Below are 57,671 nucleotides of genomic sequence, written 5' to 3' on the forward strand. Positions count from 1 at the left end.
GGAGTGCTGTCGCCGCTGCGCTCGACGGGCCACAAAGCACCGTTGTTCTGCGTCCATCCGGGTGGTGGTCTCGCATGGGTGTACGGCGCACTGGCGGGCCACCTGGACCCGGACCGCCCCGTCTACGGCCTCCAGGATCCCTATATCGTCGAAGACGGTCCCCGGCTCGAGTCGGTGGATGCGTACGCCGAGCGTTACGTCGAGGAGATCCTGAAGTCCTTCCCCGACACCACCTATCACCTCCTCGGTTGGTCGCTGGGTGGAAAGATCGCCCACGCCATGGCAGCCCGACTGCAGCAAATGGGTCACCCCGTCGGACTGCTCGCCCTCGTCGATGCGGGTATCGCCGAGAATCTCCCGCAGACACCCGAACCCGATGACGACCAGGCCGCCCGCGCATTGACCGAATTCCTCCGCGGATGGGGTGATTTCCTCGGCATGACCGACGATCAACAGATCGACCATCCAGCAGAGCTGCTCCCACTACTCGCGGAACGACTCAGCAGCGAAGGCATCCTGACCGCGCAACAGGTCGAACGAGTAACCGAATGTTTCATGACACCGGTCTCGCATACACCGGCACATTTCGAAGGCGACGCCGTACTGTTCATCGCCGACCGCGAGTCATATCGAGACCAGATAGCAGAAACCTGGCGCGGGCACATCACCGGAGCCATCCACGAGATCCCGATCGACGAATGGCACACGGGAATGATGAATCCCAAGGGCGCCAGCGCAATCGGCCCGATCCTGAATACCCTGCTCCGAGACAGCGACAAGGAGATCTGACAAGAAGGGCAGCAGGATCAAACGCACTTTGCGCGACCCTGCTCAGCACCCGAACTGCGAAGCGGATCGTTGCGGCCCGACGCGCATCAATGCTTCGGCGAGGACCAGCCCGCGTCGATCAACTGCTGCGCCAAGCCGTTTGCTTGGCGAATGCCCGCTCGGAACGCTAACGGCCAGCTCGCGAGTACGTCCGGATTGGACATGAACGCGTTGAATACGTCGATCGTGGCCGAGTCGGGGCCGAATCGCACAACGGTATCGGTCACCGTGGTCGCGAGTTCGGCCTGAACCTGTTCGGGAGGGAAGCGGTTCGCCATCGGCTCAACGACCAGAACGACGTCCGAGTCCGCTGCGAGGTCCGCGTTGGTGGGCGACCAGAACCCGCCATCAATGTAGTAGCGGTCTGCGACAACGACGGGCGGAAAGGCTCCCGGAAACGAACGACTCGCGGCGACGGCGGTCGCCAGCGGCACACCGCTACTGCTGTCCCAGACCTGCCGCTGACCACTGGCGGCGTCCACAACGACTATCCGCAGCCGATTATCCGGCCAGTAATTGCCCCCGACCAGCCACTCCATCGGCGCGATATGCGCCGGCAGCGCCGGGTCCTCGGACATCGCCAGGTCACCCACTTTGCGCGGCGCCACATCACGATCCAGCGTCCGATCCAACAGCGCTGCGAAAGCGACCGCGAGCAGCGCGGGCTTCACCACCGACGGTGATTGAGTGCTACCAGGTGGATAGAGATCGTCGGCGAACGACTCCGGATCCCGCCCCGTTACCAGCGCGGCCGCGACGACAGCGCCCGCGGACGTGCCGACTATCGAATCGGCCGCACCCAAATCGATGCCACCACGCCGCAGTTCAGCGGCCAAACCTGCCATCCACGCCGAACCGAGGACGCCGCCCCCACCCAAAACAACCGAACGCCGAACAGTCTCACCAGACGTTCGATCGACATCGCGACTCTCCATGCCGCGATCCTAACGACACTCACCATCGAATATTGCTGCTACAACACATCATTGGACGCAACCCGTCGCAGGTCATCACCTGCCGGGCATCGACCATCCGCCGCTTGTCAGCTGCATGGCGGGGTGCCCAGTGACGACACATAGTCGACAAGAGCATGCACTGCCGGCAGCCGGGTTTTCCGAAGTGATCTCGTCCCGTTGGCCTTCCGGAGAACCTCATGACCGATCCGAAGAGCGCGAAGCGCACAGTTCCGGACGATCAGCGATGTGAAATATCGTCGGGCAGGAACTGGTGGCGGGACCTTCTCGCTGCTTGCCGCCGCCAGTTCCTGGTGGGCGCCGTTTCAGTTGCAGGAGGGCGGAATACAGGTGCTCGGGCATGAACGCCGGGGGGAGGGGGCGTCGAGTGGGCTGGTTCCGGGCGATCTTCAGGAGTTGCTTGCGGGTGATGCACGAATTGGGTTGGCAGCCAGCAGCTTCGAGGCGGAGCCGATTGGCCTGCGCAGGATCTTCACCTACGCCGCTCGATGCTGGCCTCGGTGCCATCGTCCCGCTCCTCCGCCGGCCGAGACTGCGAGGTATCCACCGGTCCCGAGGAGCGGGAGTAGAACAGAGCGGACATCACCACCGGGGTGAGCGTCACGGTAGAAACCCCACACAGCCCACCCGATGACGGCGAGGCAGAGTCCGAGTATCGATAACAGCGCCCATGTGTCCCAAGGCATTACGGCATCCCTCCAATGCTCATAGCTGATCTTGGTTCCGATTACCTTGCGGCGGCTGCGCGCTGTCGTCGCCTGGTTTCATTTCTCAGTAGACACCCGAAATGACTCCCGAAACGTGTACACGGTGGACTGACCACGAAATATGATGAGGTGTCCACGGTGCACACTTCTGCCATGGACACGGCGATCGTCGACATAGCCGCAGTGGACATTTCCCAGATAGCGAGGCTGAAGAAATGGCTGGATTGGCCGCCTCTCGCATAGCTTTCGGGTCCTACATCCGCGAGATTCGCGTGACGGGCCAGAAGACGCCACTCGCCGCCGGGCTACGCATCGAGACCTCCAGGCAGACGATCATGCGCCTGGAGAACGGCCTACCGACGAAGGTGAGCACGGTCGAACTGGAGCGGCTGCTGGATTTCTACGCGGCAATATCGGAGACCCGCGAGGAGGCGCTGCGGCTCTGGCGTGAAGTCCGCAGCGAGGAGAAAGTCGCTCAGCAGCAGGGTGATTCGCGCGGCTTCTGGCAGCCCTACACCGACCAGGTGTTCTCACATTTCCCGCGCTACCTGCGGCTGGAAAGCGCCGCGAACCAAGTCACCACCCACCAACTCGTGCTCGTGCACGGCCTGCTCCAAACACCGGACTACCGTCGCGCGGTCGTTCGCATCGATGGCGGTCCGGGGTTGTCCGCGGTCGATGTCGAGCGTCGTGTCGAACTCGCCCTGCGGCGGCAGAGCAGACTCAACGACCCCGGCTTCCGATTGAACTTCCTGATGTCGGAGGCGGTGCTGCGGCACCAGCCGGGCGAACCGGAGGTCATGGCCGCACAGTTACGGTGGCTGGCCGAGATGGGTCGGAAGGACAACATCAGCATCAGGGTCATTCCCTTCGGCGCGAAAGGGCATCGCGGGCTGACCATTCAATCGTTCACATTGCTCCAGTTCCCGCGCCTGAGCACCAACGTGACGGAGTCGCCGGTGGTCTACATCGAAGGCGCTATCGGCGGGCTCTACCACGGGAGAGCCGATGTAGTGCAAGGCTATCGCGAAGGAGTCGCGGCATTGGAAGCGGTAGCGTTGGATGAAGACGACACGGCAGACGTCCTATTGAAGATTGCGAAGGAGTACGCGGCGTGAGCAGACCGCCAATCCACAAGTGGTTCAAGTCAAGACGTTCCGAGACCGGACAGCAATGCGTGGAGGTCTACCTCGGCGACGGGGTGGTGGGAGTTCGCGACACCAAGGACCATGGCCACGGCCCGGAACTGTGGTTCCCCGGCGAGGTTTGGGACGAGTTCATCGCCAGCGGTATCTGGAAGCGCTGATCTGAATCTTCGGCCGATTTCCATTCGCAGAGGTTGACGCTATTGGCTGGGCCGTCCCGCGACGGCGTTGTAGAGATCGTTGCGCAAGCGATCGAACCAGCGCACTTCCCTTTCGCGCCGCTCCGCCTTGACCGCTTTCACCGATCCGGCCGGGTATCGCGAACGGGCCCAAGGTGATTGCGGCTGCGCCAAACGCACCGCACCCACCACACCCAGCATCGGTATGAACAGTGCGAACAAGCCGGTCCAGACCTTGCCCTTTGCCATTGTCACCACTGCGAAGGTGCCGTGGAAGAGAACAAGTCCGGCGACGAACTGCCAGCCGCGGAAGTTGTCGGTGATCCCCAACGGCGTTGCCCCGAGCAGCATCAGCGCGCATACCGCCACGCCGATGACGACGGCGTCCACCGACACCCGCCCCTGCTCGGACCAGTACACATCTTTCAGATCCAGGATCAGCGCGAATTCATCGAGAACCAGCGCGGTGCCGACGCCGAACAGTCCCGCGAAGATCTCCGGCCAGGGCGTGTGGTCGCCGATCGGACTGAAGACGCCGAATCCGGCCGCGATCATGAACACCACACCGAACACCATGTGGTGGATGTGCATTCCACCCGGGGTGATATTGCCCGGCCACCACGAAACACCGGCCCGAATCATCCGCACACTGAATCGAATGAATATGAACGTACCCACGAACATCAATAGCAGGATCGCCAAGGGGAGTTTTCCCGGCAGGACGATAATCCGCTCGAACCATCCATCTGAGACTGGAGCGGCAAGCAACGCTTGACCATTCAGTGTCATCATCAGAATTTACCTTTCGGCAGGTACGACCATCCGCCACCGCGCGCGAGCTCGAGCCGGGCGGTGTGGTGTCGGTCGACTGTGCGGCGGTGCGCGGTGCTGATCAGGATGAGGTCCGGCAATTCGGCGCGGATCAGGGTGTAGAGCGCGAATTCCAGCCCTTCGTCGACCGCCGAGGTCGCCTCGTCCAGGAACGCCGCCGCCGGCCGGATCAGGATGATTCGCGCGAACGCCAAGCGCTGCTGCTCCCCCGTCGACAAGATGCTCGCCCAGTCGGCTTCCTCGTCCAACTGAGCCGCCAGATGACCGAGCTGCACCTTGATCAGCGCGGCAGACAACACTTCATCTGTCTCGCTGTCGGGTGCGGCGGGATACGCGAGGGCCGCGCGCAGATCGCCCAGCGGCAGGTACGGCAGTTGCGAGATGAACAATGTGCCGGTGAACTCCGGTCTGCCGACGACACCGCTTGTGTAGGGCCACATTTCGGCGAGCGCGCGCAACAGAGTCGTCTTACCGGTCCCGGAAAGCCCCGTGACGACCACCGCGTCCCCGGCACGCAGTCGAAGATTCAGATCCTCGACCAGAATCGCGCCGTCGGGCCGATAGACGGTGACCGCGTTCAGTTCCACCGAACGGTCCAGTGCGCGCACTCCGATCTTGGGCAGTTCGCGGGATCTCTCGTTCGCCTCGAGCAGGCCCTCGAGTCGGAGCAGCGTCGCGCGGAACGCAGCGAAACTGCTGTAGCTATTGCGGAAGAATGACAGCGAGCTCTGGATCTGCCCAAATGCCGCACCTGTTTGCTGAACATCACCGAGAGTCAGCGTGCCGGCGAAGAACTGCGGCGCCTGCAGCAACCACGGAAGTACCACGGCTGCTTCGGTAGCCGCCTGATTCCAGCCGATGAACCGTGTGGTGAATACGACCAGACGGCGATAGATTCGCAGGACTTCCGCGAATAGCCCACGCAATCCATGCCTTTCGGTGGCCTCGCCGCGGTAGAACGCGACCCGCTCGGCATTGTCACGCAACCGGACCAGGGCATAGCGGAAGTTCGCCGCCGCGGCCTGATAGTCGAAGCCGAGCTGAATCAGTGGACGGCCGACCCAGAACGCGACCGTCGTCGCGACCAGCACGTAGGCGAAGACCAGAAATACCATCGCCCTGGGGATTTCGACGCCGGCTATATCCAGTGGCGGCGACAGATCCCACAGAATCCGGGTGAAGGACACAACCGATACCACCGCGGTGACCGCCCCCAGCGATAACGACCGCGCACCGGCGATCATGTCGCCGACATCCTGCTGGATACGCTGATCAGGGTTATCGATCGGCGCGTCGATGAATCGGCCCCGATAGTAGGCCTGATCATCGATCCACGCCCCGGTCATGCGCTCGGTCAACCAATCACGCCAGCCGATCTCGAAGATCTGACCGAGATAGAAGTCCAGCTGGGTACGCACCACCTCGATCACCGCAAGCACACCGAACACGATCAGCGAATGCCAGAACGCGTGTTCCGCACTATCCAGCGCAGCACCATCGCCGCTTCCGATCGCCGCGGCCGAGTTCTGCAGCGCCGAAAACATATCGTTGCCCTGATAGGACAACAACACCTTCACCCGGACCGACAACACCGCACTCAACAACAGCACACCGGCGAACGGCAGCGTGCGCAACGCCTCCCGGCCGGTGAAATACGCACCCGTGACAGCGCGGAAATGCCTGCCCCACTGGGTGATCCGCAGCAGTAGCGCCGCAACCACCAGGAACACAACCGCCGCGATCACGACCGTGATGAGCAGCCACTGCGCCGAAGCGACCAGCTCGTCGCTCCAGTCGCGCGACGCATCCACAGCGGCCTCCGATCGGATCCGGGCAAGGTCGTCAGGCAGTGGAGAATCCGCTCGCAGACGTGAGCGAAAGCCAACAATAACCTCCACCTGCGGCTCGCCCGATCCGACGCGCGATGCTTGGGTCGTGGGTCATCTCTCCGCCACTGAAGGGAAACCATGGAGCTCAACGAATCCGCTCGTAGTCTCATCGGAAAGGGCGCCGATGCCACCCTGGTCACGCTGAACCCCGACGGCAGCCCCCACGTGAGTCTGGTCTGGGTCGCAGTGCAGTCGACGCCGGACGGAGACGAACTCGTGGTCGGGCACATCTCCAAAAACGGAAACAAGAAGGTGCGCAACGTCCGCAACGATCCGCGGGTTGCCCTCACCATCGTGTCACCCGGCGGGCCCGGCCATCCAATTTCGCTGTGGCTCTCCATCAATGGGACCGCGCGGATCGTCGAAGGGGGCGCGCCCGAATTTCTCAAAGAGCTCGCCGAGACCCTGGCCCCCGGCGTGGATTTCGTAGCCGAGGGTGCACCACCCGGATTCCTGACCCGCATCCGCATCGACAAGGTCGGTGGCGTCGGCCCCTGGGCATTCTGACGCCGGAATCGACCGCTCCGCGGTGAGCCGAATCTTCCGTCAGCTCGAGAGCCTCGGATGGGTCGCGCAAACCGGCGACCGTGGGATGTAGGCTGCGGACACCATCGGACCCGCCGTCCGCGATGCCGCCCGAGAACTTTCCTGCCGGCTCGGCTACTCCGGCGAGCCCTGGGGAGGGCCATTCGGGGGGCCGTGAGGGCGGCCGGGTCCGGACCTCCGGTGGTGGCCGGACAGACTGTGGCCTACCGTAATTGAGGTCGGCATCTGCCGGTTGAGGATCGTTCGCGAATTTCGGCGGTAGGTAAGGGGAGACGATGAGGGCGGAGACGACGAGGGACACGCGCGGGCGAAGATCACTGGTAGTGATGTCGATTGCGTCGGCGGTCGTCGCCATACTCGTCGGCGGGTGCAGCTCCAGCGCGGACAAACCGACACCGCAGGGAGCTGCCATTACGGCCCCGGCGAAGGTGGATGTCCCCGCGGCCGACCACGGCCCGGTGAACCCATCCGCGCCGATTGTGGTGAATGCCGCCGACGGTCTGCTGATCAGCGTGACCGTCACCAACGCGGCCGATGGCAAGACCGTCGGTGGCGATCTCGCGGCAGACCGCCGCAGCTGGACGTCGAAGGACCCGCTCGGGTACGGCGCGAGTTACCACGTGGCGGTCAAGGCAGCCAACAGCGTGGACGTGACGGCCGACAGTACGGCGACGGTCACCACCATCAATCCCGCCAAGACGGCCTACGCCAATGTCGTCCCGGCGCCCGACACGGTCAGTGATACCGGCATCGGCGTCGGCCAGCCGATGGTGTTCCAGTTCACCCAGGCGGTCTCCAATAAGGCCGAGGTGCAGAAACATCTGAAGGTGACCGTCACGCCCGATCAACCGGGCGCCTGGTATTGGGTCGATGACAAGGACGCGCACTACCGCGGACCCAATTACTGGCTGCCCGGCACCAAGATTCATATCGAGGCCGACGTGCTCGGGGTCGACCTGGGCGACGGTGTCCTCGGTGCGGAGAACAACAGCGCCGATTACACCGTCCACGACGCCTGGGTCGCCAAGGCCGACGGAAGCACCGAACAGCTGACCATCTTCGACAATGGCAAGCAGGTCAACCAGATGGCGATGAGCCTCGGCTCCCCCGGCTTCCCCTCACACGAGGGCCCGCACGTCATCTCCGGCAAACAGCCCTCGATCGTGATGGACTCCTGCACCTACGGCGTCTGCGCAGGCCAGTCCGGCTACTACAAGGAGACCGTGGCACTGGACGAACGGATCTCCAACGACGGCGAATTCGTCCACTCCGCCCCCTGGTCGGTCGGTCAGCAAGGCAGTAGCAATGTCTCGCACGGCTGTGTCAACCTCGCCCCCGACAACGCCCAGTGGTTCTACGACCACTTCGGGGTCGGCGACGTCGTGGAGATCACCAACTCCGGCGGCCCGACACTTCCGGTGTGGGACACCTACGGCGACTGGGAGGTTCCGTGGGCGCAATGGCAAGCGGGCAACGCGGGCAGCTGACGTGATCGTCCGAGGCGGCGCTCAGCTAACCGGAAGGAATCCCGACTGCACGAACGCGGCGATATAGGTGTCGAGCACGCTCGCATCGACCGCCGGACACCAGATTCCGCTCCCTGCGAGCGCCTTTCGGGCGTTGGCGTCATCCAGCACGATCTCGGTTGTGCCACCGCCGAAATTGCCGCTGACCAGCGCGGCACGCACCAGGGAATCGTCGCCGGCCAGGGTGCGGGTCCGGGTTTCTTCGGCGAACCGGAGCTGGATCGTGTCGAGCGTCTCGGTCTTGACCGAAAGTCCGTGCCGGCCGAGACATTCGAAGATGTCACGCACCGCGACCGGCTTCTCATTGATCAGGTGATATTCGATGTCGGTCGCGGAGCCGAGCGAGATCGCCACTATCGCGCGTGCCACATAGGTCACCGGTACCAAATCGATCGCCGCCGCACCGATATCGGGAGCGGCCCCGAGGATCGCCGCGGCCCGGATCATGTTCCAGAACGAGTCGTCGGCATTGTTGATACCGGTCCGGAGATCGCCGGAGATCAGACCGGGGCGGTAGACACGCACAGGCACGCCACGCTCACCCGCCTGCAGGATCAGTTGCTCCGCAACCCATTTGCTCGAAATGTAGCCCTGCTCCGGTAGCTCGTCCGCGCCGATTCGGGTGGCTTCGCGGATGAGGTCCTGGCCGCCCGCCGTGGAGATCACGGTATTGGCGCTGGAGACGAAATGCACGGGCTTGAGCTGCCGAGTCGTCGCCAGCCGCAGTACTTCCCGCGTGCCCTCGACATTGGCGGCGCGCAACCGGGAATACGGTTCGAGATGATTGACCCGGGCGCCGTTGTGATAGATCGCGTCGATCCGGTCGGCGAGCCGGGCATGGTCGGTGTCTGTCAGCCCGAACGCCGGTGCGGCGAGATCGCCTGGCACAGGCACGATTCGAGCTTCCAGCGTGTCGTCCCACAGCTGGTAGGAATGCAGTGCGGCGCGGATCCGGTCCCGCCCCTCGCGGGCAGAGCCGGCGCGGACCAGGCACCATACGAGAGCGTCCGTGCGGTCCAGGATCTCGCGCAGCAGATAGGCGCCCACGAACCCGGTGGCGCCGGTGAGCAGCACGTCCCGCACCGGCCCGGTGCGCATCGGGGCACAGCCCGCACCATTGATCTCCGGTGCGAGTACGGCATCGGCGGCGAGCAGAGCCGGGCCGCCGACGGGCGTGGCGCTCCCGGTCACGCGGGCCGCGAGGCCGCGCACGGTGGAGGCGCTGAAGAGCGCCGCCACCGGCAGCTCGCTGTCGAGCCGGGCCGCCAGCGCGTGCTGCAGGGTGAAGATCAGCAGCGAGGTGCCGCCCAGCGCGAAGAAATCGTCGTCCGCGCCGGCCCGGTCGATGCCGAGCACCTCGGCGAATACCTCCGCCACGATCCGCTCGGTCGGCGTGGCTGGCGCACGGAATGTCGCGGTCTCGAATACCGGCTCCGGCAACGCCTTTCGATCCACCTTGCCGGCCGGAGTCAGTGGAATCTCGTCGAGCACCACAACCGCGGTGGGCACCATATGCCGGGGCAGGCTGCGTGCGGCGTACTCGACGAGCTGATCCCGATCGAGCGCGCACCCCGCTACCGCTCGCACATACGACACCAGAACAGTTGTGCCGGTAGCTGTTTCACGACCGATGGTGATCGAAAAGTCGATACCGTCATATCCGCCGAGCACCGCGTCGATCTCGCCCAGCTCGATACGGAAGCCCCGGATCTTCACCTGAAAGTCCGTGCGCCCGAGGAATTCCAGCTCCCATCGCGTGTCATGCCCGGCCACCCAGCGCACCAGATCGCCGGTTCGGTACATTCGCGCTCCGGGTTCGCCCCACGGGTGGGCGACAAAACGCTCCGAGGTCAGACCCGCCCGATCGTGGTAGCCGCGCGCCATCGCGTCACCGGACAGATACAGTTCGCCCGCCACACCCGGCGGTACCGGTCCCAGCCGGGAGTCCAGCACCACCGCCGACCGGCCCGGCACCGGATTGCCTATCGTAATGCGCTGTCCCGCAGTCACTATCGTGTAGCACGCACCGATCGTCATTTCGGTCGGGCCGTAACCGTTGAAGAAGCGGCGACCCGGCTGCCACGCGGCCACCAACTCCGGTGTCGTGACATCGCCGCCGACCGAAACCAGCTCCAGGTCGTCCATTCCGGCGGGATCGACGCTGCCGAGCAGTCCCGGAGTGATGAGCGCGTGCGTCACCCGTTCGGCCCGCAGCACCTGGGCCAGCTCGTGACCGCCCAGCACGCCGGGGGCCGCGATCACCAGCGTGGCGCCGCTGTAGAAGGCGCACACCCATTCCTCGATCGACTGGTCGAAGCTCGGAGAGCAGGTGTGCAGCACCCGGTCGTGCGGCTCGATCCCGTACATGCCGGTCGTATAGGTAGTCAGACCGCCGAGTCCGGCGTGAGTGACGGTGACGCCCTTGGGGATACCCGTAGACCCCGAGGTGTAGATCACGTATGCCGGATGCCTGACGTCCAGCGGTGCGAGCCGGTCGGCATCGGTCACCGGCGCCGCGGACCGCGCCGCGCACAGTCGATCCGTCGCGGGATCATCGAGTACGAGCCACTCCACCTCGTGGGGCAGCCCCGCGAGATGTCCGGCGGCGGTGAGCCCGAGAACGGGCGTGGCATCGGTGACCATGTGCCGCACACGATCCGGCGGATAGGCGGGGTCCACCGGCACACACGCGCCGCCCGCCTTCGCCACCGCCAGCACTGCGACGACCATCTCGTAGGACCTCGGAATGGCCAGTACCACAAAGCCTTCCGGACCTACGCCGGAGTCGATCAGGAGTCGGGCCAGGCGGGAGGAGTACTCGTCGAGCTCCCGATAGGTGATCGATCGATCCTGGTACCGCACCGCGATCCGCTCCGGGCCGAACCGCACGCCCCGGGTCAGTAGATCGGGAAACAATCCGTCGACCGTCGATCGCCCTCCGTGAACCTGGGTCAGCAGTTCGTATTCGGCCGCGTCGAGCAGTCGGAGATCTCCGACAGGAGTGTCCGGCGCGCCGGTGATCGCCTCGAGCAGCCGAGTGAATCGATCGGCGAATCCGCACACCGTCGCCTCATCGAACAGATCCCGGGCGAAGGTGAATACCGCATCCATACCGCCGAGGCCGTCGCCGCCGGAGTCACGGAGGGTCAGCGATAGATCGACCTGCTCGGTGCCGGTCGAGCAATCGACTGCGCCGACGCGTAATCCGGGTAGCTCGAAGCTGACTTCCGGAAGATTCTGCATCGATAGCGACACCTGGTACAGCGGATGCCGCGCCGGCGAACGCTCCGGGTTGAGCAATTCCACCAGCCGTTCGAACGGAATATCGGCATGTGCGAACGCCTGCAGATCGGTATCCCGGATGCGGGCCAGCAGTTCGGTGAAGGTCAGCTCGCGCCGTACCTCGGTGCGCAGGACCACCGTATTGACCAGCATGCCGATCAGGCCGTCGAGGGCCGGATCATCGCGGACCGCCGCCGGGGTGCCGACAATGATGTCGTCGGTGCCGGACATGCGGGCCAGCAGTACCGCGAACGCGGTGTGCATGACCATGAACAGCGTCGCGTTCTGCTCGAGGGCAATCCCGGACAATCGGCGGTGCACCGCGCCCGTGATCGAGAATCGCACCTGCCCACCGCGGAACGACGAGACAGCCGGACGAGTGCGATCGGCGGGGAGGTTGAGCTCGTCCGGCAGGCCGGCCAGTGCGGTACGCCAATAGTCGGCGTACCGCGTCATGAGGCTGCCCGGATCCGCATCAGAACCCAGCACTTCGCGCTGCCGGATACTGAAGTCGGCGTACTGCACCGGTAGCGGCGACCAGCCCGGCTCGGCGCCCGCCGACCGACTCGCATACGCCTGCATGACATCTCGGGTCAGCGGCCCCATCGACCAGCCGTCGCAGCAGATGTGATGTGCGACGAACACCAGCACGTGCTCGACAGCCCCGTCTGCGGCGATCCGTAATAGCCTGACCCGCAAGGGAACTTCGGTCGTGACATCGAATCCGGCGGATACGATCTCGGCGATACGCGGTAGCAGCGCATCCTCCTCGACCCGGTGCGGCGTGAGATCCGGTAGCGCCCGCGCGGCGGGCAGTATCGACTGGCGTGCGACACCGTCGCGGTGCGGGTACATCGTGCGCAGGGTCTCGTGCCGTGCGATCAGATCGCCGATGGCTCGTTGCAGCGCAGGCACATTCAGATCGCCGGTCAGCCGCACCGCGAGGGGGATATTGTGGGCCGCCGAATCCGTATCGAATTGATTGACGAACCACATCCGCTGCTGTGCCATCGACAGCGGGATCGAGTCCGGCCGCGGCCCGGCCACCAGCGCCCGGTGACCATCGGTGCCGATTCGGCCCATCGCGGCGGCCGCGAGCTCGACCACCGTCGGCGTCTCGAACATCATCCGTCCCGGTATCCGGGTGTCCAATGCCGCGCTCAGCAGGGATGCGACCCTCGTCGCCAGCAGTGAGTTGCCGCCGAGCGCGAAGAAGTTGTCGTCCAAGCCGATTCGTTCCACGCGGAGCACCTGCGCGAACGCGTCGGCGACCGCCTGCTGCACGGGATGCTCCGGTGCGCGGAAGGCGGCGGTCTCGGCCACCGGCGCCGGTAGCGCCCGGCGATCCAGCTTGCCGTGTGCGGTCAGCGGTATCGCATCGAGGACGACGAAGGCCGATGGAACCATATGGCCGGGCAGGCTCCGCACCATCTCGGCGCGCAGCGCCGCCACCTCCGGCTGCCCCACCAGATACGCGACGATTCGCTGATCTTCCGGTGTGTCCTCGCGGACGATGACGGCAGCATGGTGCACCGATTCCAGGGCGAGCAGGGCGGTTTCGATCTCGCCGAGCTCGATGCGGAATCCACGCACCTTCACCTGATCGTCGGCGCGTCCCAGGTAGAGGAGGTTGCCGCCGGTGTCCCACTCGGCCAGGTCGCCGGACCGGTAGAGGCGTGTGCCATTGGCGCCGAACGGATCTGCCACAAAACGTGCGGCCGTCAGTCCGGGCCGCGCGAGATAGCCGCGGGCCAATTGCTCACCTGCGATATAGATTTCGCCTGGAACCCCCACCGGAACCGGATTCAACCGATCGTCCAATACCCGGACCCGCACACCGGGGATAGCGGATCCGATGACACTCCGGTCGGTCCCGGCTATCCGATGATGGGTCGCGTGGACGGTCGTTTCGGTGATGCCGTACATGTTCACCAGTTGCGCGGCAGCATCGCCGTGCCGGGCGCGCCAATCGTCCAAGCGGGAGAAGTCGAGCGTCTCACCTCCGAATATGATGTACCGCAACGACAATGGTGCGAGGCCCTGGGCCTCTGACGCCCGGCGATCGGCCTCTGCCAGCTGATAGAACGCCGACGGAGTCTGGCTCAGGACGGTGACCCGCTCGGTACGCAGCAACTCCAGGAACTGCTCGGGTGATCGCGACGTCTCGTGGTCGACCACAATCACCGTGCCGCCGTGCAGCAGCGGACCCCACAGCTCCCACACCGAGAAGTCGAACGCGTAGGAATGGAACATCGTCCACACGTCGCGATGGTCGAACCCGAACTGGGACTGCGTATTCGCCAGCAATGTCATCACATTGCGGTGCGGAATCTGCACACCTTTGGGGCGGCCCGTCGAACCGGACGTGTAGATGACATACGCCAGGTTGTCCGGCCGCAAGGGTGCCGCCCGGTCCGCGTCGGTGACGGGCGCGCCGTCCAGATCGGCGAGATCACCCGCTCCCACCTCGACCGAGGGCGCCGCGATGGCCGGGATCGTTCCCGGACTCGTCACCACACACACCGGTTCGGCGTCAGCGAGCAGGTAGGCGATTCGCTCCGGCGGATAATCCGGGTCCACCGGCAGATAGCCGCCGCCCGCCTTCACCGTCGCAAGCAATGCGACCACCAGGTCCAGCGATCGGGGCAGCGCCACGGCGACCAGGGTCTCGGGGCGAGTGCCGATGGCGATCAGCCTGCGCGCCAGCCGGTTCGACCGGACATCCAATTCGCGGTAGGTCAGCGTTTGCGCGCCGAATCGAACCGCGATCGCCTCCGGATGCGCCACCACCATGCGATCGAATGCCGCGGCCAGCGTTGTGTCCGGATCTTGATGCGCGGAGCGCGGAAACACCGTGCCCAGGAACTCGGCGATCGATTCCGGCCACTGTCGCCCGGCCTGCTGCGCGCCCAGCCCGGCCACCTCCGCTTGCGTCACTACTGTCGAGCCGCACACAAACGCGGTGTCCTCGGCCACTATCGAACGCAACCGATCCTCGGATGTCACCGGCTCGGCGGAGAACCGGGCGAGCTCGTGCGTGAACCCCGGGGCGTCGAACCGCAACCACGCGCCCGGACCATTCCGGTGCCCTGAGGTACCGGCGACGAGACCGATCACCGGCTCCGCCCCGTCCGGCAACTGCTCCGCCGCGTCGATGAAGCCCGCGCCGGTCTTCGCCACAGCCCACATCGCCGTCACCGACTGGATCGACGGTGCGGCAGCTACCGCGACGAGATCTCCCGGCCCGACATTGCGCTGGATCAGCAATCGCGCCATTCGCGACGACACACCATCAAGTTCGCGATAGCGCAGCACCGCTCCGCGCAGCGCCACCGCTATCGCGTCGGGATCGTTCTCCACCACCGCCGCCAAGAGCCGAGGCAGGGTGGTCACCCTCGGCCGCCGAGTACGAACGGGCCGCTCGCGAACTTCCGCCGCCGACCGGCCCGTACCGGACGCGTCATTCATCACTTGCGATCTCCCTGCGTGCAGCGCCCGCCGGTCAGGCGCCGCTGCCATGCTTGCCCACCCGAGTCAGGTCGGCCGATCCGTGAGCGCCGTTACACTCATGGCGCAAATATCGTGGCGTCCGAACTCAACCTTCGCTCAATGATCACTGTATGGCCGACTGGTCTGCCGATTCCGTGCGGACAGTACATCGATCGGACCGGCATTTCGGATCGCCACTGCCGCCAGCATCGGGAACAGCACCCAATTGCCACCAGGTCAGCGGCGGTGGGTCAGATACCACGGCAGCAGGTCCGGGTCGTCGATGGCGGTGGTGTCGATGACGTGAGCCGGGTCTGCGCCCTGCAGTAGGCGTTTGAGAGGGACCTCCAGCTTTTTGCCGGTCCTGGTGTGGGGAATGCCCGGGGCTCCGATGATGTCGTCGGGGACATGGCGCGGGGAGACCTGGGTCCGGATGGTCTGGGCGATCCGCTGTTTCAGGTCGTCGGTCAGCGCGAGGCCCGCGGCCGGCACGACGAACAGCGGCATCCAGTAGTCCCCCGTGGTGAGCTCGATGCCCAAGACCAGGGCCTCAGCGACCTCCGGCAGCGCCTCGACCGCCTGATAGATCTCGGCGCTGCCCATACGGATTCCATTGCGATTCAGGGTGGGATCCGAGCGGCCGTGGACCGTGACGCTGCCGCGGCCGGTGCGGGTGATCCAGTCGCCGTGCCGCCAGATGCCGGGGAACATGTCGAAATAGGCGTCGCGGTAGCGGGAGCCGTCGGCATCGTTCCAGAACTTGACCGGCATGGAGGGCATGGGCTTGGTAATGACCAACTCCCCCACCTCGCCGAGTACCGGTCGGCCGATGTCGTCCCACGCCTCCAATGCCACGCCGAGATAGGGCGCCGAGAGCTCACCGGGCCAGACCGGAACGGTAGGCACACCGCCCATGAACGCCGACACCACATCGGTGCCGCCGCTGATGGACGAGACCGGGATATTTCCCACCCGATCACGCAGCCAGAGCGACGAAGAGGCCGGAAGGGCCGAACCCGTGATGCCTATCGAGCGCAAGCGGCTCAGGTCGTGTGTGCGGGACGGCAACACCTCTGCCTTCTCGCAGGCCAGGACATAGCCCGGGCTGGTGCCCAGCACCGTGGACCCGGTGCGGGCGGCCAAGGCCCACAGGGCATCCGGAGCCGGGTAAGCCGGACTACCGTCGTAACAGACAATGGTGGCGCCGGCCAGCAGTCCGCCGACCTGGAAGTTCCACATCATCCAGCTGGGGCTGGTGTACCAGAAGAAGGTGTCCTCGGGACCGATATCGCACTGCAGGGCAATGGCTTTCAGGTGTTCCAGCAGTACACCGCCGTGGCCGTGCACTATGCCCTTGGGTGTGCCCGTGGTGCCGGAGGAGAACAGGATCCACAGCGGGTGATCGAAGTCGACCGCAGTGGTGTCGATTACCGCCGTGGTCCGGCCCGGATCGTCGGTGACATCGTCCCAATCGAGAGCGCCGGGCACGGTGCCGCCCTGTCCGGAAACCACCACCGTCGCTCGCAGGCTCGGCAAACCCGCACGCAGGGCGGTGATCTCGGCGCGTCTGTCGTGGACTTTGCCGCCGTAGCGGTAGCCATCGGCGGTGACCAGCACGGTCGGCTCCAGTTGGCCGAGCCGATCCAGCGCCGCCTGCGCCGGGTAGTCCTGGCCGCAGGCACTCCAGATGGCTCCGATACCGGCCGTCGCCAGGAAAGCGATCACCGCCTCCGGGATATTGGGCAGATAGCCGACCACCCGATCGCCGGGGCGGACGCCCAGTACCCGTAGTGAACGTGCCAATATCGCGGCGCGGGAGAGCATTTCACCCCAGGACACCTCACGTATCGATGCATTCTCAGCGATGGCGAGGATGGCGGGACGATCGGCACGGGCCTGCCGCACCACCTGGTCGACATAGTTCAGCGAGGTTCCGGGGAACCAGCGGGCACCGGGCATGGCGGAGTCGGCCAGCACCTCGTCCGGCATGGCGCCGAGGTCGAAGTACTCCCACACCGCTCGCCAGAAGCCGGGCACGTCATCGGTGGACCACTGCCACAGCGCCAGGTAGTCGTCGGCCGCAATCCCGTATCGCTCGGCAATGAACCGCGTGAAGTCGGTAATCCTCGCAGCGGCAATGTCTTCCGCATTCGGTACCCACTGCGGTGCGGCCGAGTGCTCGGACAGCATCATCGCGCGCTCCACCCGCCGTCCATGAGGTAGGACGCTCCGGTCACCATGCGCGCCGCATCCGAGGCGAGCCAGCCCGCCAGAGCGGCCACCTCCTCGGGCTCCACGAGTCGTTTGATCACGTTCTCGGTCAGCATGATCCGCTCCACCACCTCTTGCTCGTCGATGCCATGCGCAAGCGCCTGATCGGCAATCTGCTTGTCCACCAGCGGAGTTCGCACATAGCCGGGGCTGACGCAGTTGCTGGTGACCCCGTGCGGGCCGCCCTCCAGCGCGGCGACCTTGGAGAGGCCCTCCAGTGCGTGCTTGGCGGTGACATACGCGGATTTGTAGGCGGAGGCCCGGATTCCGTGCACCGAGGAGATATTGATGATCCGCCCGTGCCCCTGCTCGTACATGTGCGGCAGCGCCGCGCGCAGGAGCAGGAACGGTGCTTCCACCATGAGCGCCAGCAAAGTCCGGAAGCGCTCCGGTGGGAAGTCGACGATGGGACTGATGCTCTGAACCCCGGCATTGTTCACCAGGATGTCGACTTCGAGACGAAGGTCTTCCAGCGCGGTGACGTCGAGAAGGTCTACCTCCCAAGCATTTCCGCCGATCTTCGCGGCCAGCCGCGCGGCCCCCGGTCCGTCGATATCCGCGACGGTGACGCGCGCTCCGCGCGCCGCCAGTTCGATCGCGCAGGCGGCGCCGATTCCACTCGCACCGCCGGTGACGAGCGCCGTCCGCCCGGCCAGGTCGTCGGTCATACGGTCACCTTTCGATCGGCTCGCGCGGCGCGGCTTGCCGCATCAGCGAGGTCGATATCGGTCAGATCCGCGCCCTTGGTCTCGCGGGCGAAGAACACCGCGACAACCGTGATGGCGGCCGCGCCGGCGAGGTACCAGGCGATCGGCACCGACGAGTGATAGGTGTTCAGCAGCCGCACCGCGATGATCGGCGCGAGCGATCCGGCGACGATGGAGGTCACCTGATACCCAAGGGACACACCGGAATACCGCATCCGGGTGGGGAACATCTCGGACATGAGCGCGGGCTGTCCGGCGTACATGAAGGCGTGGAAGACCAGCCCGATAATGATCGCCGACAGGATCACCAGATTGTGCTTGCTGTCCATCATGGGGAAGGCGAAGAAACCCCAGGTGCTCGCCGCGAGCGCGCCGACCAGGTACACCGGGCGGCGGCCGAACCGGTCACTGAGCCGGCCGGCGAGGGGGATCACCGCGAAATGCACTGCGTGCGCGACCAATAGCCACCACAGGATCACCTTGGTATCTGTTCCGACGTGCACCTTGAGGTACGTGATGCTGAAGGTCACCACCAGGTAGTAGAGGACGTTCTCCCCGAACCGCAGCCCCATGGCGGTGAAAACCCCACGTGGATAACGCTTGAGCACCTCCACCACGCTGTACGAGTCCGACTTCTCCTGCTCGGCCACTCGCTGAGCCGCCAGGAAGATGGGTGCATCGGTGATCTTGGTTCGCACGTAGTAGCCGATCAGCACCACCACCGCCGACAACCAGAAGGCCACCCGCCAGCCCCACGACAGGAATGCGGCATCCGACAGCGTCGACGTCAGCACCAGCAGCACCACGGTCGCAAGCGCGTTACCCAGCGGCACCGCCGCCTGCGGCCAGGACGCCCAGAAGCCGCGGCTCCTACTGGGGCTGTGCTCTGCGACCAGCAGCACCGCACCACCCCATTCACCGCCGATCGCGAACCCTTGCAGGAACCGCAGGGTGACAAGCAGCGCCGGGGCCAGATACCCCACCTGCCCGAAGGTCGGCAGACAGCCCATCAGGAAGGTGGTCGCGCCCACCAGCACCAGACTCAGCTGGAGCAACTTCTTACGCCCGTACTTATCCCCGAAGTGCCCGAAGACAACTCCGCCGATCGGCCGCGCCGCGAATCCCACCGCATAGGTCACGAACGCGGCGAGAATCGCATCCAGATCACTGGTCCCCTTGGCGAAGAACACATGGTTGAACACCAGCGTCGCCGCCGTGCCGTAGAGGAAGAACTCGTACCACTCGACGACGGTGCCCGCCATCGATGCGGCCACCACCCGCCGTAGTCCCGCCAATGCTGCGCCCCGAGGCGGCGGCTCTGTGTGCGACGCTGAAACCCGGACGCTCATCGTGCTACTCCTTCACGATCGGGCCGCGCCACCCTTAGCTGTGATGTGGCCCACAAATACCATCGACTCAGAGTATTGATGCACATCAAACTGCCCACAATGTCCAGTTCTGCAACACATATCTGCAAATATGCACAAATGAGTGTGACCCCCGCCACCCACCGCCTCAACCCCGACGACCTGCTCGTCCTCCTGTCGGTAGGCCGCACCGGCCGCTATGTCTCCGCCGCCGAAGAACTGGGCCTCAACCACACCACCATCTCCCGCCGCATCGCCGCCCTGGAGCACGCCCTCGGCGGCCGCGTCCTCACCCGGAGCGCCGGCAGCTGGGAGCTGACCGACCTGGGCCGGGAGGCCCTCACCGCCGCCGAAACCATCGAATCCGCAGTCCGCTCACTGACTTCCGATCAGGCCGGCGCCCGAGTCCTCGAGGGTGTCGTCCGAATGTCCGCCACCGACGGCTTCAGCGCCTACCTGGCCGCCCCGGCTATCACCGAAGTCCAACGCCGGCACCCCAGAGTCGCCGTGGAAATCATCACCGGCACCCGCCGCGCTTCCCTCCAGCGCTCCAGCCTCGACATAGAGGTGGTGGTCGGCAAACCTCAGGTCCGGCGAGCCGAAGCCCTCCCCCTGGGCGACTACATCCTCGCCCTCTACGCCTCCACCGGCTACCTCTCGACCCACGGTGCCCCCGCCTCCATCGAAGACCTCACCGACCACCCCCTCGTCTATTTCATCGACTCCATGCTCCAGGTCGACGATCTGGACCTGGACCCCACCGTCTTCGCCCCCACCATGCGCGAATCCATCTCCTCCACAAACGTTTTCGTGCACGTAGAGGCAACCCGCGCCGCAGCGGGCCTCGGCCTGCTGCCCTGCTTCATGGCCGACCTGCACCCCGACCTGACCCGGGTCCTCCCCGACCAGGTCGCCATCCGCCTCACCTACTGGCTGGTGACCCGCGCGGAAACCCTGCGCCGCCCCGAAGTAGCCGCCATAGCCGAAGCCCTCCGAGGGCAGGTCCGCGCCCAGCGCGAGCGGCTCCTCGGCAACCCACCGCCCGCCATTGCGGCCGCACCGTAGCCGTCAGTTGAACCGCCGGCGGCGGTCGCGAAGATCCCGCCGGGCCGGACACCCTTCGTCGACGGGTCCGGCGGGATCCTCGCTGCCCTGTCGCCCCCTTCGCGGCAGGACAGCTCTAGAGGTGAATCAGATCAGAACGGGGATGCTGGTCAGTCCTCGAACGATAAGACTCTTGTGCCATTCCGGTTCGAACCCGGGAGCAAGCTTCAGGTCCGGGAACTTGCGGAGCAGACGGGTTAGCGCGATGTCGCCTTCCATGCGGGCGAGCGGTGCACCTACGCACCGGTGAATACCGTGGCCGAAGGCAATGTGCTGATTATCGGGTCGATCGATGTCGAAGCGGTGCGGATCGGAGAATCGCTGCGGATCCCGGCCTGCGGCAGCCATCGAAATAATAATGAGCTGTTCGGCTGGTATCTCGATACCGCCCAATGTCACCGGCGCCGTGGTGTATCGGAATGTAGCTTCCGTCGCGGGCGCTTCGTACCGAAGCATTTCCTCGAGGAAATCCGGGATACGACCCGGATCACTCCGCAGCAGCAGACGCGAACTTTCGTCACCCAGTAGCTGCGCCACAGAGTTTCCGATCAGGTTGACTGCCGTCTCGAACCCCGCGACCAGCAGCACGAATACCATGCTGATCAGTTCTCGATGGCTGAGCCGGTCATCATCTTCGCTTGCCGCGATGAGTTCGGAGAGCAGGTCCGATCCAGGTGAATTCGTCTTTACCCGGATGAGCTGATCGATATACGCGACGAACTCCTGCACAGCGGCCATTCGAGCATCATTGGGGTACTCGCTCGCGACCACGATGGCCGACCAGGCTCGGAAGTTGTCACGATCCTCGGCGGGTACGCCGAGCAATTCACAAATCACTGTCATCGGCAAAGGGGTGGCGTAGCTCTCCAATAGATCTACTACGCCATTATCGTCAGCCGCGAGCCCGGCGAGGAGTTCATCGGCGACCTCGGTGATGCGTGGCGCGAGACCTCGAATCGCACGACCGTTGAACGCCCGATTGACCAGGGTGCGAAGCCGGGTGTGCTCCGGGGGATCGTAGAACACCAGCATGTTCTTGAACATGCCGTTCGGCAAATGCTGGCCACCACCGTTGGCCGTAACCGCGGCACGGGCCCCGGGCGATCCGATCACCTTGCTGATGGCCGGATCGAGGAAGGCGGCTTTGGCCACCTCGTAGTCCGTGATCAACCATCCGGTGCTGAGATCAGGGAATCTGACCAGGTGTACGGGGCCACGACCACGCAGCTCGTCATACGAACCGTGCCGATCCCCGAAGAGACCTTCGGTCAGGTCGAACGGTTCGGTCGTCAATCCCGCAGCTGGACAAGCACTGTCGTACACCATGTCGGTGGACGGTATCAGTGCCTCGCGACTCCTGCCCGGAACGAGACAGGCCACCGTGCTGTATACAATGCCAGTGTATGTTGAGGTCGAAACCACCACTCTGGGGCGGTATCTCGCCGCTTTGCGTCAGCGCGAGGAGGGGCGGCGGCACGAAGCCGGGCTCCTGCCACCGACACGAAAGCTGAGCCGGGAACGGACCGCCGGCGAGGCACACATCACGGCCAGTTACCTGACCAAAGTCGAGCGGGACGAAGTCGGACAGGTCGCCGTCGGGATCCTGTGGCAATTGGCGGAGGCCTACCACGTCAGCGAAGACGAGTGGCGCTACGTGTGCGATCTTGCCGGGCACGGCGCGCCCTACCCCTACCTCGCAGGCATGGACCTCGCGCTGACCATGCCGCCGCTCGAGGAATTCCGCGCCGCGCTGACTCCGATGATGTTCACCGAGATGGATGAGGCCACAACAGATCTCGTAGCTTTCGTGACCCCGCAACGCCAGTTGATCGCAGCCAACCGTGCGTACCTCGACACCTACCCCACACATCGGCCGGGCATGTTCCATCTCGAATGGGCATTCACCGACGAATCGAAAGAAATCTTCATCAACTGGGACGAACAGGTGGATCTGGGCGTCGCATGGCATCGCGGGATCATGGGCCGCTACGGCCACACACAGTGGGCGCAGGAGTCACACCGGCGCCTGTGGGAGTTCGCCGACTTCCGGCGCAAATGGGAGGCACAGGACGTGGCCTACTCACGCCCGGCCGTACCCGAAACTCTGCTTCGAATCCGAGGCCGCCGATACGCCATGACCATCGAGAGCTGGCAGATGCAGCACAGCAGCCTTCCCATCGGCAAGACCCGATGCCGCCTCAGACCCTTTCCGGAGCAGTGATCGGCCGATATCGCGACGCCCGAAGTGGGAGAACGGCGAAGGCTGCGGCGAGGACTATCGCGGACGCCAGGAGGAGGGCGGGGCGGTAGCCGTCATGTAGGAGCGGGGCCGCCAAGAGTGGGCCGGCTATCTGACCGACGGAGTAGCCACTGGTCAATACCGCGACCGCGTGGGGCAATCGGAGGGTGGCGCCTGCGGCGAGGGCGAGCACGCTGATGCCCGCGAAGGTGCCGCCGAACAGGGCCGCGGCGACCAGTGCGGCTGCGGGACTGCTGGATAGGGCAGGCAGCGCGATGCCCAGGGATTGCAGCAGGAGCGCGGCCATCAGCAGGACCGCGCGGGAGTAGCGGCGGACCAGCCATGTCCACAGGGCCGTCGAGGGGACGGCGGCAACGCCGACCAGGACCCAGGCGCTGCTGCCGAGGCCGCCCGGGGAGCTCTGCTCGATGGCGGCGACCAGGAAGGTACCGGCGATGATGTATCCGACGCCCTCCAAGGTGTAGGAGGTGAACAATGCCGCGAATAGGCGACGAGAATGCGCCGTAAATTGCTGGGGTGCAGTCGGATTCGACTCAGCGGAAGGGGCGGAGTCCGGGCGCAGGCGCCAGGCGGCCGCTGCGAGAATCATCGCGAGCACGGCCGAGGCGAGCCACGCGGCACGCCAGTCCGCGACCACACGCAGCGCGAGGACCAGTACTCCGGACAGCGCGATGCCCGCGCCGATGCCGCCGAAGGCCCAGCCCGACAGATGGCCTGGGTGACCGCTCAGGCGGCTGTGCAGGCAGTTGACAGTGACGACAAAGATCAGGGCGCTTGCCACACCGGCCACGAAGCGCAGCGTCATCCAGATCGGCGTGCTTTCGGTGCAGGCCATGGCGGCAAGGCTCGCGACGAGCGCGATGAACGCGATGCGCAGCGCGACCGGCGAGCGCGCCAGCCGGGGGAAGGCGATGCCCAGCAGAGCGCCGACGAGATATCCGGCGTAGTTGACGGTGGCCAAGTGCGCACCGTTGCCGGCGGACAATCCGGCCTGTGCATGCATGAGTGGGAGGATCGGGCTGTAGACGAACCGGCCCACACCCATGCCCGCGGCCAATGCGGCGGCGGCCTGAATGACGAAGCCCCACGGGGATTCTCGGGCTACGGTCCGCGACGCGGGGGCAGTCGACAGTTGCCCGGTCATGATTCGCCCCGCCACTCGTCAACGCTGCGGAACCCGGCCGACCCGGAGTCACCGGTTGGCCCGGGATCGTTCGGATGTGGTTCGAGCGCAGTGACTTTCACCGTCATCCAAGGCCGAAGCGGGAGCGGTCCGAGCACCTGCTCGTCCAGCTCGGCCCGGTCCGCGGCGCGCCAGACGCCGATGCTGCGCAGTTCGCCGACCGGCCGCCACAGTCGCACGAGATGCCCGGTGGCGGCGAGCTCGCGGGCGTGGGCGGCCTCGGCCGCACGCCGACGATCAGCCTCGGCTGCCGCCGTGCCCGCAGGCACGGTGGTGGCGATCTCGACCAGAAACTCTTGCATGACGCGTCTCCATTCACCGGTGGGTGCATTTATCGTGCGCCCGTGGCCGGTGGTCACGCCACGACCGGCTTCCTCCGTGGTGTTAGGCGCAGACTCCGACCGACGTACTGTCGAGAGATGGAATTACGCCAGCTGAGGTACTTCGTCGCGGTCGCCGAGGAGCTGAACTTCGGCCGGGCCGCCGCACGACTGCTGATCGCGGGTCCGTCGCTGTCCCAGCAGATCAAGGCGCTGGAGCGAGATCTGGGGGTGCGGCTGTTCGACCGCGACCGGCGGTCGGTGACGCTCACACCGGCCGGCGCATCCCTGCTACCCGATGTGCATGCCCTGCTGACTCGCGCCGACGACCTGCAGCTGAATGCACGGCGGTTGTCCGGAGCCGAGAAGGTACGACTGGGATACGTCAGCTGGCTGCCGCCGGATCTGACCGTGCGTACCACCGCGGTCGCGCGCATCCACCTCGACGCCTGGGTGGCGCCGTCACACACCCAGGCAGCGCGGGTCTCGGACGGCAGCCTGGATCTCGCGGTGTGCTGGGTGCGGTCACAAGACCTGGCGGCGTTGGGTTTACGCGCTCGACTGATCGGAGTCGATCGGCTGCACGCCGTCACGTCCGGCCACCAGACCGCCGCCGTGCCGGCGGCGGAAACCATCGTGCTGCTCGATGACGACACCACCTCCTGGTCGTCCTGGAACGTCTATGCCGAGCAGCTGGCCCGCGACACCGGCGCGCGATCGGTGCGGATCAGCGACGGCGGCATCACCGGGCCCGCGTTCTTCGATCACGTCCGGCGCAGCGGGCAGCCCGTGGTGCGATCGCCGAAGGATATGGCCGCACCCATTCCGGCGGATCTGGTTCGACGCGAGATCCTCTCGCCCGCGGTGTACTGGACGTGGTCACTGGTTCACCGAGCGGACGAGGAACGGGCCGCGGTGCTGGCGGTGGTCGACGCGCTCTGCGACAGCGTCGGGGATCTCGGCATTCACGGGCCCGATGCCTGGCTACCCGGCGACGACCCGCACCGTCGCACCCCCTGAGAGGCTGCACCTACCAGAAGGTAGGAAGCCGGTCGTGGCCTCGGCACCGCCCGCGGCCACACCATGAGTTCATCACCACCCACGCGTCCGAAAGAAAGGTTCGCGATGAACTCCTACGACCGGAAGGTCGCCATTGTCACCGGCGCTTCACAGGGCATCGGCGAAGGTCTCGTCGAGGCCTACCGCAAGCTCGGCTACGCAGTCGTCGCGACATCGCGCTCGATCAGCCCTTCCGATGAGCCGGATCTGCTCACTGTCCGTGGTGATATCTCTGAAGCCGCCACGGCCGACCGCGTCATCGGCGCCGCCCTGGAGCGGTTCGGCCGGGTCGACACCCTCGTCAACAATGCGGGCATCTTTGTCGCCAAGGCATTCACCGACTACACCTCCACCGACTTCACCGAAGTGACGGATGTGAACCTGGCCGGGTTCTTCCACCTCACCCAGCGGGCGATCGAGTCCATGCTGCCCCGGGGCGGCGGGCACATCGTGAACGTCACCACCAGCCTCGTCGACAACGCAAGCTCCAGCGTCCCTTCGGTATTGGCGTCACTGACCAAGGGCGGCCTGCAATCGGCCACCAAATCCCTGGCCATCGAGTACGCCGCCCGGGGCATCCGCGTCAATGCCGTGTCCCCCGGCACGATCAAGACCCCCATGCATGACGAATCGACGCACACATTCCTCGACGCACTCCATCCGATGGGCCACATGGGCGACATCCGTGACATCACCGATGCCGTCGTCTACCTGGAGAACGCCCCCTTCGTCACCGGCGAAATCCTCCATGTCGACGGCGGCATGAGCGCCGGACACTGACCCGACTTCATTTACCCGCCAATCAAATTCAGGAGGTGTGCCATGTCCGTGGCGTCCGATACCAACTCGATTCTGCGCACCGTTCTCGACGAGTGGAAATCCGCCGTCGACAATCATGACCCGGACCGAGTCGCGACCACCTTCACCGAAGACGCCGTCTTCCAAGGTCTTCACCCCTACACAGTCGGCCGCCCCGGTATCGCCGCCTACTACGAATCCCAGCCTGACGGCATGAAAGCCGACTACCGAATCCTGGAATCCCGCCGCCAAGCCGACAACCTGATCTACGCCTATCTCGCCGTCGCATTCTCCTTCACCGACCGCGCAGCCCTGGAAGTAAACCTCGGCATCACCGTCGGCCAGGTCGAATCCCGCTGGTACATAACCACTTACCAGGTATCGCAGCTGAATTGACGTCCCCGTTAGCCACATACCGCAGCTCTTCGACAGGCGACTGGGTATTCAACCCGGTCCACGAATCACACCAGGAGATCGACATGGTCGACATGCACCTCGAGGTCAACATCATCCCCGTATCCGACGCCGAGCGTTCCAAGCAGTTCTACCAGAGCTTGGGTTGGCGGCTCGATGATGACGTGGCACCGGCGGAAGGCGTTCGCCTGATCCAGTTCACACCCCCCGGCTCCGCCTGCTCGATCACCTTCGGCACGGGAATCACCACGACCGCGCCCGGCTCGGTCCAGGGCGGGCTGATCGTCTCCGATATCGACACGGCCCGTGGCGAACTCGTCCGCCGTGGCGTCGATCCCACTGAGGTCTTCCACGGCGCGCCGTTCCCCAGGGCGGCACGGGCCGCCGGACCCGGAGCGTACGAGCTACGGATCGTTCGTCTCCTTCAACGATCCCGACGGCAATGAGTGGCTGGCTCAGGAGATCACGACGCGACTGCCCGGCCGAGTCTGATACAGACCGAACCGTGCCGGCCCGCTACAGCGGATACACGAGGTAGCGGGCCGGCATGCTGTCCAGACGTACTGCGCGACTGACGAATCGCGCTCCGCCGTCGAAGACTTCCACGACGTCCTCGTAGTATCCGGTCGCCAGGAGCCCAGACAATGCGTCGTTCTCGGAGTAGCTGACCTGAAAGTTCGAGCGGATATTCCAGTTGCCGGCGGCCGTCAGCACTGCCCGGGTACGTTGCGTGACATGCCGAGTGCGGTAGGGCTCGACGGTTCCCGCCCAGACCTCGGTGATGAATTTGATGCGGTCCAGTACCCGGGCGCGATTGTCGTCGTACATGTAGGCCAGCGGCAGCCCGCGCTGCAGATTGTCGAGAGTGTGCACGGTGTATGAGCATTCCTCGGCGAAAAGGGTGGGCCACTGTTCCCAGTCCTGATCGTCGAGAACCTGCGCGTAGCGGCCGAGCAGGTCGTCGATCGCGTGCATGTCGGTGGCAGTCTCAGTGATCAAAACCCATCACCTTCCGATAGTTGGCCCAGCCGACGGTATTGCCGATTTCGTCGTTCTGGGTGGCATCCTCTGGTCGTCCGTCGACGCCCTTGACGAACCGCGCGAGTGTTCCGTCGTCGGCGGTCAACTGCTGACGGTTGAACACGGCGGCATCCTCGATCGTGATGAAACCACTGGGGCCCAGCAGATTCGAGGCTTGCCGGACTCGATGCTCGCGGTATTCATCGGAGTCGCTTGTGTGTCCGAAGAACGCGTAGCTGACCTCCGTGCGGTCTACGCCGCGCGGACGGGCGAAGCGCACATTGATGGTGTCCACATGCTTGGTCATCACGGTGACCGGCCGCAGCGCCACTACCCTTGCCCGGTCATCGGTTCCACGGAATTGCACAACGCTCGGATCGGCCAGATACCCATTGTCGACATACGGCGTGCTCTGGTAGCCGACCGAGAAGTGCCCGGTGGGCTGAGTGATCCGCACATCACCCTTGCCGCCCTGCCAGCCGAGAATCCGAAATCCCGTGTGCAGCAGCGGCGCATGGTAGAAATCGTTGTCGAAATAGGTCTTCCAGTTCGTCTTGTAGACAACCTTCTGGTACCCGAGCAGGGTGAGGTCGCCGTCATCGAGCAGGCAGTCACGGACCGGATCGGCACACTCACCGAGGAACGCCTCGAGCAGCGGACTGTCCGGGTGACGCGTGACGAAGATCAGCCCGGCGATCTCCGATACCCGTAGTTCGGGGAGCGCATAGTCCTTCCGCTCGAAATCGGCCCGGAATTCCCGCTCACCCGGCGCACCGCAGAACTCGCCATTGCTGTTGAAAAGCCAGCGATGGTACGGACATTGGAACTCCGCCGCGACGCCGACCGCACGTTGTTCGAGCAGCGTCCCACGGTGTGTGCAGGTATTGACGAACGCACGGATCCGGTCGTCGGCGCCGCGGCTGACGAGGATCGGAACCTCACCGAGCCAGGTCGTCTTGAAGCTGTTCGCCGCACCCAGTTCGGCGCGATGCGCGACCGGATGCCAGTACGGGCCGTAGAAGATACGTTCCAATTCCTCTCGATACACCAGGGGATCGGAGAATATTTCCTTGGGCAGATCGAGCGGGTTGGTGAACCGGGCAGCGATAGACGCGCGGACCTGCTCATAATCGGTCGAGATATCCATTTCGGTGGCATGCACCATGCGAGTGGCCTCCGCATCTATTTGCTGACGGGCGCCGGTCGACTTATGCGGCCGTAGAGAATCCGTCCGAATGATTCCGGCGCGCAGAACATTCTGCTGCCGATGCTTCAAATACTATGATTCGATTCTTTCCGGGTCAAGCCCTCTCCCCCGAAAACTATTGTGCCACATGATGGAAAGGCCGAGTTGACATGCTTTCTTCTATTCCCGCATTGCCGCTCTCCGGGCGAATCGCAATTGTCACCGCCGCGGGCGCGGGCATCGGACGAGCGATCGCGATCGAATGGGCCGCACGGGGCGGCACCGTGGTCGCCGCGGATCTGGACGCCGAATCGGCCCGGGCGACCGCCCACGGAATCCGCACCTCCGGCCGCGAATCCGTGTGGGCCACCGTCGATGTCACCGATCCCGAGGCGATGCCGCGCGCCGTGACGACGGCACTCGACAGCTACGGCCGAGTCGATGCGCTGTTCAATGTCGCGGGCGCGAGCATGCCCAAACGGGTCGACGAAATGGCCGACAGCGACTGGTACCGAATGATCGATATCAACCTGACCTCCGTATATCGCTGCTCCAAAGCCGTGATTCCGGAACTGCGCCGCGCCGGCGGTGGCAGCATCGTCAATATCTCCTCGACCGCCGGCCTGCTCGCCGAGAACCGTTGTTCCGCATACAGTGCCGCCAAGGGCGGAGTACTGCTGCTGACCAAGAACATGGCAATGGACTATGCCGCGGACGGAATTCGGGTCAATGCGATCTGCCCGGGCAGCACTATGACCCCACGGATCCGGGACTACCTCGATCGGGTGCCCGGCCACGATTCCATGATCGACGACCTGTGCCCGATGAAGCGCTTTGCCGCGCCGGAGGAAATTGCCCGGCCCGCCGTTTTCCTCGCCTCGGACGAGGCAAGCTATATCACCGGTGCGGTACTGGCCGTCGATGGCGGGCTCACCGCCGGAAAGCATTTCGCCATCTTCGAAGACGCTTGAGTCCGGACAGCTCCCGCCGAAACGAATCGCCCCGGTACTCGACACTGTCGGGTACCGGGGCGATTTCCATTGAGCTGCCGGGACAATGACTACTCCGCTGCCACGACCACAAGGCCGTCCGCAGTCTTCCGCGCAGCGCAAACTTCACGGCCAACGGTGCGCAATTGAAAGGCGACCTGCTCATCCGGCTGCTGTCCGTACGCGATTCGCGTCGACGCCGAATTGATCGCCGCACCCAGCGGTGTCGGCCAGCCCCGCAGGGCGTGAACGATGCTGCGCAGGGTCTGCAGGGTAGTGACCGCGGCCTGCCAACCGTAAGCCGTGGTGACACAGCCGACGGTGCGGCCCGAAAGGTACGGATTGTCATCCTCGCGGAGGTCTTCGACGTAATCAAGTGCGTTCTTGACCAAACCCGATACCGAACCGTGGTACCCCGGCGAGGCGATGATCACCCCGTCCGCGAGCCGGAGCGCTTCGACCAATCGTTGTGCCTCTTCGACTTTCGGGCCGTCCGGGTCGTACATCGGCAGCCGTGCGAGCGCGCTGCCGCCGAAGAGCTCGGTCCGGGCGCCATTGTCCCGCGCCGCGTCCAGGGCGATCCGCAATGCCGATTCGGTCGATGACTCCGCCCGCACGGTTCCGCCGAGACCGACGATGAATGGCTGCATTGCTCACACCATCTTCATCAAACCGTCGTGGCCCCACGCGAACCCTGAACCCAGAGAGTAGTTTTCGGCGGTCCACGTCTCCGGGTCCACCACTCGGGGGCCCCAGCCGTACTCGAAGTGCCAGCCGGACGGGTTCTGGAAGTAGAAGGAGAAGACGTGATCGTTCTGATGGCGTCCGGTCGAGGTCGAGGTGATGCCACGGTCCAGGCACAGGTCGTAGCTGTGGCCGACATCATCGATGCTGACGGTTTCGAACATGACGTGCTGAATTCGTCGTGGCGCCCCCGGGATATGCATGAATGCCAGCGAGTGATGGCGCTCATTGCAGTGCAGGAAGACCGCGAACGGCCCGACCTTCGGGATATGGGCGAAGTCGCTGACTCCGAAACCCAGTACCCGAGAATAGAAGTCGGCCGCACCGAGGATGTCCTCGGCGTAGAGCACAACGTGCCCCATCCCTGTGTCCATATTGAATCCGGCGAGATCTCGGGAAGGCCGGAATCGCGGCATGAACATCTTCTCGTGCCCGAGCACCAGCTCCATCCGAACACCCGAGTACGGACAGGTGAAATGGACGAACTCCATCACCCGGCGATCGGCGGCCTCTTCGGGCGTACCCGCGGTCACCACGATTCCGGCCGCGTCGAGCTGGGCCGCGGCAGACTGCAGCGCCGCTTTCGATGCCACATCCCATCCCACGTAGGCGACATCGTCGTCGTGGCCGGCTCGGACGCCGATGCGGTGGTGCCGGTCATCGGCACGGACATAGAGCAGGTTGTCGTCGCTGTCGCGCGACACCTCCAGCCCCAGCACGTCCGTCGCGTACTTCTTCCATCCCGGGAGATCACCGGATGTCCCGACGACATAACTGAGTTGACTGACAGCGGCCATGGATCTGCTTCTTTCTTCAGAAGACGACGAGCTTCGGGTCGCGTTCGAGACCGAGCGCGATCCGGCCGTAGTGCTGGAAGTTGGCGCGGGTGAACGAGACGTGACTGGCCATCATGTGGATATCGCGCCACTTCTGCTGCATCGGGCTGGATTCCTTGAAACCGGAAGTGCCGCTGAGGGCGAACAGCCGATCGACCGATTCCACCAGCAGCTCGGCCACACGGTTGTAGTCGCGCAGGATCTCGGCACGATCGGCCACCTCGAGACGCCCGGATGTTCGTGCTGCCAAGAGGATTCGCCGAATCGTCAGCTGCGCCGACGCGAGATCGGCCGCCGTCTTCGCGACCGCTTCCTGGACGATCTCGGAGTTCGCGGTCTGTGCGCGCCCGCGCGCCCAATCGACGAAGTGGTCGTAGGCGTCCAGCGCCGTACCCATCATCGGGCCGAGGAAGGTGAGCCCGGCGTGCAGTGCGAGTGGCTGCCGATAGAGCGGCCCTTGATTCACCTCACTGCCGGGGCCGTCCCCGGCAACCAATGCCGCTGCCGGAAGCACGAAGCCGTCGGGGACGAAAATGTCCTCGATGACGATCGTCTTGCTGCCGGTCCCGCGCATGCCGGCGGCGTACCAGTCGTCGTCGATGGTGTAATCACCCGGCTTGACCAGGAAGTGGTGATTCGCCGGTCGTCCGCCATCCTTGATCAGGCCGCTGACAATCACCCAGGAGGCGTGATCGACGCCGCTCGCGAACCCGTGCCGGCCGGTCAGCTGATAGCCGCCGTCGACCTTCTGCACCGTCGCCGCGGGAGCGAGCGAGGCGGCGACGGTGGTATCCGGACCCTCGGCCCAGACTGCCTCCTGCGCCTCCTGCGGGAAGAAGCCGACCATGTGGGCGTCGTGCGGGAGCAGCGCCGCGCACCATGCCGTCGAAGCGCACGCGCGGCCGAGTTCCCGCGACACCTCGTACATGGTGTCGAGGGACAGTTCGTCGCCACCGTACTTGCGAGGTGCGAGGATTCGCCCACCGAGGCCCGCTGCGATGATCTCCTTGATCGAATCGCTCGGCACCGCTCGCAAGGCTTCGGTAATGGCCGCCCGCTCCCGGATCTGCGGTAGCAGGGCCCGTGCGCGCTCGACGAGCGTCTCGTGCAGTTCCACGTCGGTGGAACCATCGATGTCGGTTACTACCATGACAATTCATCTCCTTCCGGCCGGGAACGGCCGCGAGTGGCTAGAACAGCACGCTCAGGTTCTTCGACTGCACGACGTTCTGATCCAGCAGGATGGTGCGCTTGGCGATCTCGAAACCGGTAGGCGTGGTGCGCAGCAGATCCCGTCGTTCGCCTGCCCAGATATCGGTTTCGGACTCGAGACGGTTGCGGTAGAGCAGGAAGTTCGACGAGACGTCGTACTCTGCCGAATCCGCTGTGGCGGAGCCACTTTCACCGCGCGGGGTGACGATCACATTCGTTACCAGATGACGGCACCGCGACGGCGGATCCTCTGCCCAGTGGGTTCCGGAATGCATCTGATTGACGCGCATCCGCAGTGACTCGAGGTTGTCGTAGAAGTGCGCCACTTCGATGCCCTGTGGCACTTCGTCCTGATCACGCTGGCGGCGAAGCCGGTTCTTGCGCACCGGCATCCAGTACAGGATGTCCTCGGCGAACAGCTCCAGCCAGGAGCCCCAGTGCCAGTGGTCCAGCAGCTGCGCCTCGCCGTAGAGGAACTGTTCGACACGATGCTGGAGTAGCACCCGTTCCAGCTCGCTCGCCGCAGCAGGGGCGGCGATCTCGTCCACACTCATCGCGCACCACCCGCGGCGCCACCGGCGGTGACTGACTCCGAGACGGCGCCGCCACCCTCCTCCGGCGGAATGGCCGGCCACGCTTCGGTGGTCATGAACTCCAGCCACCGCCGGTAGAAGCCGCGCTGACCGGCTTCGCCGAAGAACGAGTCGTAGTACTCACCGGGGTAATCCGGATGGTCCCGGCCGGTGTCCAGACCCATCTCGTAATTCCAGGCCGTCTTCCGTGCCTGATGACCCTGTTCGAGAATGCCGCTGATCATGCCCCAGTTCTCACCGTCGTCGGTCTCCACGACACCCGCGGCGCCTTCGGTGAACGAGGCCGAAATCTGCTGGGCCCGTTTGGCTTCCAGCGGGGCGTCCTTCTCCACGACGGTGAAGGACCAGATCTCGAACTTATTGGGCCCCTTGGGATGCCACACCCGCAGATTGGCCGAGCCGGGCAAACCCGCGAAATTCGGGAACGCGTTGAAATTGGCAACCATATCGGCGCGGTCGCCGACTCGTTCGCGAGCGATCTGGCGCTTCTTTTCGTTGTACTGCCCGAGCGGATCGTCGGCGAAGCGGGTGTGCCGCTCGAACAGGAAGCTCTCCCCGTGTCCCTCGCGCAGGGCAACGTGCGCACCATCTTTGGCGTCGAACCCGGGGCCGAAGGCCAGCAGCGACGACAGGTGCGTGGTGGTGGCGTGATAGGTATCGCCGGCGAATTGCTCGGCCGCCAGCTTCCAGTTCGCATTGATGGTCCATTTGATCGCGCCGGGCAGCACTTCGATACCTCCGGCGGCGTGGTCGACCCAGCCGTCGATATAGAACTTCAGATCACCCAGGTATTCGTGCAGCCCGGGCGCCGCGGTATCGAAATTGCCGAAGATCAGACCCTTGTAGCTGTCGACCTGCGCGACCTGGATCAGGCCGTTGTCCTCGAGCGAAAGCTTGTTGAAGTAGGCATCTTCGAGGTTGGGGACGCCGGCCAGCTTGCCGGCGCTGTCGTAGGTCCAGCCGTGATAGGTGCACATGAACGAGCGGGCATTGCCCTCCTCGGCGCGGCACACCCGCATACCGCGATGGCGGCACACGTTCAGGAAGGCCTTGACGCTGCCGTCGGGCTGGCGGACCACGAGCACCGGGTCCCCGCCCATATAGGTGGCGTAGAAGTCGTGTGGATTCGGAATCATGCTGTCGTGCGCCAGGAACAACCAGGAGCGCCCGAAAATTCGTTCCTGCTCCAGCTTGTAGATCTCGTCGCTGACGAAGATCTCGGGCCCGATATTGCCCTTCTTCCAGTCCACCAGCGAACGCAGATAATCGGCGTCGATAGCCATGATTATCTCCCTTCAGTAATTCGATATCGTCTGTGCGGCAAGCTAACCAGCACGCGGAGCTGTGGTCGACGCGTCCGTTCTGAGCCTCGGAACGCGGGGTTCAGCTCTCGACCACCACGTATACGGCGCCGTCGACCACCTGAACCTGGTATTTGCTGAGCGGTGCGGCGGCCGGGGGTGCAGTGACCGCACCGGTCTTGATGCAGAATTTGGCGAAATGCCATCCACATTCGATCTGGCCGTCTTCGATGAATCCCTCATCGGCCAGCGACGACTTATCGTGCGAGCACCAGTCCGCGGTCGCATAGAATTCGCCGTCGATGTTGTACACCGCGATGGGCGGCTGCGTGTTCACGCGAGTCACATTGCCCGGGGACAGTTCCTCGACCGCACATACCCGGACCAGGTTCTCCGACTTCTCCGCCGTTGTCATTTCTTTCCTCCTGTTCAACCCCGCGGGCTGCGGGCCGTCGCCGGGCCGTCGCCGAGTTGGCGGATGTCGACCGTGGGATCGGCCAGCAGTGCCGGTTCCGGGCGTACTTGTCTATCGATGAGATTCATTGCCATCCGGACATCGCGGCGCCGGTTGACCCCTACCACTCCGACGAGAACGCCTCGGCGCAAATGGAATACAGTGAAATCCATCGATTCCGGATCCCCGCGCCACACGAGTTCGTCGGTGCTGCGGGGATGGCCCGCACCCTGGATATTGGTCTCGCCCTGATCGGACCAGAACCACGGCACCTCGCGATACGGTTCGCGGCGGCCCACCATCGTGCGAGCCGCGGCGATCCCCTGATTCTGTGCGTTCTGCCAGTGCTCCAGCCGGATCCGTTCTCCGGCAAGCTGATCGGGATGATTGGCGACATCGCCGGCGGCATACACGCCGGGAACCGACGTTTCGCAGAATTCGTCCACCACAATGCCATTGCCGAGCTCGAAGCCGCTGTCACGGACCACGTCGACCGCCGGCACGACACCGATGCCGATCACCACCAGATCGGCATCGGCGACGAACCCGTCGGTGGTGTGTACCCGGCGGACGCGGACGTCACCTTCGATACGAGCCACCTCGGCATTGGTCCGCACCCGCACTCCGCGACCAGAGTGCCAGCGCGATAGGCGATCTCCGATTCGCGCGCCGAGTACGCGGCGCAGCAGACCGGTGTCACGCTCGAGCACCGTTACGTCATTTCCTGCGGCCACGGCCGCTGCGGCGAGCTCCATTCCGATCAGTCCGCCGCCGACGATGACGACCGAACCACCGCGACCGAGTCGGTCCCGGATGGCGACCGAGTCCTCGACGGTCCGCAAGAAGTGCACGCCGTCGAGGTCGAGCCCCGGAATGTCGGGCCGCCGAGGCGAAGTGCCGGTACACAGCAGCACCTTGTCGGCGTGCAGCGCCGTTCCACCCGCTAGCTCCACCCGGCGGAAATGGGTGTCGATGCGAGTCGCACGGCGGCCCAGTAGCAGTTCGATACTGTTGTCGGAGTAGAACTCTGCGGGATGGATGAGCGTATCGCCGGGCTGTTTGTGGCCCAGCACCACTTCTTTCGACAGCGGTGGGCGGTCGTAGGGCAGGTGTTCCTCGGCGCCGACCAGCACAATGCGACCATCGAACCCCTCGGTACGGAGTGTCTCGACCGCGCGCGCTCCGGCCAGGCTGGCACCCACCACGATGTAGGTTTCGGTCATTTCGATCCCTCGATCATGTCGGGATGCCTCTCGCACTCGTACGGACGCCGCGCCTCAACCACGGTGATGGCCCCACAGGCTGGTCTCGTCATAGCTCGACACCCGCCAGGTGGCGTCGTCGACGAGCCGTCCGTCGTAGCCGTATTCGACTTCGGATCCGGAGGGGTTCTTCATGAAGAACGAGATGGCCAGATCGTTGGTGTGGCGGCCCAGGGTCTCGGTGAGCGGCACGCCCCGGGCATCAACCTCGTCGAGGGTTCGCCCGACATCGTCGATATCGGTCACCTCTAGCATGAAATGCCCGAGCGCCGGTGCGAAGGTGTTGTTCTCCACGAAGGCCAAGCTGTGGTGCCGGGCATTGACGTGCAGGAAATGCACCTTGCGCCCGTGGAATTCGATGGTGTCGCTGAGCCGGAACCCGAGCATGTCCAGATAGAACTTCTTGGCCGCGGCCAGGTCGGTCACAAAGAAGAACACGTGGCCGAGGCCGAGATCGCCGGTGACAAAACGGATTCCACGGGGAGAGACGAACGGGCGCTTGGGAATGCGTGCGCCATAGAAGAATTCGAGACGGTGCCCGTCCGCGTCGGTGCAGCGCAGCAGCCCTTCGACCTGACGCGCCGCGGCGCATTCGGAATCCTCGACAATCGCTACTCCCGCGGCTGCGAGCCGCCGGCCGAGTGCGTCCAGCGCCTGTTTGTTGGCGACCTCCCAGCCGACGTAGGCTGCCCCGCCCACGTCTGCCCGGTGGATGGCGAACCGCCAGCCGCGTTCGTCGGCGCGCAGCAGGACGGTCTGATCGTCGGACTGCTCCGCCGCGGAAACGTCCTGCAGGCCGAGGACGCCGGTACCGTACGAACGCCAGGCGTCCAGGTCCGTTGCGTTGAGGCCCAGGTAGCCGAGCCCGACAACTTCAGTCATGATCGCGTGTTGCCTTCCTGGATGATTCGGTCGGAACCGGTGCCGGTTTCGACTCGGGTGTGCAGCTTGGGTCATGGGGCCGGAGGGCGACAACGCCCCCGATCCGTCTGCCGGAACAAAGGGACAGGCACGTCAGGGCACCGCGAACGAGGTGTTCCCAAGGAATGCCCGGACCGCGGCCACGAACTCGCGGGGTCGTTCGAACGGCGGCCAATGCCCGCAGTTGTTGAGCACCACGAGGTCCGCGGTCGGCAGGTAGCCCAGCAGCATCAGCGCCCCTTCCAGGGGCACCATGCGGTCGGATCGCCCATGGACAACCAGCGTCGGCACCGTAATCCGGGAGAGCGCCTGCAGATTGCTCCGCGCGACGATCGTGGAGCGCGACCAGGCTTCGGCATGCTCGGGCTCGCGTATTCGCCACGCATACAGTTGCTCGACAAGGTCGTCGCCGATCAGTTTCGCGTCGTACACGATGGCCCGAAGCAACCGCGCAATGCGGTCGAGATCGGCTGGGCCGGACTGACATTCGCCGAACAGCCGCCCGACCTCCGTGGGAGCGGGGGCGAGCAGATACGGGTCGCCGCCGGTGGAGGCGCTGCAGCCGCCGACGATGAGCCGTGAAACGCGTTCGGGAGCCGTCATCGCCAAATCGAGCGCGACCGTCCCACCGGTGGACACCCCGAGCACGGTCACCGCGCCGAGCCCGAGTTCGTCCAGGACCGCAAGCGTGTTCCGCACATACAGGTCGTGCACGGGCTCGTGGAATTCGCGGGCGGAGCTGCGCCCGAAGTTGGGGTAGTCCAACAAGATACAGCGATGATCGACCGCCAGGTCCGCGAGAATCCGGTGATAGGTGAGCCAGGCCGTGGTGCCGGGTAGCGGCCCGAACGCCTGCTGAATGACCAGCGGCGGGCCCGAGCCGACATCGTGGAAGTGGACCGTGCTTCCTTCGACCTCAACGGTTCGACTGCTCGATTGTTCCGACAGTTCCATCATTCGAGTACTCCTCCGGGCGGGACGCGAATCAACTGATCGCGCCGCCGCCGATGCGTAGGTCTGCGCCTGCGTGCTGTGCGGTGATCGAAATAGCCAGTCGCACTGCGACTTCGAGTTGATCCAGGGACATCGAAGGAACGGGCGGTGCGCCCACCTCGACTGCGCGCATCGGTGTCACGGGGATGTGCACCATCCCGGTGCGGGCCGATGACTCGCGCAACAGATGCCGGGCGAGATAGAACGTCTGGTTGCACAGGTAGGTCCCCGCGGTGTGGGAGACGTATCCGGGTATGCCCGCATGGCGCCAGCCATCGACAATCGCCTTGATGGGCAGGGTGCTCAGGTAGGCCGCGGGCGCCCCCGGAACAACGGGCTCATCGATGGGCGTGCGACCGGCGATATCGGGAATCGGGAAGTCGCGCATATTGATTGCGACACGCTCCAGTGCGGGAGCCGTGCGACCGGGTGCCACACCGGTGACGATGACAATGGTCGGCTGCGCAGATTCGATGGCCTCGGCCAGCGCCTCCCGCACTTCCTCGGTATCGACCGGAAGCACGCTGCCGAACACCTCGAATCCGTCGATTCGCTGTCCGTCCAGCCGGCGGGCGATCATTCCGCTCGGATTGTCGGCCTCTTCGGCGTACGCCCCGAAGCCGGTGACCAGTACCCGGTTCACGCCGCGGATGCCCGCGCGCAGCGCGCCTGGAATGCCGCGAACTCGGCAACGAACTGCTCGGCGCGCTCCAGCATGACGGACGACTGCGTCAGACCCGGCGCGATGTACAACTGCGTGTCCGGCGCCTGCTTGTGCCAGATGAACGCATCGTCCACCGGATGGATGGCGTCATCGAGATCGCCGCGGCACACCAGGGTGGGCACGGTGAGGTCGGCGAGATGTTTTCGCAGCGTGAAGAATTCCTGGAAGTCGGCGCCGCTGCGGGTCTTGGCGTAGAAGTCCACGGCCGCGCGCCAGTCCTCGCCGTGCAGCGACCGCCACTCGCGGCCCTGTGCGCTGTCCGGATCGACGGCGGTGAAAACCGTATTGAGCGAGGCATTTCCGCTCATGCTCAGGCCGATGATCGGTGCGTCGACCGTCAATGTCCTTACGCGAGCGGCATTCTCGAGCACCATGCGTCCCGCGATCCGGGAGCCGAGTGAGACCCCGGCGAGGTGGACCCGATCGAGCCCGAGCGCGTCCAGCAACCGCCATTGATCCTGCACCCACACCTGTGGCCGGGTCAGCGGCGCCACCCGCCGGCTGCGGCCCAGCCCGCGCAGGTCGGGCACGATGACCCGATAGCTCTCGGCCAGCCGCGGAACCAGGTCGCCGAACCATCGTCCGGATGCCGCGGCGCCGTGCACCAGCAGCACCGGCTCGCCCCGCCCGTGCTCCTCGTAGTAGATCTCGACGCCGTCGACCGCCAATGTGGCCATGGGTGAATTTCCTTCCGCTCCACAACTGTTGTCGGGACAGCAGATTCGCGGCCGGGGCTGCGCCGATCAACCACGGCGTTCCACAGGACGGCAAACGTGCGCGCAGGTCGGCGGCGGAGTGCGGGACGTTCCGTGGGACGGACCACAGAGATTCTCACGCTGCTCTGCTCCGGTCAGGGTGAAGGAAATCCAGGTACAACAGCGTGAGGAGCAAGCCATGCAGGCAGAACTGGGCGGTCCGGGGTGGACCACGGAGCCGCTGCGAGCGGTCGATTCCATTGCCGGACAACTCTTGCGGGCAGAAGAGGAGCGGACCACGCGCGGCCCACTGACCGACGACTATCCCGAGTTGGACATCGACTTGGCGTACCGCATTCAAGACGAGGCGCTCAGTCAGCGCATCGAGCGCGGCGAAACCATTGTCGGTGTGAAGCTCGGGCTCACCTCACCCGCCAAGCAGCGGCAGATGGGAGTGTCGGCGCCACTGACGGCCTGGCTCACCGACGCGATGACGCTGCCGAACGGCGCCGCGCTCCCCCAGGATCTGCTGATTCACCCTCGGATCGAGCCCGAGATCACCTTCGTCATGGGACGGCGACTCGCCGGCCCCGGCATTACCGCCGCGACGGCCCTGGCCGCCGTTGATCGGGTGTACGCGAGTCTCGAGGTCATCGACAGCCGCTACACCGACTTCAAATTCACACTGCCGGATGTCATTGCCGACAATGCCTCGGCGGCCTACTACTTGACCGGGCCGGTCGGCGCGGACCCGGCGACGCTGAATCTGCCGCTGGAAGCCTGCCTGCTGGAGGTGGACGGGCAACTCACCGCGACCGGCGTCGGCGCGTCGGTACAGGGTCATCCCGCGGAGGCGCTGGCCATGGCCGCCAACTCCCTGGCCAAGCGCGGACATGCGATCGAAGCCGGCTGGATTGTGATGACCGGCGGGATGACCGACGCCGTCGCCGCCCCGCGAGGTACGACGATCGCCGCGCATTTCACCCATCTGGGATCCATCGATGTGCGGTGCTGAACACCCCCGACGGCAACACCGCGACGTTGCCCGATGTTCACCGAATCGTGAATAGGTAGCCTCTCGGGGGTTGCCACGATGTGACGGCTGCCACGGTCGGCATAGCGTCGAAGAACAGGTCGGATACCACGCCTACCGCGTGTAACAAGCCCACTCTCCGGGACAGCCCCCCGGTCCCCGGCCTGGATGCGACCGATGCGTCGCGACTTCGTGAAAGCCCAGCCCGCCGACCGCAGTCGGCCCTGGCGACCGAGAGGCAACCATGACGATTCCACACACCGCCGTATCGGCACGGGCCACGAGCACCACCCACGGTGGCGCCAGCATCCAATTGATCACCGGCCGAGACCATCCCGAGCGCGACTCGTCGACCTCGGTGGCCAAGGCACTCGCGCTGCTGAGCAGCTTCACGCCACAGCACCTGACCATGGGGGTCTCCGAGATCGCCCGCCGGGCGCAATTGCCGAAGTCGACCGCACATCGGCTGCTGTCGGTCCTCGTCGAATGGGAAATGGTCACCAAACACGGCACCGAGTACTCGCCCGGTGGCCGATTGAACGAACTGGCCGCGCTCGCCGCCCAGCCGGCCACCCAGGATCTACGCCGGGTGGCGCTGCCGCATCTGCTCGATCTGTACGAAATGACCCATGAGACAGTGAATCTCTGTGTCCTGGCCGGGGACGACGTGCTGTACGTGGAGAAGATCCACGGCCACAGCTGCGTCAATTCGCCCGCGCGGGTCGGCGCCCGGCTGCCCGCCGCCAATACCGCGGTCGGCAAGGCACTGCTCGCGTTCAGCACCGCCGGCGTCATCGCGCGAGCCGCGGACAATCTGCGGCCCGCCACCTCGTCGAGCATTGCGTCTCCGGCTCAGCTGGCTCATGAGCTGGCCGCGATCCGCCGCACCGGAATCGCCTACGACCGCCAGGAGACCCGGCCCGGACTGACCTGTATCGCCGCGCCGATACACAGCTGGTCCGGATCCATCGTCGCCGCGGTATCGATTTCCGGTCCGGTACGGCGCTTTCAACCTGCGAATGCCACCGCGGCGATCCGTGTCGCGGCCGCCGGGATCGCGAAACTCGCCCAGGAAGCTAGCTGGCAGCGGCACCTGGGTCGCTGACATCGAACTCCCCTGCGGCACAAGCACTCTCCAGAAATCCGTGGCACGCCACGCAGACAGTGAGGACAACCCGATGACCCGCCTGACCTTCGATCTGCCCGACCACGAGCAGGTCACGGTTACGGTCGACACCCTGCTCAATGCCGGATACGCCGGCCGGAGCCAGGCCGATGTGGCTGCGCACGTGGCCGAACTGGCCGAGTTGGGTGTGCCCGCACCCAGCCGGGTGCCCTGCATCTATCCGATAGCTCCCTACCTGGCGATGCAGGTCGACGAGGTGCCGGTGCAGCACGGACGCACCTCCGGTGAGGCCGAATGGGCCCTGGTGGTCGCCGGAGACGGCCCCGGGGACCTGCTGCTGACCGCGGCCTGCGATCACACCGACCGGCAATTGGAACAGCACGGCGTCGCATGGAGCAAGCAGGCCGCCCCGGATGTGCTGGCCCGCAAGGCCTGGCGGCTGGCCGATGTCGCCGACCACATCGACGACATCACCCTGACCGCGAGCGTCACGACCGATGCCGGACCTCGGGTAATCCAGCAGGGCACACTCGCCGAGCTGCTCACCCCGATGTACTGGGCAGAAGAGCTGCGTACGCGCAATCTGCTGAACCCCGGCACCGTGCTGATGTCCGGAACGATCCCCATGCGCGGGGAGATCGACCAGTTCGGCGCCGGATGGAGCGTCGAACTCGCTGATCCCCGTACGGGGGAATCGATTTCACTGTCCTACTCGGTCCGGCTGACGCCGCCTCCGGTCGACTGACCGGATTCGACACGACCGATGTCTTCGAACTCCGCAGGAGCCGCTGTGCACGACATTGCCGATCCCTGGGCACCCCTACGACTCAACTCCGGTGCGACACTGAGCAATCGATTCATGCTCGCACCCATGACTACCAATGCCTCCGATCCCGATGGTTCGGTCACCGAAGCCGAACTGAGCTACCTGGCCCGGCGCGGCGCGGGCGAATTCGGCGCCGCGATCACCTCTTGCGCCTACGTGCATCCCGAGGGCCGGTCGTGGCAGGGCATCGGCGCATGCGACGACACACACCTGGACAGCCTGAGCGCCGTGGCCGGCGCGATGCGCGGCGGCGGCGGTCTCGGCCTGCTGCAGATCTACGACGGCGGTCGAATTGCCCTCCCGGATCTGGTAGGGCCCCAAGGAATCCGCGGGCCATCGCCCATCCCGTCCGCACGACCGAACGCCGCTGTACCCAGGGAGTTGACCGGCCGACAGATCGGCGAGCTGTTCGCGGCCTTCGGTCGCGCGGCCGAGCTCGGGGTGCGAGCCGGGTTCGACGGGATCGAGATTCACGGCGCGAATCACTACCTGATCCATCAGTTCTTCTCCCCCCGCGCTAACCAGCGCACGGATCGATGGGGTGGCGGTCCGGAGGAGCGAACCCGCTTCCCACTCGCGGTGGCCGAATCGGTGCGCGACGCAGTCGGTGATGCGGTCACCGTCGGATTCCGCATTACCCCTTTCGAATCCGAGCCCGGCGGTTACACCCTCGACGATTCGGCGCTCCTGGCCGACCGGCTCGCCGCCGCCGGGGTCGACTACGTGCACATCTCGATGGACAACTTCCGCACCAACTCGCCGCAACCGGAAGATCGGGACTGGACGAAAACCCGGGCGCGCGTGGAAACACGCAATCCGATCGAGGCGATCGCCACGGCCGTCGCCGGGCGTAGCGCTGTAGTCGCCAGCGGCGGCATCAGAACGCTCTGCGACGCCCACGACGCACTCCGGTCCGGTGCCGACCTGCTGGCGGTGGGTCGCGCGGCGCTCATCGACCCCGAGTGGGTCGACAAGATGAAAGCCGGTGCACACCACCAGATTCGGACTCAACTCCCGGCCGACGCCGACGATATCGAGACCACGCTGACCATTCCGCCGCGCATGGTGCGATACCTGCTGAGTCGGCCGGGCTGGATCCCTCGCGCCGGACAGGACAGCCGGCCGTGACAGCCACGGGAGTGCGAATCGCACTGTGCCAGATCACTTCCACCGCCGATCCGGCCCACAACCTGTCGATCATGGAACGCTGGGTGCGGCGCGCCGCCGATTCCGGTGCACGGGTTGTCCTCTTCCCCGAAGCCACAATGGCGCACTTCGGCATCTCGCTGGCCGAGGTGGCCCAACCGCTCGACGGCCCGTGGGCGCGCGCGGTGGCACAACTGGCCGCGGAGCACAATGTGCTGATCGTCGCGGGCATGTTCACCCCGGCGGGTGCGCGGGTCCGGAACACGGTGCTGCTCACCGGACTCGGCTATCACCTGGGCTACAACAAGATCCATCTCTACGACGCCTTCGGCTATCGCGAATCCGCGACCGTGGCTCCGGGGACCGACTGCGTCACCGTTACCGTGGACGGCCTCGTGCTCGGCGTCACGACCTGCTACGACGTTCGATTTCCCGCGCTGTTCCAACGTTTGGCCGACAAGGGAGCAAGCGCGATCCTGCTCCCCACCTCCTGGGGCGCGGGCGAAGGCAAAGCACAGCAGTGGGACCTGCTGGTGCGTGCCCGAGCACTGGACTCCGGATCATGGGTGCTCGGCTGTGACCAGGCAGACCCGGGAAGCACCGGGGTGCCGGTGAATCCGAACGCGCCGACCGGGATAGGCCGATCCCTCGTTGTCGATCCCTTCGGCCGCGTCCAGGGCCGGCTCGACACGGAACCGGGCCTACTGGTCGCCGAAGTCGACGCCGCCACCCCGATTCGTGCGCGCGCGGCCACCGGTGTGCTCGCGAACTCAGCCGCGCTTGACCGTGAGCAGTACCGCCACCTGGGTTCGTGAGTTCACACCGAGCTTGGTGAAGATGTGCTCGATATGCGTCTCGACGGTCCGCAGCGCTACCACCAGGCTCTGGGCGATCTGCCGATTCGTCATCCCCTCCACCAACATGCGCGCGACCTGCGCCTCGCGCGTCGTGAGGGTCGCGATGAGCGCGTCGTCGGCCGAGGCCTGTTCCTCGGCCGGCGGCGTCTCCCCCAATGCGTAGCCGATCGCGGCCTCGGTGCCCATCCGTCCGCCGTCGCCGAAGGCCTGGTCGAATGCCTGGTCGCCCAGCGCCTTTCGCATCTCGGCTTCGGTTCGTTCACTCCAGTTCCGTAGCTCGAATCCACCCGGATAGTCGCCCAGTGGTTCCCATACCTGTCGCACCGCGCCCATCAGTCGCGCCGACCGGTGCGGATCACCCTCCGCTGCGGCGACCCAGGCAAGAATCTCCAGTACCACCGCGATTCCCAGCGCATCGTGGAAGGGGCGCTTGCCCGCCAATGCTTCCCGCAGCTGCTCCCCCGCCTCAGTGAAATCCCCGCGCATCCAGTGGGCCAGGCCCAGGAACGTACGAATCCACGACAGCAACCAGCGCTCACCCTGTGCTGTGAGCGCACTCCGGCACTGCTCGAGCACTTCGAGTGCCCGGTCGGGTTCCTGTCTGCGGCAGTATGCCCAGCCGAGCTGTTCCAGCGCGAGGATGTGCAGCAGGCTCGGGCCGCCTGCCGCCTCCATCGCCGATCCTTCCTCGATCAGCGCCATTCCCAAGGTTGTGTTGCCGAGATTGTGTTCGGCCACCCCGCGGAAATGCGTCGCGTGCGCGAGGTTCACGGTATCGCCGAGGTCGCGCGCCAGGGTCTGACTGCTGCGCAGTAGATCAAGGGCCACAACGGCTTTGCCCTCCGCCACGGCCAGATAGCCGTTCGACCACAGCGCGGCGGCGCGCTCGGAGCTGGGGAGGCTGTCACGCGCCAGCGAACGATCCAGCCAGTGCCGGCCCTCGCGCTGCTGACCGCATCCCAGCCAGTACCAGAACAGAGACGACGCCATTCCGAGAGCGGCTCGGCCGCCGCCGTCGGGATCCGACAGCAGGGAGTCGAGGACTGCGCGCAGGTTCGCATGCTCCCCGCGCATCCGATCGACCATCTCCTCCTGCCCCGGGCCGAACCAGTTCTGCTCGAACTCCCGTGAAAGACGCTGGTAGTACGTGCGATAGCGGCCGATGATCGCGGCCTCGCCGGGGTGACCGCGCAGCTTGCGCAATCCGTATTCGCGAACCGTCTCGAGCATGCGGTAGGTCGGCCGGGTCCCGGCCGAGTGCTGAGCCAGAATCGACTTGTCCACCAGCGCCGAGATGCCGTCGACGACGGCCTCCCGGGGCAGATCCGCACCGCTGCAGATACATTCGGCTGCCTGCAGGTGCACGGTCCCGGTGAAAACCGCCAGCCGCTCCCACAGCAGACGTTCGCGGTCCGAGCACAGGTCATAGCTCCAGTCCAGTGTCGCCCACAGCGACTGGTGACGCGGAGCCGCGGAACGGTCGCCGATACTGAGCAATTGGTTGTGCTTGTCCAGCCGATCCAGCAGGTCGCGCGGCGACAGTGCCCGCATCCGCCCGGCAGCGAGCTCGATCGCCAGCGGCAACCCGTCGAGCCGGCGGCACAGCTCCTCGACCGCCTCGGCATTGTCCGGCGTAATCCGGAAGCCGGGCGCGGCGGCCGCTGCTCGCTCGGCGAACAGCGTGACCGCGTCCGGGCGTGCGTCTCCGAAGTACGACGCCTGCGGCCGCACCTGCGAGACTGAGAGCGGTTCCACTTCGAAGACATGCTCACCACCGACGCGCAGCGGCTCCCGGCTGGTGACCAGGATTCGCAGATCGGCGCACGCGGACAAGAGATTTCGGACCAGGACCGCGCTCTCGTCGAGCAGATGTTCGCAATTGTCGAGCACCAGCAGCATTTCGCGGCCGCGGAGGTAATCGATCAGCGTGGCAACCACATCCGGCTGATGCGCGGTCGCGCCCACCACCTGCGCAACGGTCAATGCCACCAGAGCCGGATCGGCGACTTCGGCCAATTCGACCAGTATCGCGCCGTCGGAGAAACCGCGCCTGGCCTTGCGCGCGACGTGCAGGGCCAATCGGGTCTTGCCGACGCCACCGGTGCCGGTCAAGGTGACCAATCTCGAATTGGCAAGCAATCGGCGAACCTCGGTGGACTCCGTGCCGCGTCCGACGAGGCTGGTCATCTCCGCAGGAAGGCCCGGCGCGATCGGGGATGCCGGGGCATCGGTCATGACATCACCTCGGTGGGGTTGCTGAATCCTTCACAATAGCGAAACAGACCGGTATGTACCTCGAAATCGCGGCGTCCGGCGACGTTCCAGCAGCCGGACCGGGTCCATTGGCACGTCGGCTCGCCGGTCGTACCTTACCGAGAAATCCCCATGGCGCATCACGAGGAGCTGTCAGGTGTTCGACCAACTCAGCCAACCCGATTCCGGCAGATCGACCGAGACTTCAGCTGCCACCGCGGAATTCTTCAAGACCGTGGACCGAGAGCTGGAACAGGGAATTGTTGCACCTCGAATATTCAACGATCCAGAACTCTACGCACATGAGCTCGAACGTATCTTCGCGCGCTGCTGGTGTTTCGTCGCACACGAGTCGGAGATTCCGATGCCCGGCGACTATGTGCTGCGCTACATCGGCGAGGATCAGTTCATCGTCGTGCGGGACGAGGACGGCGAGATCCGCGTGCTGTTCAATAAATGCACGCATCGCGGCAGTCCGGTGTGCCGGGTCGAAAAGGGCAATAGCTCGCATTTCCGCTGCCCGTATCACTCCTGGGTCTTCAAGAACAACGGCGACTGGAGCGGAGCGCCCTATCGCAAGAAGGCCTACAAGAAGCTGGACGCCGCGGCCTGGGGCCTGCGGGCGGCGCCCCATGTGGATTCGGTACACGGCCTGGTCTTCGCCTCGCTCGATCCGGACGCCCCCACGCTCGACGAGTATCTCGGCGATATGCGCTGGTACCTGGACGTGCTGCTGGGGCTCAATGACCAGGGCATGCGGGCAATCGGTGAACCGCACCGCTGGCGCGTGCCCGCGAACTGGAAGTCCGCCGCCGACAATGTGATGGCCGACGCCTATCACGTTCCCTCCCTGCACCGTTCGGCAGAGGAGGTCGGCATGTTCCCCAATATCGAAGCCGGCGGCGCGGGGCCGCAGGGGGTGTCTCGGCACGTGTACTTCGACGAGGGCCACGGCATGATCATCAATGACGGATTCTTCCCGCCCCCGTGGCATCGTTCCGGCTTTCCGCCGGAAGTCGCCGAGACGTTCCAGACCGGCCACCTCACCCCGGAACAGCGACTATTCGTCGAAAACCATTCGGCGACCACGTTCCTCATCTTCCCCAATCTCGGCTTGATTCGGGTCCCCGCGGCACCGCATCCGGATGCTCCGCCGATGGTGTTCACCTACCTGCGCCTGCTACAGCCCGTAGGGCCGGACACCCTGGAGAACTGGAATTGGACGCTGGGCTGGGACAGCGCACCGGAGGGATTCAACGAGGACGCCTACGTCGCCGGGCTCAGCATGCACGGCCCGGCCGGAATTCTCGAGCAGGACGACCCCGTGGCATGGGCCGGCGCTCCAGTCGCGGGCAAATCCGTCTTCGCGCGAAAGAGCGGCATGCGCCTGAACTTCCAACTCGGTCTCGACGGTATGAGCGACTACGACGAGGACTCCGGCTGGCAGTTCCCCGGCCGGGCCACCACCTCCGCACTCGGTGAAGCGCCGCAGCGCGCCTTTTATCGGCGCTGGCTGCGCGAGATATCCACCGCGAACAACGGCGCAGGACAGGAGAACCAGCAGTGACGCACGCGACGACCTCGGCCACCGGAATCCCGCGCGATATCGCCGCCGAGTGTGCGAATTTTCTCTACCGCGAAGCGGAGTATCTGGACCATCGTGAGTTCGGCTGCTGGCTGGAATGCCTGTCCGAGGATTTGGTGTATCTGATGCCCATTCGAATCACGCGGGGCCCGGAGGCGAGGCACCTGGAATTCTCCCCCGTCGGATTCCATATGAAAGATACGTACGCATCGATGAAAATGCGTGTCTCCCGGCTCCATACCGAACATGCCTACGCCGAAGACCCGCCCTCACGAACTCAGCGGCTGGTGACGAATATTCGAGTCGACGCACTCGACGCCCCGGAAAAGTATGACGTGCGAAGCAATTTCATGTGCTTCCGAGGACAGGGTGACGGCATCGGATCCGACCTGATCGTCGGTGAACGGCTCGACGTACTGCACGATACCGCCGACGGCTGGAAAATCGCCGCGCGGACAGTGCATTTGGCACACACCACGCTGCCCACCGCCAACCTCGGAATATTTCTGTGAGCCCGCTACGTATCAGCAACGAGTTCGCCGAGGTCTTCCTGCGGCTGGTCGCGACCGGCAACGGCGAACGACTCGAGATCACCTCGCGGCGGCGGGGCACCAATATTCTGCTCGACCCGGTCGTGCTGGAGGCCCTGACGTGGCAGTCCGCCGAGGTATTCACCCGCATGCTCGAGAATTCGATCGGCCCGACGACGTTGTAACGCTTGCTTTTTCGGCCCCACCGGACCGGGCGAGACATGATGGAAAGAGAGAGATATGAGTGACGGCTGGTTGACAGGAAAGGTCGTACTGATCACCGGTGGCGGCACCGGGATCGGGCGTGCCGTGGTGGAACGCTTCGTGGCGGAAGGCGCACAGGTCGGGGTGCTCGACCGCTCGTCGGAAGCGGTCGCCGAACTGCGCGCACTACCCGGAGGAAAGGTCTGGGCCACCAGCGGTGATGTCCGCAGCCTTGCCGACCACAAACGGGCTGTCGCGGATACCGTCGATCGTTTCGGCAAGCTCGACGTATTGGTCACTGTCGCAGGCATTTTCGACTACTTCGTTGCGCTGGAAAACCTCGATGACGACCGGATCGACGCGGCATTCACCGAGATGTTCGACATCAATGTGAAGGGCTCGCTGCTGGCGGTGAAGGCTGCCTTGCCCGAGCTGTCCAAAACACAGGGCAATGTGGTGCTGACCATTTCCAATGCCGGTTACCTGCCCGGTGGAGGCGGACCGCTGTACACCGGTTCCAAGTTCGCGGTCCGCGGACTGCTGTCCCAGCTGTCCTTCGAACTGGCCCCGCACATCCGGGTCAATGCGGTCGCCCCCGGCGGCACCGTCACCCAGCTGCGCGGTGTGGAGGCGATGGATTCCGGGGAGCAGCGTCTGGCCGATATGCCCGACCTACCCGGCCTCATCCGCCAGACCAACCCGCTGCAGGTGGCTTCCGAACCTGCGGATCATGTCTGGGCATACGTGTACCTGGCGTCGAAGGAACGGACGAAGTCGGTCACCGGCTGCGTCATCCACTCCGACGGAGGATTGCAGAGCCGCGGATTGGTTCCTCTCGGCGGCGAACTGACCTCGTAACCCGACAATGGACCTGCGCCAACTTCACCACTTCATTGCCGTCGCTGAGGCAGGCACCTTCACCGGTGCCGCCCAGCGCGTGCATGTTGCCCAATCCGGAGTCAGTGCACATATCAAGGCGCTGGAACGCGAACTGGGACAACCACTTTTCGAACGCGGACCCCGAGCGGTGAAACTCACGGCCGCCGGCGCCGCACTCCTACCGCATGCCCGCGCGGCCATGGACGCGCTCGCCGCAGGGCGGGAATCGATCGATGCCCTCACCGGATTGCTGCGCGGCCATGTGGCAGTCGGCAGTGTCAGCGCGTTCTCGCCACACAGCATCGACTTGCCGGAGGTCCTCGCCTCGTTCCACCGTAAGCATCCCGGAGTCGATATCTCCCTGACCGAAGACACGGCGGCGGCACTCGTGCGACGGCTCTCCGACGGAGCCCTCGATGTCGCGTTCACCAGCCTCACCGACGGAACGGTCGCCGGCCTGCAAACCCGTGAATTGCACAGTGAGCGAGTTGTTGCCGTCTTCCTTCCCGGCGATCCCTTTGCTCGCCACCCCGAACTCCCGTTGAATTTCCTGAGCGAACGACCGTTGATCGCACTGCCGGAGGGTTCGGGCCTGCGCTGCCAACTGGACCAGACCCTCGCCCACGCCGGAGTCCGCGCACACATCGCCTTCGAGGCGGGTAGTCCCGACATTCTCGTCCGCATGGTGGAGAAGGGCCTCGGTGTCGCACTGGTCCCGCAATCGGCGCTGGCGCACAATGATCGGGTGATCGGGGTGCCGGTGCCGGAACTGCCGCTGGGGCGGCTCGGCATCATCTGGCGCGAAGGCTCGGCCAGTCGTGCTGCCCGAGCCTTTGTCACACATACCGCGGCGCTCGCATCGAATCGACATGCGGCATGATCGCCGCTCAGCTGTCCGCGTATTCGGCCGTCGCCCCGTTGGCCGCGGCCCGCTCGTGCCGCGCCACATCGAGTCCACGCCACCGCTTCGCCTGCGGCGCATCGAGATCGAACTGATCGAGGATGCGGACCGCGATATGGTCGACGATGTCGTCGATGGTCTCCGGGCGGTTGTAGAACGCCGGCATGGGCGGCACGATCCGTGCTCCCATCCGGCTCAGCGCGAGCATGTTCTCGAGGTGAATCTCATTGAGCGGCATCTCGCGTGGCACCACGACCAGACGGCGGCGCTCCTTGAGCACAACATCGGCGGCGCGGCAGATGAGATTATCCGCATGTCCGTGCCGGATTGCCGCGAGGGTTCGCATACTGCACGGCACCACGATCATTCCGGCGGTGCGGAACGATCCCGACGATATGGCCGCCCCCTGCTCCCCCAGCTTGTAGGAGACGTCGCCCAGGTCCGCGACCTCGCGCACGCTGTACGGGGTCTCCACCTCGATATTCGTCCGCGCCCAGGCGCTCATCACGAGATGCGTTTCGATCTCGGGTATTTCGCGCAGCATCTGCAGCAGGCGCACGGCGAACGGTGCCCCGCTGGCGCCGGTGATGCCGACGATAATGCGTTGTGCCGATTCGGTCATCGCTGTCCCTCCTGGACGGCTGGGGACGGAAAGGCCTGCTCCCGCAAGGCCTTTCCGTTCGACTCGGTGTCTGTCCGTGCTACAGCGGCAGCGTTGCCTTCCACTTCTCGCGGATTTCGGCCCGGTACGGTTCGTCGAAACGGTTCGCGCGCGGGTAGGAGTCCTTCCAGGCGAACGGTTTACAGGCATCGATGAGCACGATCCCCATCGACATATCCCCGGCCTCACGCTTGGCAGGCGACAGCCGCGGGTCGATCGCGGTGGTCGGGGTGCGCAGGATGTGCATCGACTCGGACGGATCGACCCGGGTGAATATCGCCCACAGCACGTGATTGATATCGGTGATGTCGATATCCTCGTCGACGACGACAAAATAGCGTTCCATGCCGCCGGTTCGCTTGCGTCCGGCAGCCGCCAGCAACGCGTGCATCGCATCGCCCGCCCCGGTCTGCTCGACGGAGATCACCATCATCAGCTGACGCGCGTAGGCCCACACGCCGCGAATGTTCTGCACGCCCGAGGCTTCCAGGTGATCCCAGGTGACCGACGCCGAATACAGCGGCACCGCTTGGTCACCGGCGGGAACCGTCGGAATCATCGGCGGCGCACCGAGAATGATCGGATTGTCCCGGTGCATGATCCGGTTCACCCGCACCACCGTCTCCTGCCCGGCATGCGTGAAATAGCCCGTCCACTCACCGAAGGGACCCTCGAGCACCGATTCCTCCGTGACCGGAGGCATCTCACCCTGGATGACGATTTCGGCATGCGCGGGAATCGGCAGATCCGTACCCGGGGCGTACAGCACCTCGACCGCCTGGCCGCGCAGTCCACCGGCCACGTCGTACTCCGAAACCCCTTCGGGCGCAGCGATTGCGGCCACGGTGGACAGGATCGGATCCGAACCGACGACCACCGCGATCGGGCAGGCCTCGCCACGATCCCAGTACTTCTTCGCGATCGCACGCGCATGGCGGTTGCCCAGCATCCACAGTGACAGCCGGTCCTTGCCCTGCACGCATCCCCGGTACGTCCCGATATTGACCCACCCCGAGTCGGGATCGCGAGTGATGACCATGCACGCGGTCCCGATATAGCGGCCACCGTCGCCGTCGTGCCAGCGCGGTGTCGGGAAGGCTGTCAGATCGACATCGTCGCCCTCCATAATGTTTTCGAGGACCGACCCGGAGGTCACCACCACCGGCGGGATCGGGTCGATCTTCTTACTCATATCCTTCCACGCACGAATGATTTCCATCTTGGACGTATCTGCCGGCAATCCGAGCGCGACCGCACATCGCTCCGCAGTACCCATGAAGTTGGTGAAGACCCGATAGCCCGGCGGGTAGCCGGGGATATTGTCGAACAACAGCGCCGGCCCCTCCGCCTCGGCGAGAAGTTCTGTGATGCCGCCGATTTCGAGGTCCCAATGCGCGCCGTCGACAACACGCACCTCATCTGCTCCGAGCTTGTCGGTGAGATTATCGATGTAGTGCCGTAGATCGCGAAACACAGTCATAGTGAATTGAAGGTCTCGGTGCCCGATCGGCGCCGTGCCCCTATCCCCTTTCCTCCGTTGGGTTTTCGGTTCTCAATTCACTCTGCTGCCCTTCGATCCATAAGTCCAATAGCTAGATCTGCTGTCTGCCATCCGGAAATCTGATGGCACCTTTCAGTAAGTGTTCCGGATTACGGAACGCATTATGTGAGCGCCATTTTCACTCGATATACCGTGCCGTTCTACGTCCGCCGCCGCCCGCCAGTTCTTCGTACAAATAATTCTGTCCCACAGAACAACGAGGTAAGCATGCGCAGTTACGACACGATCTTCATCGACGGACAGTGGATCTCCTCGACCGGAGACGCCACGATAGAGATCGTCTCCCCGCACAATGAAAACGTGATCGCGACGGTCCCGAACGGAACACCCGGCGATATCGACGCTGCCGTCGCCGCGGCCCGGCGCGCCTTCGACACCGGACCGTGGCCGCGCATGGCTCCCCGGGAACGGCTTTCGTATCTGACGCGGCTGGCCGATATGTACGAAGCTCGGCTGGAGGACTTCGCCCAGATCATCAGTGCCGAGATGGGCGCGCCGATTACTCTGTCCCGGACTCGTCAAGCACCCGCCGGACTGTATTGCCTGAGGTCCACGATCGCGTTTGCCGAACAGTACGAATGGGAACAGACGCGCGCTACCGCCGAGAGCGGCCCTGCGATCGTGCGAAAACTCCCGGTCGGTGTTGTCGGTGCCATCGCGCCGTTCAACTTCCCGCAGATGCTGGTGATGGCCAAGCTCGCACCCGCTCTCGCCGCCGGTTGCACTGTTGTCGTGAAGCCCGCACCCGAATGTCCGATCGATGCGCTGCTGCTGGCTGAACTCGTCGATCAGGCCGGATTACCCGCAGGTGTGGTCAATGTCGTGCCGGCCGACAGGACCGCATCCGAACATCTGGTGGCACATCCGGACGTGGACAAGATCGCCTTCACCGGTTCGACCGTCGCGGGCAGGCAGATCGCGGCGGTGTGCGGGCGGGACATCCGCCGCTGCACCGTCGAGCTCGGCGGGAAGTCCGCGGCAATCGTTCTCGACGACGCCGATCCGGTGGCTGTAGCGTCCGCGATGAAATTCGCATCCTTCGCGAACAGCGGACAGGGGTGCGTGAGCCAGACCCGGATTCTCGTGCCACGCGCACGAAAGAACGCCTATATCAACGCACTTGCCGACATGGTCGAATCACTCGATGTCGGCGACCCCGGAGACTCGAACGTTGATATCGGACCGATGGTCACCCGCACGCACCAGCAGCGCGTCACCGGCTACATCGAACTGGGCACCACCGAAGGAGCGACGACGCTTGTCGGCGGACCGGGTATGCCCGAGGGCCTGACACACGGATGGTTTGTCCGCCCAACACTTTTCGTCGATGTCGACAACAGTATGCGGATCGCGCAGGAGGAGATCTTCGGACCGGTGACGTGCGTGATCGAATACGAGGACATCGACGATGCCGTGCGGATCGCACAAGATTCCTCATACGCGCTCAGCGGTTCGGTCTGGACGAACGACCGCACAGCCGGAATGGCCGTCGCCAACCACATGCGAACCGGCATATTCGGCGTGAACACCTTCACCATCGACTTCGGCAGCCCCTTCGGCGGATTCAAAGCCAGTGGGATCGGCCGCGAATTCGGGCCCGAGGGCCTCGATGACTACACCGAGGCGCAAACGGTCTATGTAGATGCTTGAATCACCGCAAAAGTAACTCAGAACCCGGGCGGGCGCCGAAATCCGCCGACTACCTCCGCTAGGCACTGCACAAAGCGGACTGCGGTGCGGTCATGCAAATAGGGTGCGATCACCTGGATGCCGATCGGAAGCCCGTCGCGTGTGGTTCCGATCGGAGCCACCGCCGCCGGGAGATGATTGAGCGCTGACGGTGCCATCCAGGTGAGCATCTCGCGGTACGGCCGGTCGCTGCCATCGACCCGCAGTGTCCGGACCGACCAGCCGGGATCAGGACGTTGGTCGTGAGGGAAGGCGGCCGTCGGGCTGACCGGGCAGACGAGTACGTCGATGTCACGGAAGAACTCGTTCCAGCGGCGGCGTGAGTGTTGGCGACGTTCGTCGAGCGCATGCCAGGCGCGAAAACGGACCGTCAGGTCCGACCCGAACCCGCCTGATATCCCTTCGGCCGCTGCGAGTTCCACGAGTCCGGTGTACGACTCCTCCGGCTCGACCAGTCCGCTTTGCGCCATCAACAACGGCTGATAGAGGGCCATCGTTTCCTCGAGTCCGATCGGCCCCCCGCGCTCGACCACCATGGTGCCCTCGGATCTGACCGCCGCCAGCGTCGCCTCCATAACCGCGACCAACTCACGGTCGACGGGGCAAAACGGGTCGTCGATCCATGCTGCGACGCGGAACTCGCGCAGATTGCCTGCCCTCGACCGGGGCAGATTCAGTCGCCACGCCGGTGCATTGTCGCGATCCGGCCCGGCAAGGAGGTCGAGGCCCAGGTCCAGGTCGTCGGCGTGCCTGCCGAGCGGGCCGAGCACCGCCATATCGAACTCTGCCAGCGACCCGGGAGCATGTCCTGAGACGCTCCCTTGTCTGGGCACAATGCCGAACGATGGGCGCAGCCCGTAAATGCCACAGAAATGGGCGGGCACCCGAATCGAACCCGCCGTATCGCCGCCGAGCTCCAGCCCGGTCAACCCCGCGGCGAGCGCTGCCGCGGACCCACCCGACGAACCGCCGGGTCCGCGCGTGAGGTCCCACGGATTGTTCGTAGTCCCGTATATCTCGTTGTAGGTCTGCCAGTCCCGGGCATCGGCAGGCAGATTGGACTTGCCGAATACGATCGCGCCCGCGTTCTTAAGCCGCGCGACGGCCTCGGCATCAGTAGTCGAAACATGGTGCCCCCAGCGTTCGGAACCACCGGTGGTCCGCATGCCGGCGACTTCGAGACTGTCCTTGATGGTCACGGGGACACCGTGCAGAGGGCCGAGTGACTCGCCCCCGGAGGTCTTGCGATCAGCCTCCCGCGCCGCGGCTTTCGCGGTCTCCTCATCCCGCGCGATGATCGCGTTCACCTGCGGACCGAACTGGTCCACTCGGGTCAGGTAATAGTCGAGAAGCTCAACGCTCGACACCTCCTTTGTCGCGACGGCAGCCGCGAGCTCACCGGCGGAGCAAAATGCTAGATCGGTCATACGAACCTCCTGAAACCGTGAACCCCGGCGATCACACCTCGGCCGGACAGCGGTTCAGGTTCGCCGAAGCAGACGTCGGCCGCTAGCGCGTCGTTCCGTCAGGTGGGCCGCCGGAACGGGAAAATGCCGCGGAAATACCGGCCCGCAACGACTTCGGCACCGTCACTTGCCGAGTGCGTAGGCCACGGCGGCTGCGGCCGGCATGGCTTCACCGGTCTGGCTCGCGGCTGCGAATCCTGCTGCCCCGAGTGCCGACTTGGCAGACCGGACGCATTCGGCGTGGCTGGTGAGTAGGTTCGGTGAGGAGATCGGCCAGCCGCTTGCCGCGGCGCCCCGGGCTGCGGCGGCCCCCATGAGCACCGCGGCGCGTTCCGGGTCGGTGTCGCAGGCGATCCAGGCCAGGGCTTCCAGGCACATCGCGGTGCCGACCGGATCGTCGACCAGCTGGGCCAGTCGTGTGAGCGCTTCTTCCAAAAGTGCTGTGGCTCGGTCTGATTCACCGGTCTGCCACTTCAGCACCCCCAGTGCCCACTGCGCGTAGGACCGGCCTACCGATTCGCCCCGGGACTCGGTGATCTCCAGGACCTGCACGTAGCAGTCGCTCGCCTGCTCGGTGGATCCGGACATTGCGTGGCACAGGCCCAGGATGATCAGTGCCTCGACCAGTGGAGCGATTCGGTGCTGGCGGCCGAATTCCGGCACGACCTCCGTCAGCAGAGTGCGGGCGCGCGGGATCTGCCCGCTGCTGTAGGCGTGAAAGCCTTCGGCGTAGGTCGCGATCACATCGACGGCCGGGTCCGTCAATACCGCTGCCAGCGCCTGTCCTTCCTGGACCAACCCTGCGGCGACCTCGAAATCCCCCTGCATATCGGCGAGCGCGCTGTCGGCGTAAAGCGCCATCACGTGCTCGGCGCGGGGGTGGCCCCTGTCGCCATTGAGCAGCCGATCGAACCAGTGTCGGCCTTCGCCGTACAGGCCGCGCGAACTCCAGAACAGATACAGCGCGGACGCGATTCGAAGTCCGGGCACCGGGTCATCGGAAACGCAGAACTCCATGGCATCTCGCAGATTCGACTGCTCGCGCTCGAGTCGCGCGATCCAATCCAGCTGCCGCGCACCGACCCACTCGTCCTGCGCCTGTAATGCCAACCGCAGGAACCAGTCCCGATGCCTGCGCCGGAGCT

General features: G+C 65.1%; 52 protein-coding genes (2 of these 52 cut by a window edge). 23 read left to right on the forward strand and 29 right to left on the reverse strand.

Translation table 11 applies throughout. The features are described from left to right. On the forward strand, positions 1–789 hold the 3' portion of the coding sequence (locus JWN03_RS29885; protein ID WP_297622002.1) for a non-ribosomal peptide synthetase. Its footprint begins 25,125 nt before the window's first position; 789 of the gene's 25,914 nt are visible here — the last part of the coding sequence; the start codon falls outside the window, past its left edge; it ends in the stop codon at positions 787–789. Positions 790–875: 86 nt separating this feature from the next. Here JWN03_RS29885 and JWN03_RS29890 read toward each other — a convergent pair whose 3' ends face one another. Together JWN03_RS29890 and JWN03_RS29895 are read right to left on the reverse strand one after the other, a co-directional pair. Beyond that, positions 876–1,763 (reverse strand): patatin-like phospholipase family protein, encoded by an 888-nt coding sequence (locus tag JWN03_RS29890; RefSeq protein ID WP_297622004.1) that lies wholly within the window; start codon positions 1,761–1,763, stop codon positions 876–878. A 511-nt stretch (positions 1,764–2,274) separates the two neighbouring features. Continuing rightward, positions 2,275–2,406, reverse strand: a complete 132-nt coding sequence (locus JWN03_RS29895; protein ID WP_297622006.1) for a hypothetical protein — start codon at positions 2,404–2,406, stop codon at positions 2,275–2,277. Between the two features lie 318 nt (positions 2,407–2,724). Between JWN03_RS29895 and JWN03_RS29900 the strand changes: the two genes are divergently transcribed. Continuing rightward, a complete protein-coding gene (locus JWN03_RS29900) occupies positions 2,725–3,627 on the forward strand; it encodes a helix-turn-helix domain-containing protein (protein ID WP_297622008.1) in 903 nt (300 codons plus the stop codon). After that, complete coding sequence (locus JWN03_RS29905) at positions 3,624–3,815, forward strand: DUF397 domain-containing protein (protein WP_297622010.1); 192 nt, start codon at positions 3,624–3,626, stop codon at positions 3,813–3,815. The genes JWN03_RS29900 and JWN03_RS29905 overlap by 4 nt, the downstream gene beginning before the upstream one ends. Before the next feature lie 39 nt (positions 3,816–3,854). On the opposite strand, the gene JWN03_RS29910 is transcribed toward JWN03_RS29905, so the two are convergent. Together JWN03_RS29910 and JWN03_RS29915 are read right to left on the reverse strand one after the other, a co-directional pair. After that, a complete protein-coding gene (locus tag JWN03_RS29910; protein ID WP_297622012.1) occupies positions 3,855–4,625 on the reverse strand; it encodes a hypothetical protein in 771 nt (256 codons plus the stop codon). Further along, positions 4,625–6,475 carry an ABC transporter ATP-binding protein/permease gene (locus tag JWN03_RS29915; RefSeq protein WP_297622014.1) on the reverse strand — a complete coding sequence of 617 codons (1,851 nt, stop codon included), beginning with the start codon at positions 6,473–6,475 and terminating at the stop codon, positions 4,625–4,627. The genes JWN03_RS29910 and JWN03_RS29915 overlap by 1 nt, the downstream gene beginning before the upstream one ends. Positions 6,476–6,631: 156 nt before the next feature. On the opposite strand from JWN03_RS29915, the gene JWN03_RS29920 reads away from it, so the two are divergent. Then, positions 6,632–7,060, forward strand: coding sequence for a PPOX class F420-dependent oxidoreductase (locus JWN03_RS29920; protein ID WP_297622016.1), 429 nt, complete (start codon positions 6,632–6,634; stop codon positions 7,058–7,060). A 365-nt stretch (positions 7,061–7,425) separates the two neighbouring features. Then, positions 7,426–8,586, forward strand: a complete 1,161-nt coding sequence (locus JWN03_RS29925) for an Ig-like domain-containing protein (protein ID WP_441343084.1) — start codon at positions 7,426–7,428, stop codon at positions 8,584–8,586. Positions 8,587–8,607: 21 nt separating this feature from the next. Here JWN03_RS29925 and JWN03_RS29930 read toward each other — a convergent pair whose 3' ends face one another. The 4 genes from JWN03_RS29930 to JWN03_RS29945 all read right to left on the reverse strand — a co-directional run bounded on the left by JWN03_RS29930 (position 8,608) and on the right by JWN03_RS29945 (position 19,723). Beyond that, on the reverse strand, positions 8,608–15,300 hold the full coding sequence (locus tag JWN03_RS29930; protein WP_297622018.1) for a non-ribosomal peptide synthetase: 6,693 nt from the start codon (positions 15,298–15,300) through the stop codon (positions 8,608–8,610). 333 nt (positions 15,301–15,633) lie between these two features. Further along, entirely contained in the window at positions 15,634–17,586 is a 1,953-nt protein-coding gene (locus JWN03_RS29935; protein ID WP_297622129.1) for an acetoacetate--CoA ligase, read from the reverse strand. Beyond that, positions 17,586–18,335, reverse strand: coding sequence for a 3-hydroxybutyrate dehydrogenase (locus JWN03_RS29940; RefSeq protein ID WP_297622020.1), 750 nt, complete (start codon positions 18,333–18,335; stop codon positions 17,586–17,588). The genes JWN03_RS29935 and JWN03_RS29940 overlap by 1 nt, the downstream gene beginning before the upstream one ends. Next, positions 18,332–19,723: an MFS transporter gene (locus tag JWN03_RS29945; protein WP_297622023.1), complete on the reverse strand. Its 1,392-nt coding sequence runs from the start codon at positions 19,721–19,723 to the stop codon at positions 18,332–18,334. Before JWN03_RS29945 ends, JWN03_RS29940 begins: the two co-directional genes overlap by 4 nt. A 138-nt stretch (positions 19,724–19,861) precedes the next feature. Between JWN03_RS29945 and JWN03_RS29950 the strand changes: the two genes are divergently transcribed. Further along, on the forward strand, positions 19,862–20,806 hold the full coding sequence (locus tag JWN03_RS29950; protein ID WP_297622025.1) for a LysR family transcriptional regulator: 945 nt from the start codon (positions 19,862–19,864) through the stop codon (positions 20,804–20,806). Positions 20,807–20,932: 126 nt separating this feature from the next. Here JWN03_RS29950 and JWN03_RS29955 read toward each other — a convergent pair whose 3' ends face one another. Beyond that, positions 20,933–22,171, reverse strand: coding sequence for a cytochrome P450 family protein (locus JWN03_RS29955; RefSeq protein WP_297622027.1), 1,239 nt, complete (start codon positions 22,169–22,171; stop codon positions 20,933–20,935). Between the two features lie 73 nt (positions 22,172–22,244). On the opposite strand from JWN03_RS29955, the gene JWN03_RS29960 reads away from it, so the two are divergent. Further along, the gene (locus JWN03_RS29960; RefSeq protein WP_297622028.1) at positions 22,245–23,066 is read left to right on the forward strand and encodes a helix-turn-helix domain-containing protein; all 822 of its coding nucleotides are present in this window, start codon (positions 22,245–22,247) and stop codon (positions 23,064–23,066) included. Here JWN03_RS29960 and JWN03_RS29965 read toward each other — a convergent pair. Both JWN03_RS29965 and JWN03_RS29970 read right to left on the reverse strand, forming a co-directional pair. Next, a complete protein-coding gene (locus JWN03_RS29965) occupies positions 23,044–24,249 on the reverse strand; it encodes a YbfB/YjiJ family MFS transporter (protein WP_297622030.1) in 1,206 nt (401 codons plus the stop codon). The genes JWN03_RS29960 and JWN03_RS29965 overlap by 23 nt on opposite strands. Beyond that, positions 24,246–24,590, reverse strand: coding sequence for a muconolactone Delta-isomerase family protein (locus JWN03_RS29970; RefSeq protein WP_297622031.1), 345 nt, complete (start codon positions 24,588–24,590; stop codon positions 24,246–24,248). The genes JWN03_RS29965 and JWN03_RS29970 overlap by 4 nt, the downstream gene beginning before the upstream one ends. A 117-nt stretch (positions 24,591–24,707) precedes the next feature. Here JWN03_RS29970 and JWN03_RS29975 point away from each other — a divergent pair, with 117 nt between their 5' ends. The 4 genes from JWN03_RS29975 to JWN03_RS29990 all read left to right on the forward strand — a co-directional run bounded on the left by JWN03_RS29975 (position 24,708) and on the right by JWN03_RS29990 (position 27,325). Further along, positions 24,708–25,628, forward strand: a complete 921-nt coding sequence (locus JWN03_RS29975) for a LysR family transcriptional regulator (RefSeq protein ID WP_297622033.1) — start codon at positions 24,708–24,710, stop codon at positions 25,626–25,628. A gap of 105 nt (positions 25,629–25,733) precedes the next feature. After that, positions 25,734–26,447, forward strand: a complete 714-nt coding sequence (locus tag JWN03_RS29980) for an SDR family NAD(P)-dependent oxidoreductase (protein WP_297622035.1) — start codon at positions 25,734–25,736, stop codon at positions 26,445–26,447. Between the two features lie 42 nt (positions 26,448–26,489). Continuing rightward, the gene (locus tag JWN03_RS29985; protein WP_297622036.1) at positions 26,490–26,861 is read left to right on the forward strand and encodes a YybH family protein; all 372 of its coding nucleotides are present in this window, start codon (positions 26,490–26,492) and stop codon (positions 26,859–26,861) included. A gap of 83 nt (positions 26,862–26,944) precedes the next feature. Beyond that, a complete protein-coding gene (locus tag JWN03_RS29990) occupies positions 26,945–27,325 on the forward strand; it encodes a VOC family protein (protein ID WP_297622038.1) in 381 nt (126 codons plus the stop codon). A gap of 70 nt (positions 27,326–27,395) precedes the next feature. Here the strand turns inward: JWN03_RS29990 and JWN03_RS29995 are convergent, their stop codons facing one another. Next, entirely contained in the window at positions 27,396–27,878 is a 483-nt protein-coding gene (locus JWN03_RS29995) for an aromatic-ring-hydroxylating dioxygenase subunit beta (RefSeq protein ID WP_297622040.1), read from the reverse strand. Next, positions 27,868–29,064, reverse strand: coding sequence for an aromatic ring-hydroxylating oxygenase subunit alpha (locus JWN03_RS30000; protein WP_297622042.1), 1,197 nt, complete (start codon positions 29,062–29,064; stop codon positions 27,868–27,870). The genes JWN03_RS29995 and JWN03_RS30000 overlap by 11 nt, the downstream gene beginning before the upstream one ends. A gap of 191 nt (positions 29,065–29,255) precedes the next feature. Between JWN03_RS30000 and JWN03_RS30005 the strand changes: the two genes are divergently transcribed. Next, positions 29,256–30,056: an SDR family NAD(P)-dependent oxidoreductase gene (locus JWN03_RS30005; RefSeq protein WP_297622044.1), complete on the forward strand. Its 801-nt coding sequence runs from the start codon at positions 29,256–29,258 to the stop codon at positions 30,054–30,056. An 89-nt stretch (positions 30,057–30,145) separates the two neighbouring features. Here JWN03_RS30005 and JWN03_RS30010 read toward each other — a convergent pair whose 3' ends face one another. From JWN03_RS30010 to JWN03_RS30060, 11 genes are all read right to left on the reverse strand, one after another. Next, on the reverse strand, positions 30,146–30,724 hold the full coding sequence (locus tag JWN03_RS30010; RefSeq protein ID WP_297622046.1) for an NADPH-dependent FMN reductase: 579 nt from the start codon (positions 30,722–30,724) through the stop codon (positions 30,146–30,148). 3 nt (positions 30,725–30,727) lie between these two features. Continuing rightward, positions 30,728–31,615 (reverse strand): VOC family protein, encoded by an 888-nt coding sequence (locus JWN03_RS30015; protein ID WP_297622048.1) that lies wholly within the window; start codon positions 31,613–31,615, stop codon positions 30,728–30,730. Between the two features lie 16 nt (positions 31,616–31,631). Beyond that, positions 31,632–32,804 (reverse strand): acyl-CoA dehydrogenase family protein, encoded by a 1,173-nt coding sequence (locus tag JWN03_RS30020; protein ID WP_297622050.1) that lies wholly within the window; start codon positions 32,802–32,804, stop codon positions 31,632–31,634. A 40-nt stretch (positions 32,805–32,844) separates the two neighbouring features. Further along, positions 32,845–33,420: an aromatic-ring-hydroxylating dioxygenase subunit beta gene (locus JWN03_RS30025; protein ID WP_297622052.1), complete on the reverse strand. Its 576-nt coding sequence runs from the start codon at positions 33,418–33,420 to the stop codon at positions 32,845–32,847. After that, entirely contained in the window at positions 33,417–34,742 is a 1,326-nt protein-coding gene (locus JWN03_RS30030) for an aromatic ring-hydroxylating dioxygenase subunit alpha (protein ID WP_297622054.1), read from the reverse strand. Before JWN03_RS30030 ends, JWN03_RS30025 begins: the two co-directional genes overlap by 4 nt. A 100-nt stretch (positions 34,743–34,842) precedes the next feature. Then, the gene (locus JWN03_RS30035; RefSeq protein WP_297622056.1) at positions 34,843–35,175 is read right to left on the reverse strand and encodes a non-heme iron oxygenase ferredoxin subunit; all 333 of its coding nucleotides are present in this window, start codon (positions 35,173–35,175) and stop codon (positions 34,843–34,845) included. Positions 35,176–35,189: 14 nt separating this feature from the next. Then, positions 35,190–36,437: an NAD(P)/FAD-dependent oxidoreductase gene (locus JWN03_RS30040; RefSeq protein ID WP_297622058.1), complete on the reverse strand. Its 1,248-nt coding sequence runs from the start codon at positions 36,435–36,437 to the stop codon at positions 35,190–35,192. Between the two features lie 54 nt (positions 36,438–36,491). Beyond that, a complete protein-coding gene (locus JWN03_RS30045) occupies positions 36,492–37,358 on the reverse strand; it encodes a VOC family protein (protein ID WP_297622060.1) in 867 nt (288 codons plus the stop codon). A 132-nt stretch (positions 37,359–37,490) separates the two neighbouring features. Continuing rightward, positions 37,491–38,354, reverse strand: a complete 864-nt coding sequence (locus JWN03_RS30050) for an alpha/beta fold hydrolase (protein WP_297622062.1) — start codon at positions 38,352–38,354, stop codon at positions 37,491–37,493. Between the two features lie 28 nt (positions 38,355–38,382). Then, positions 38,383–39,033 carry a pyroglutamyl-peptidase I gene (pcp, locus tag JWN03_RS30055; protein WP_297622063.1) on the reverse strand — a complete coding sequence of 217 codons (651 nt, stop codon included), beginning with the start codon at positions 39,031–39,033 and terminating at the stop codon, positions 38,383–38,385. Continuing rightward, positions 39,030–39,791, reverse strand: a complete 762-nt coding sequence (locus JWN03_RS30060; RefSeq protein ID WP_297622065.1) for an alpha/beta fold hydrolase — start codon at positions 39,789–39,791, stop codon at positions 39,030–39,032. The genes pcp and JWN03_RS30060 overlap by 4 nt, the downstream gene beginning before the upstream one ends. A 217-nt stretch (positions 39,792–40,008) precedes the next feature. On the opposite strand from JWN03_RS30060, the gene JWN03_RS30065 reads away from it, so the two are divergent. From JWN03_RS30065 to JWN03_RS30085, 5 genes are all read left to right on the forward strand, one after another. After that, complete coding sequence (locus JWN03_RS30065) at positions 40,009–40,824, forward strand: 2-keto-4-pentenoate hydratase (RefSeq protein WP_297622067.1); 816 nt, start codon at positions 40,009–40,011, stop codon at positions 40,822–40,824. A gap of 262 nt (positions 40,825–41,086) precedes the next feature. Further along, on the forward strand, positions 41,087–41,947 hold the full coding sequence (locus tag JWN03_RS30070) for an IclR family transcriptional regulator (protein WP_297622069.1): 861 nt from the start codon (positions 41,087–41,089) through the stop codon (positions 41,945–41,947). Between the two features lie 73 nt (positions 41,948–42,020). Next, a complete protein-coding gene (locus JWN03_RS30075; RefSeq protein ID WP_297622071.1) occupies positions 42,021–42,713 on the forward strand; it encodes a DUF2848 domain-containing protein in 693 nt (230 codons plus the stop codon). A gap of 45 nt (positions 42,714–42,758) precedes the next feature. After that, entirely contained in the window at positions 42,759–43,922 is a 1,164-nt protein-coding gene (locus tag JWN03_RS30080) for an oxidoreductase (protein WP_297622073.1), read from the forward strand. Continuing rightward, positions 43,919–44,755: a carbon-nitrogen hydrolase family protein gene (locus JWN03_RS30085; protein ID WP_297622074.1), complete on the forward strand. Its 837-nt coding sequence runs from the start codon at positions 43,919–43,921 to the stop codon at positions 44,753–44,755. Before JWN03_RS30080 ends, JWN03_RS30085 begins: the two co-directional genes overlap by 4 nt. Here JWN03_RS30085 and JWN03_RS30090 read toward each other — a convergent pair. Further along, positions 44,711–47,032, reverse strand: a complete 2,322-nt coding sequence (locus JWN03_RS30090) for an ATP-binding protein (protein ID WP_297622076.1) — start codon at positions 47,030–47,032, stop codon at positions 44,711–44,713. The two genes, JWN03_RS30085 and JWN03_RS30090, sit on opposite strands and share 45 nt — an antisense overlap. A 175-nt stretch (positions 47,033–47,207) precedes the next feature. On the opposite strand from JWN03_RS30090, the gene JWN03_RS30095 reads away from it, so the two are divergent. From JWN03_RS30095 to JWN03_RS30115, 5 genes are read left to right on the forward strand one after another with little or no spacing between them, the layout of a single operon-like run. Continuing rightward, positions 47,208–48,617: an aromatic ring-hydroxylating oxygenase subunit alpha gene (locus JWN03_RS30095; RefSeq protein WP_297622078.1), complete on the forward strand. Its 1,410-nt coding sequence runs from the start codon at positions 47,208–47,210 to the stop codon at positions 48,615–48,617. Continuing rightward, complete coding sequence (locus JWN03_RS30100; RefSeq protein WP_297622080.1) at positions 48,614–49,147, forward strand: aromatic-ring-hydroxylating dioxygenase subunit beta; 534 nt, start codon at positions 48,614–48,616, stop codon at positions 49,145–49,147. The genes JWN03_RS30095 and JWN03_RS30100 overlap by 4 nt, the downstream gene beginning before the upstream one ends. Next, complete coding sequence (locus JWN03_RS30105) at positions 49,144–49,350, forward strand: dihydrodiol dehydrogenase (RefSeq protein ID WP_297622082.1); 207 nt, start codon at positions 49,144–49,146, stop codon at positions 49,348–49,350. Before JWN03_RS30100 ends, JWN03_RS30105 begins: the two co-directional genes overlap by 4 nt. Positions 49,351–49,405: 55 nt before the next feature. Further along, a complete protein-coding gene (hcaB, locus tag JWN03_RS30110) occupies positions 49,406–50,227 on the forward strand; it encodes a 3-(cis-5,6-dihydroxycyclohexa-1,3-dien-1-yl)propanoate dehydrogenase (protein WP_297622084.1) in 822 nt (273 codons plus the stop codon). A 7-nt stretch (positions 50,228–50,234) separates the two neighbouring features. Next, on the forward strand, positions 50,235–51,128 hold the full coding sequence (locus tag JWN03_RS30115) for a LysR family transcriptional regulator (protein WP_297622086.1): 894 nt from the start codon (positions 50,235–50,237) through the stop codon (positions 51,126–51,128). A 7-nt stretch (positions 51,129–51,135) separates the two neighbouring features. Here JWN03_RS30115 and JWN03_RS30120 read toward each other — a convergent pair whose 3' ends face one another. Both JWN03_RS30120 and JWN03_RS30125 read right to left on the reverse strand, forming a co-directional pair. Next, entirely contained in the window at positions 51,136–51,771 is a 636-nt protein-coding gene (locus JWN03_RS30120) for a non-oxidative hydroxyarylic acid decarboxylases subunit B (protein WP_297622088.1), read from the reverse strand. 79 nt (positions 51,772–51,850) lie between these two features. Beyond that, positions 51,851–53,290: a UbiD family decarboxylase gene (locus JWN03_RS30125; RefSeq protein ID WP_297622090.1), complete on the reverse strand. Its 1,440-nt coding sequence runs from the start codon at positions 53,288–53,290 to the stop codon at positions 51,851–51,853. Positions 53,291–53,578: 288 nt separating this feature from the next. Between JWN03_RS30125 and JWN03_RS30130 the strand changes: the two genes are divergently transcribed. Further along, positions 53,579–55,021 carry an aldehyde dehydrogenase gene (locus tag JWN03_RS30130; protein WP_297622092.1) on the forward strand — a complete coding sequence of 481 codons (1,443 nt, stop codon included), beginning with the start codon at positions 53,579–53,581 and terminating at the stop codon, positions 55,019–55,021. A gap of 17 nt (positions 55,022–55,038) precedes the next feature. Here JWN03_RS30130 and JWN03_RS30135 read toward each other — a convergent pair whose 3' ends face one another. Both JWN03_RS30135 and JWN03_RS30140 read right to left on the reverse strand, forming a co-directional pair. Beyond that, a complete protein-coding gene (locus tag JWN03_RS30135) occupies positions 55,039–56,487 on the reverse strand; it encodes an amidase (protein ID WP_297622094.1) in 1,449 nt (482 codons plus the stop codon). A 162-nt stretch (positions 56,488–56,649) separates the two neighbouring features. Next, on the reverse strand, positions 56,650–57,671 hold the 3' portion of the coding sequence (locus JWN03_RS30140) for a protein kinase domain-containing protein (protein ID WP_297622095.1). The gene runs 2,002 nt beyond the window's last position; 1,022 of the gene's 3,024 nt are visible here — the last part of the coding sequence; its start codon lies off the right edge, out of view; it ends in the stop codon at positions 56,650–56,652.

The organism is Nocardia sp., assembly GCF_025465275.1.
In the GTDB taxonomy this organism is placed as follows: domain Bacteria; phylum Actinomycetota; class Actinomycetes; order Mycobacteriales; family Mycobacteriaceae; genus Nocardia.

Excerpts from the sequence above, each read along its gene's own strand:
- JWN03_RS29890 (WP_297622004.1), bottom strand. The coding sequence starts at position 1,763 with ATGGAGAGTCGCGATGTCGATCGAACGTCTGGTGAGACTGTTCGGCGT.
- JWN03_RS29900 (WP_297622008.1), top strand. The coding sequence starts at position 2,725 with ATGGCTGGATTGGCCGCCTCTCGCATAGCTTTCGGGTCCTACATCCGC.
- JWN03_RS29910 (WP_297622012.1), bottom strand. The coding sequence starts at position 4,625 with ATGATGACACTGAATGGTCAAGCGTTGCTTGCCGCTCCAGTCTCAGAT.
- JWN03_RS29920 (WP_297622016.1), top strand. The coding sequence starts at position 6,632 with ATGGAGCTCAACGAATCCGCTCGTAGTCTCATCGGAAAGGGCGCCGAT.
- JWN03_RS29925 (WP_441343084.1), top strand. The coding sequence starts at position 7,426 with ATGTCGATTGCGTCGGCGGTCGTCGCCATACTCGTCGGCGGGTGCAGC.
- JWN03_RS29935 (WP_297622129.1), bottom strand. The coding sequence starts at position 17,586 with ATGCTGTCCGAGCACTCGGCCGCACCGCAGTGGGTACCGAATGCGGAA.
- JWN03_RS29940 (WP_297622020.1), bottom strand. The coding sequence starts at position 18,335 with ATGACCGACGACCTGGCCGGGCGGACGGCGCTCGTCACCGGCGGTGCG.
- JWN03_RS29945 (WP_297622023.1), bottom strand. The coding sequence starts at position 19,723 with ATGAGCGTCCGGGTTTCAGCGTCGCACACAGAGCCGCCGCCTCGGGGC.
- JWN03_RS29950 (WP_297622025.1), top strand. The coding sequence starts at position 19,862 with ATGAGTGTGACCCCCGCCACCCACCGCCTCAACCCCGACGACCTGCTC.
- JWN03_RS29955 (WP_297622027.1), bottom strand. The coding sequence starts at position 22,171 with ATGGTGTACGACAGTGCTTGTCCAGCTGCGGGATTGACGACCGAACCG.
- JWN03_RS29965 (WP_297622030.1), bottom strand. The coding sequence starts at position 24,249 with ATGACCGGGCAACTGTCGACTGCCCCCGCGTCGCGGACCGTAGCCCGA.
- JWN03_RS29970 (WP_297622031.1), bottom strand. The coding sequence starts at position 24,590 with ATGCAAGAGTTTCTGGTCGAGATCGCCACCACCGTGCCTGCGGGCACG.
- JWN03_RS29975 (WP_297622033.1), top strand. The coding sequence starts at position 24,708 with ATGGAATTACGCCAGCTGAGGTACTTCGTCGCGGTCGCCGAGGAGCTG.
- JWN03_RS29980 (WP_297622035.1), top strand. The coding sequence starts at position 25,734 with ATGAACTCCTACGACCGGAAGGTCGCCATTGTCACCGGCGCTTCACAG.
- JWN03_RS29985 (WP_297622036.1), top strand. The coding sequence starts at position 26,490 with ATGTCCGTGGCGTCCGATACCAACTCGATTCTGCGCACCGTTCTCGAC.
- JWN03_RS29990 (WP_297622038.1), top strand. The coding sequence starts at position 26,945 with ATGGTCGACATGCACCTCGAGGTCAACATCATCCCCGTATCCGACGCC.
- JWN03_RS30000 (WP_297622042.1), bottom strand. The coding sequence starts at position 29,064 with ATGGTGCATGCCACCGAAATGGATATCTCGACCGATTATGAGCAGGTC.
- JWN03_RS30005 (WP_297622044.1), top strand. The coding sequence starts at position 29,256 with ATGCTTTCTTCTATTCCCGCATTGCCGCTCTCCGGGCGAATCGCAATT.
- JWN03_RS30010 (WP_297622046.1), bottom strand. The coding sequence starts at position 30,724 with ATGCAGCCATTCATCGTCGGTCTCGGCGGAACCGTGCGGGCGGAGTCA.
- JWN03_RS30015 (WP_297622048.1), bottom strand. The coding sequence starts at position 31,615 with ATGGCCGCTGTCAGTCAACTCAGTTATGTCGTCGGGACATCCGGTGAT.
- JWN03_RS30020 (WP_297622050.1), bottom strand. The coding sequence starts at position 32,804 with ATGGTAGTAACCGACATCGATGGTTCCACCGACGTGGAACTGCACGAG.
- JWN03_RS30025 (WP_297622052.1), bottom strand. The coding sequence starts at position 33,420 with ATGAGTGTGGACGAGATCGCCGCCCCTGCTGCGGCGAGCGAGCTGGAA.
- JWN03_RS30030 (WP_297622054.1), bottom strand. The coding sequence starts at position 34,742 with ATGGCTATCGACGCCGATTATCTGCGTTCGCTGGTGGACTGGAAGAAG.
- JWN03_RS30035 (WP_297622056.1), bottom strand. The coding sequence starts at position 35,175 with ATGACAACGGCGGAGAAGTCGGAGAACCTGGTCCGGGTATGTGCGGTC.
- JWN03_RS30040 (WP_297622058.1), bottom strand. The coding sequence starts at position 36,437 with ATGACCGAAACCTACATCGTGGTGGGTGCCAGCCTGGCCGGAGCGCGC.
- JWN03_RS30045 (WP_297622060.1), bottom strand. The coding sequence starts at position 37,358 with ATGACTGAAGTTGTCGGGCTCGGCTACCTGGGCCTCAACGCAACGGAC.
- JWN03_RS30050 (WP_297622062.1), bottom strand. The coding sequence starts at position 38,354 with ATGATGGAACTGTCGGAACAATCGAGCAGTCGAACCGTTGAGGTCGAA.
- JWN03_RS30060 (WP_297622065.1), bottom strand. The coding sequence starts at position 39,791 with ATGGCCACATTGGCGGTCGACGGCGTCGAGATCTACTACGAGGAGCAC.
- JWN03_RS30065 (WP_297622067.1), top strand. The coding sequence starts at position 40,009 with ATGCAGGCAGAACTGGGCGGTCCGGGGTGGACCACGGAGCCGCTGCGA.
- JWN03_RS30070 (WP_297622069.1), top strand. The coding sequence starts at position 41,087 with ATGACGATTCCACACACCGCCGTATCGGCACGGGCCACGAGCACCACC.
- JWN03_RS30075 (WP_297622071.1), top strand. The coding sequence starts at position 42,021 with ATGACCCGCCTGACCTTCGATCTGCCCGACCACGAGCAGGTCACGGTT.
- JWN03_RS30090 (WP_297622076.1), bottom strand. The coding sequence starts at position 47,032 with ATGACCGATGCCCCGGCATCCCCGATCGCGCCGGGCCTTCCTGCGGAG.
- hcaB (WP_297622084.1), top strand. The coding sequence starts at position 49,406 with ATGAGTGACGGCTGGTTGACAGGAAAGGTCGTACTGATCACCGGTGGC.
- JWN03_RS30115 (WP_297622086.1), top strand. The coding sequence starts at position 50,235 with ATGGACCTGCGCCAACTTCACCACTTCATTGCCGTCGCTGAGGCAGGC.
- JWN03_RS30120 (WP_297622088.1), bottom strand. The coding sequence starts at position 51,771 with ATGACCGAATCGGCACAACGCATTATCGTCGGCATCACCGGCGCCAGC.
- JWN03_RS30125 (WP_297622090.1), bottom strand. The coding sequence starts at position 53,290 with ATGACTGTGTTTCGCGATCTACGGCACTACATCGATAATCTCACCGAC.
- JWN03_RS30130 (WP_297622092.1), top strand. The coding sequence starts at position 53,579 with ATGCGCAGTTACGACACGATCTTCATCGACGGACAGTGGATCTCCTCG.
- JWN03_RS30135 (WP_297622094.1), bottom strand. The coding sequence starts at position 56,487 with ATGACCGATCTAGCATTTTGCTCCGCCGGTGAGCTCGCGGCTGCCGTC.